Source organism: Methylophaga marina, assembly GCF_030296755.1.
Taxonomy (GTDB): domain Bacteria; phylum Pseudomonadota; class Gammaproteobacteria; order Nitrosococcales; family Methylophagaceae; genus Methylophaga; species Methylophaga marina.
Genome location: NZ_AP027741.1, coordinates 1324423 through 1382093 on the forward strand (window position 1 = coordinate 1324423; position 57671 = coordinate 1382093).

Below are 57671 nucleotides of genomic sequence, written 5' to 3' on the forward strand. Positions count from 1 at the left end.
TATCGGTACTGTTCGAGGGATTGGGCAGGCTTTATCACAAGCTGATCAAGCGTTGGCAGGTGATATTTCAGGTATGACAGACAGCTTGGGCATCGCTTTTAACTCAACGCTAGTGGCCTTATTGATCAGCATCTTTTTAATGTTTTTATTCCACCAACTGCAACGCCTGCAAGACAGTCAGATCGTCGATACGCAGGACTACTGTGATAAGTACTTACTTCGTCGCATTCGGTGATTTTCATTGGCGCGTAAAAACCGACAAGCTGAAGGACTCAACCTCGCCTTTCTGGATATTATGTCGTGCGGGCTGGGTGCAGTGATTCTGGTTTTTATGCTGGTGAAACAAAATATCGAGTCCTCACCTTCTGAAACAGAGAACCTGAAAAAAGATATCAGCAGCCTGGAACAAGCTCGCGATGAAGCTCAAAAAGGGCTGGATGAACTCAGCGCCCAGCTGAAAAAAGAAAACATTGATTTATCCGCATTAAGCCAGAGCCTGCAACAGCAACGTGCTGCTCTCGACAGCAAAAACAGTGAAGTGCAGACCGCCCAATCCAATCTCGATCAGCTCAAGAAAAGTATTACAGAGATAAAAGTCCCCAAAAAAGAAGATCTGGTCGAAACACAGCAGGTGAATGAAGAGAATTATCTGCTCGGCCTGAAAATGGAAGGCAGAAAAATTGCTGTGTTAGTCGATGTCAGCGCCTCCATGACCAATGAAAAATTGCTCGACATCATCAGAACCAAAAGCAGTTCTGACCAGACAAAAATCTCAGCCGCCAAATGGCAACGCACCAAGCGCGTGGTCGCTTGGCTTTTAGCACGAGCACCGAAGAACAGCCAGATTGCTGTTATTGCATTTAGTGAGCAAGCCAATCAATTGGGTGGCACAGGCTGGATGTCAGCCAGTAGCACTAGCGTATCCAGTATTATGAGCAGTTTGAATCAAGTGGTGCCAACCGGTGCCACCAATCTGCAGCAAGGCCTAGTCACCGTCAATAAGCTATCCCCTACCGATATTTATGTGATTACCGATGGTTTACCCACCAAGGGCAATTCAAACTATAAAAGCCTGAATCCGTTTTCTGGCTGTAGCTCCTTAACCAGTAATGCCAAAACCATTTCGGGTGAATGTAGAAAACGGCTGTTCCGACAAACCATCAACGAAAGTGGTCTGACCCAAGCGAAGAAGAATGTGATCTTGCTGCCACTGGAAGGGGATCCTGAAGCGGCGTATGAATACTGGGCCTGGGCGTCCAGCTCGGATGGTTTATTAATCAGCCCGGCTAGTAACTGGCCATGAAACGTCGCGATAAAGGCATAGACATTTTCAGCCTGTCATTTCTGGACATTATTTCCTGTGGTTTTGGTGCAGTAGTGATGTTGATTTTGATCTCCAAAACCGATGTCGATGTGGCTCCTACTGCTGGCACAGAAGATGTCAGTGCCATGCTCTCACAGCTGGTGACCTTACAAAATTCGGTCAGTCAGATTCAGCAGGAAATGAAGCAAAAACTCGACGCGCTTTCCTCCTTATCAGAACAAAAACAATCGGCCGCCGCCGCATCAAAGGCCTTGCAGCAGCAATTAAATGCCTTAAATAAAAAGCAAGCAGCCACCGCTGAGAGCATCGCCGGATTGGGTCTGGTAGAAGAGCGTTTAAAACAAGCTTCGTTAAGCACACCACAAAAACCCAATAAGACCCGTGATGAAGATGTGGGCGGTATTCCTGTTGATAGCGATTATGTGGTGTTTATCGTTGATACCTCAGGCAGTATGAAAAACATCTGGGGTAGGGTGTCTCAGGAAATTGTGAATGTATTGAATATTCATCCACAAGTGAAAGGCTTTCAAATCCTCAATGATATGGGGCAATCCATGATTTCCGGCTACGATGGTCAATGGATGCCAGACACACCCAACAGACGCAAAAGCGTGATCGACTTATTTAAAAGATGGAACGCGGTCTCCAATTCCAGCCCAGTAGAAGGCTTAAACACTGCTTTAAGAAAATATGCCAAAGCCAATATTACCACCTCGATTTATGTATTTGGTGATGATTACACTGGTTCCAGTTACGACCCGGTGATTGATGCTATTACCCAGCAAAATAAAAAGCTGCCATCCGGCAGACGCCTCGCCAAAATCCACGCTATTGGCTTTATCTCACCCGGTACCACAGATCGTTTCAGTGTACTGATGCGTGAAATGACCAAAGAAAATGATGGGACGTTTATAGCGCTCCCACGTTGATGAATTGAATCAAAGCAATCAACGCTTTGTTGGGTTGAAGAATGAAACCCAACGATATGACATTTTTTATGAGATCAGCTCTGTAGGTGGGTTGGAATTAGCCCTCCAAAAATATTCTACTTTTCACTTCAAACGCTGCCGCTGGGGCGTTCATTTATTTTGTTTGCCCAAAATAAACGAACCAAACAAAAGGGCACCCGAAATTGCCTTTGATCCAAAAATTAAACTTGGCTGATGGCGTGGTCGAAAACTCGCTACGCTCAAACACTCGACCACTTCTTCCATCAACCAAGCCTAATTCTTGGCGGCAATAGACGGGAGAAAAAGAGAGACTTTTCATATCCCCGTTTGTGCTGACGAGTAGCGGAGGTTTGTCTGGGTAACGGCTGGTTAGTGTTTGAGCGTTAGCGAGTTTTAACCAGACGCCAGACAAAGTGAGCAACGCAGTGGAGCCGTAGGCCAGCACTGTGGGGTGCCCTAGGGTTGTTAGGGAAATGGGCAAGCATTTCCCTGACTCGCCATTAAGGCGAAACTAGGAATTCCAAAAACTAGAACTTAAGATGAAGAACGAAATCCAATTAAATGAACGCCCCAGCGGCAGCGTGTGAAGTAGATAATTATCCAGTAGATTGAATTTAAACATGACCCCAGACAAGCCTACATTGAACAAGCTTATCCCATAATGCCTATCTCATAGTTGGGTTTCGCTAGGGCTCAACCCAACCTACTTAACTCTCTCTAATGATAAAGTGAGAAATATCAGCATGTAGTTGCAACAAACCGTGACAGAAAAAACGAAGGAAAAGTTATGAAGGAACATCATGGCTCATGTTTATGTGGCAAAGTCAGCTTTGAAATTAAAGGTGACTTCGAACACTTTTATCTCTGCCATTGCAGTCATTGCCGAAAAGATACGGGCTCGGCACATGCGTCCAATCTATTTTCTCAATCCGCCAAACTTATCTGGTTGTCTGGCGAAGAAAACATCCGAACTTACACCTTACCAGGCACCCGTCATACCAAAAGCTTTTGTCAGCACTGTGGCTCGGCTTTACCCCATACACAAATGAATGGCCATTTATTAGTGGTACCCGCAGGCTGTTTAGACAGCAGCTTAGCTATTCAAGCTGAGGCCCATATTTTTATTAACAGTAAAGCAGAATGGGACCAGACCTCAAATTCATTACCTCAATTCGAACAGGGACCGAGTTAATCATCTCGAGCTTGAGTTCAAGCATGAGACCCACATCCGTCTGGAACAAATTAAGTTGCGCACGAGTCATTATCTCTAATCAATCCGACTCTATGAGGTGATGATGAAACCCCACATATTTTCTCTTGCTGTTGCAGGCCTGTTATTTTCAACAATGGTGAATGCGGAAGAGCAGAACTATCAACAATGTCTCTTTAATCCAGCCAATGAAGTAGCAGCGGAACAGGCAGGGCAATCCACAGCGGTATTTTGTGCATCACGTCATTTTGATACCGCGCCAACCGCATTTCAGGCGCAAGTACTCAATCAGGATATCGAAGGATTTAAACAGCGTGATCCAAAATTCAAAGCCTTTTATGACGGCATTCGTCAGCATGGTTCCAACGATATTTATACGGATCGGCAGATCATTTTAATGTTCATCGACAAACGTGAAGTGAATAAAGACTAAGCAATAAAAAAGCTCTGGCCCAAAGAGCCAGAGCTTCCGAACTACTCCCGCAGTAGTTCTTACCTTATGGTTGATAAGGTAAAGAGGAATGGTGAAGATCAATTTTCACACTGCCATCGTCCTCAAGTGTATAACCAAAGGTGTATTCCACTTTTACTTCCTTACCTGAGGTATCGGTGAAATAATAATTGCCCATTGCAACGGCATAGTCGTCTTTGATGGCAATATCTTCATTTTCAAATCGCACATTCGTCCAGGGTTGCAAAGCAAAGCCTTTATCTTCTGAGACGATACCACCGACAAAGTAGGAAATAGCCTCATCGTAACTGTTTCTGAATTGATCTTCAGCGGCCTTGGTCGGTTTAAATAATACCGTGCCTTCGTCAAAATCATACAGCTCACTGACTTTCATTTTCGCGACCGATTCATAGTCTTTTCCATCCAGTTTTGCCTGACCAATTTCAACAATCGCCTCAGCCCAGTTTTCCTGCGCTTTTTGAATTGCATCTTTACTCAGTGATTCACTGGCCATCGCCGAACCGGCAATAGAACTGCTTAAAATCAATGTTGTTAATGATAATTTTTTCATTTTTTTCCTCTCCACGAATTGTGTAGGCTTAGTGTATGGCGAGATGGCTGAATACGATCTGATTATCAGATGAACAGAAAATGAATTTTTGAACACAAAAAAAAGCGTAAAAAAAAACCGCATAAATGCGAGTTAACAGGGAGGTCGAAAGGGGAAGGTTAGAAGCGTCGGCCAATACCGATACCAAACACGAAGGGATCAATATCGGCATTAATCCTGGCTCTCTCAATGGTCCCACCTAATATATTCGTATAGTGAGCTTGAGTATCAATATCAATATATTTCATGTCTACGTTGATAAACCAGTCATCATTAATGGCTACATCCATACCGACTTGAGCAGCGAGTCCCCAAGAGCTATCAAGCTTCACCTTAGAGCCGGGTGTACCGAGAATGCCTGGCACTTCTTCATCAAAAAAGTAGGTATAGTTAATCCCGGCGCCAATATAGGGTCTAATCGAGGAGTCAGGTAAAAAGTGATATTGCAGTAGTAAGGTAGGAGGTAAGACTTTCGTTTCCGCCACATCCCCCAGATTATTCCAGTTTTTAACCCCTTTTACGGTATGTTCGGAATACCCCAGAATCAGCTCCAGCCCCCAATGTCTGTTGATCATATAAGTGATGTCGAGCTCAGGCACCGTATCATCATTCACACTGACACCTTCACCAGAAGCAACACCATCGATATATAACTGACCACTACTGTCATTCGGATTAACATTGATAATCCGACCGCGAACTAACCAGTCACCAGCCTCGTAGGCATATACGGGTAAAGTAATCGTCGACAAACTTAACGCTGATAAACCAGCCAAACCCAAGAACGACTTTCTCATGATAATTAACCTTAGCGTGAAAAACTAAGGTCAGTTTAAGCAGGCATGACTGAATTTATTCTGAGTTTTAAATGAACAGTAAATGAATATTATTTTGCTGAAAAACGATAACCCACCCCGCGTTTGGTCTCAATAAAAGACTGTTCAGGATGGCGATCTATTTTTTTCCGTAGACGCCGGATGTAAACATCAACAATATTCGTCAACGGATCAGTATTTACCCCCAGACAGCATTGATTATGCGTTCACGGGAAACGACTTTACCATCGGTTTGCACCAGATAAAGTAATAGATCAAATTCCAATGAGGTCAAGTCTACGGCCTCACCATCTACATAAACACTGCGCTCGCCAACGTTAATCAGCAATGGGCCCAACTGCAAGCTATCTTTGTCAGGTTTATGTGCTGACCGACGCCGTCCTAAAGCTTCAATTCTGGCAATTAATTCATCAAAATCAAATGGTTTGGTCAGATAGTCATCCGCCCCAGCCCTGAGCCCGGCGACTTTTTCTTGCGTATCATCCACCGCGGTCAAAAAGAGTATGGGGATATCCGTATTCTGTTTCCTGACACGCTGGCAAACAGTTAAACCATCCATATCAGGCAACATGCGATCAATAATCAGTAAATCATATTGATGCTGTTTAATGAAACTCAGTCCCGTTGCAGCGTCATTCGCCTGCTCACAGAAAAATCCTTCTGCCTTCAGACCCCGACAAATAAAGTCTGCCACTCGTTTTTCATCTTCAATCAGTAGAATTTGCATTAGACTAACCTCGGCAGTGAGATGGTGATGCGAAAACCTGTGTCATCCACTTCTGCCCTAATTTTTCCCTGATGCGCATCTGTTATCGCCTTCGCCACAGCCAGTCCCAGCCCGGTTCCTGGTAAGGATTCTCTTCGGACTTTTTGACTGCGATAAAAACGATCAAAGATAAATGGTAATTCTGACTGTTCAAGCCCATGTCCCTGGTCTGCGACCTGAATCAGAATATTCTGATCATCAATAGACGTATCAATCTGCACGTGTGTCTCTGCGGGACTGTATTTAATGGCATTATCGAGCACGATAATCAGCAGTTGCCTGATACGTTCAGCATCTACCTTGGCATAAGCCGGTTCAGCAGTTGGCGTAAAATTCAGCACCATGGATTTTGCTTTAGCCTGATGACGCATATCCTGACAACAATCATTCACCAGGTCATTGATGCTGGTTTTGGCACATTCCAGCCTCAGGTTATTGGTATCGGTTCTGGCAATGAATAAAAGATCATCCACCAATCGACTCAAAAACAAAGACTGCTCCAGTACCTGACTTAATGCATCACGTAAAGCAGGATCAGCATCCCCTGCATTTTTTTGTCTCAAAGCCACCTGAGCTTCGCCACGAATAATGGTAAGCGGGGTTCTGAGTTCGTGGCTGATATCCGCGAGAAAGTGTCGTCTGGAGACATCATTGTGTTGTAGGGTCTGGTTTAATTGAACCAGCTCCTCGGTGCGTTTAGCCACCTCATATTCAAGGTTTTGATTGAGGGTATCACGTAGCTGTTTTTGTTCAGCCAAATTGTGTGCCATACCATTAAACGACTCAGCAATGGCATCAAACTCTGCATCAAAGCCCAAGGGCACCCGATACTGCAAATCGCCTTGAGAAAGTGCTTCCGCGCCTTTTTTCAATTGATTCACAGGCTCGGTGATATTTCTTATCAACGCCAGACTACCTAGTATGGTTAGAAAAATGGCTAATAGAGACAACACCAATGCTGACCAGTAAATCAAGGAATGACGGTTTTCAATATTGTCATTTAATGCATCGACCAGGCCTGACTGTCGCTGCAGAGCCAGGTTAATCGCATCACGGAAATTATTATCAATCTGCTCTTCCAGCAAGAATTTAATTTTCTGTGAACGTGACTGTTCATCACGCATTTCCAAGACTTCAGCAAACGATTTCAAGATGCCGTTTATCGCCATTTCCAGATTGTCGGTGTCTTCAACTGACCCCCTGGTTTTTTCGGGCCCGAGGGCTTCACGTTGAGCGATCTCCAATGCCCTGATCCGCGATAGAGTCTCTCTGATCATGGCGCGTTTATTTCTGACAATGGACTGGTTGGCACTTTTACCCAGTAAAATTTCGTCCGTTATTTGCTTGAATAAACGATAGCTATGATCAGACAACTTTAGATGCTCTGTAAGCAAGCTGTTAGCCGTATTCACCTGGGAAATATTCGACGCCGTAAACTTGGTCGACCAGACCGTCAGTGATAAAGCTAAACTCACGATCAAAAAGGCAAAGGCAGCAAACAAAATGATTTTCTTTTGATACATAGGCTTGCTCTTTACCCCTCAGAAATCAGTTTTTGCCATCACTACAAATATGCTGAAATGTTTTTATACCCTAATCATCAACTCTAGGTAATGTCGATGCGATGTCAGTGGCTAAGGTGTCCAGATTATTGGCTAATGCACGAATCAGAACTGGATAGCCTTCTGCTGGTAAAGCTTGCGTCAGGCTGAAACGTTGAGTGGTGACCGTTTCACCTTGTTTATTAAGCAATTGCCATTGTCCACTGGTGACGGCTTGACCATCAAAACGGCCCTGAAACTGATCAAACTCTACTTGAAGCTGATAGCTGCTTTGCTTAGCAAACGACGGCAAATTAACGATTCGATAATCTGACTGCGCCGCTTGTAGTCGATCACGTAAACCACGACTCAACTGTGCAGCCAGTGACTCAGCCCATTGATGATATTGGGCAGAATGAACCGTGATGTCATCCAGTTGCAGTACCACACCATTTTTACTGAGAAAATCAGCCAGAATGATTGGTCGGATAAAAACGGTTTTATCCGAACGGATGTTATCTGTAGGCGTATCGATGACAGGTAAGGTATAGAAAGTTGACTGTGTTACTGGCTGGCCCGCACAGGCAGTCAACAAAATAAAAAACAGTCCAATAAAAAATCGTTTCACAACACTCTCCTGCATCTACGGTTGAGCAGCAGGAGGTTGTGGATCCGCCTGCTCAGTACGATTGAAAATCAGTGCGTTGGGTTGTTCATTTAAAGTACGCACCAAGGGTTGTATGTCCTTAATCAGACCTTCCAGGCTTTTTATACTCTGAGATAAATTCTGATACGCCGGTGCTTCTGGCGAGAGGCCTTTTAACGTTTCTCTGAGCTCAGCGAGCGTCTGATTGACATTATCCGGTATCGTTTGCGTCTGGGGATTATTCACAAACTGATCGATGCTGCTGGCTAAAGTCTGTACTTCCTGCAACAAGGCTTGTGATGTTTTCAAGTTAGCATTCACTCCGTCCAATACAGGCTGTACTTCTAGTCCATTTAATTTATCGAGCAGGTTGGATATTTTCATCTCCATCTGTGCCAGCTGCGATGACTTGGTAGGAATCACTTGTCGATCTTTAAACATGGCCACTTTAATCTCAGGCATACCCGGCGTTCTATCAATATTGATATCCACAAACATTGCGCCGGTGAGTAAATTGCCAGGTTTTAAGGTAGCCACTAAACCTCGCTCTATAAGCCTATCTACGCGTTGTTTCCACTCTTCGAGCAGACCATCATGGAAGTCACCGAGCCGCTGCGGCTCCAGGCGAATCAATACGGGAATCGCAAATCCATCCTTGCCATTACGCATTCGTGAGTTATATTCCCACGGGACACTTTCTACGGTACCAATACGTAATCCTCTGAATTCAACAGGTGCGCCTTCTGCCAGGCCTCGCACGGTATCTTTCACCATCAACACATATTCAATATATCGATCATAGCTGGCCTGCTGTGCTTCGGTCTGATTGGAATACAAGGCAAACTCATCTCCCGACGCTGCAGGCTGGTCATTTTCCACTTCCTGCAACACACCAAAACTGACACCACTGCTTAACAGTGTTTCCAGTGAGGCCAGATTGATATTAAAGCCTTTGGAGTCAAGACTGATATTCACACCAGACGAAGACCAGAACCGTGTGCTCTTGGTCACCAGTACATCATAAGGTGCTTCGATAAATAACTCATGATGCATATGCTGATTACCGGGTTTGAACTCTGACTTTTCAACACGGCCTACAATCTGTCCTTCATAACTGACTGGATCGCCTGGTTTTAAGGAGATGCCCAGAGGACTGTCGAGTTTGATATGAATACCATTACCGCTCAATGACACCGGCGGTTGATCAAGCACCTCAAATTCTCGCTGTTCCTGTTGCGACTGGCCTGGTTCAAGTTGAATATACGCACCGGATAATACGGTATTCAAACCACTGATACCTTCCCGGCCAATACGTGGTTTTACTACCCAGAAACGTGTGTCTTCTACCAAAGTCGAAGCAGCATCAGGGTTAATGCGGGCTTTGACTACTGCATACTGTAAATCTTCAGACAGAGTGACCGACTCAACATGGCCGATTTCCACATTACGTGTTTTGATGAGTGTTTTATTGGCAGCGATACCTTCGGCATCGTTCATGGTGAGATTAATCAGTGGCCCTGTACTCAGATAATCATCCACGACCAACCAGGCACCAATTAGGACCGCCACGATAGGAAGAATCCATATAGGCGACCAACTAGACGCTTTAGTCGCACGGGCATTATCTAACTCTTCCGTGGTGTCGGTATTCGATACATCATCCGTCATACGCTGTTGTCCTGTGCAGGTCGTAACTCCGTCTGTGGCTTATCCCATATCAGACGTGAATCAAAAGTGATGGCCGCCAACATCGTCAACACCACCACACTGGCAAAAGCGAGTGCAGCCGGTCCCGGTGTGACTGAAATTAAATCGCCAGCATGTATTAAAGCCACCAAAATCGCCACCACAAAGACATCCACCATGGACCAGCGACCGATAAACTCCGTTATCCGATACAATTTTAAACGTGCTAACTGGCTCAATTGATGTGCATTATTGACGGTTAAACACAGCCAGGACAGCACGATTAATTTAGCGATAGGTACCAGAATACTGGCAATAAAAATGACCAGCGCAATCGGCCACGAACCGTGTTCAATCAAGTCAATCACACCAGCCATAATGGTACTGTTCTTTTCCTGACCAAAATTGGTGGTGGTCATTATCGGATAAACGTTTGCTGGTATATAGAAAATGGTGGCAGTTATCAGTAAGGCCAGGGTGCGTTGCAGACTTTTCGGTGCGCGTGCATGAAGAGGCTCCCCGCAGCGAAGACAGTGATTATCACTGCCTTTATCCAAAGCATGAATCAAACCACAGGTGGGACAACCGGTCAGCCCTTGTTCTGCGGCTCCTTGTCCCGTATTCGTATGCGCCGGCGCACGTGGTTCGCCCGCAATTGCAAACCACATCCAGTCAGCATCGATAGAACGCGTAGTCATCAACAATAAGAAGGCAAACACCGCATAAGCCCAAAAGGCAATGCCAAGCTCAATATCGGCCATGCCTGCAATTTTAAACAGACTAACCAAGGCACCAATGATAAAGACATCTGCCATCATCCAACTGTCGAGATGTTTGAGCGTCCGGGCAATTTGACGATGTTTGATTTTAGGTTCTGAAAACAACAAGACCAGCTGTAGCCAAATCACTGAAACAAGATACATGGCTGGCAAGATGATAATGGTCAATGCCACCACAATAGCCACAATAGGTTGTTCAAAACTCAGTAACATTGATGCGGTTTGTTCGATTTCAATACTGTGGCCGATGCCTTTAATTGAAAAACTGACAAAAGGGAAACTGACAGCGATGAGTAAGGCGATAAAGGCACTGATAGCAATAGCCAAGCTACGCTGGGCCGGACGATAGTGGCGTCTGGCTAAAACATGGTGACAACGAGGACAGTGTGCGACCTCGCCGGGACGAAGCCGCGGTAAAGCAGACACCCAGTCGCATTCATGACACGCTCGCAGGCGGCGTTGTCCATTGATATTTTTATCAAGCTTCTGAAAAGAAACCGCTTGTTTCATGGCGTAATAACATCGCTTTAAATGACTGCGTTAATTGAAGTTGTTTACACATATTGCCCTGCACACCAACCACTTGACCATGCCCACTGAAAATTAAAGCCACCCAACCAGCCCGTCACATCCAGCACTTCACCAATAAAATATAAATTTGCTGTGGTTTTGGCTTCAAACGTTTTTGAAGAAATACCATCAGTGTCGACACCCCCTCGGGTGACTTCTGCAGTCCGATAACCTTCTGTTCCTGATGGTTTAATGGTCCAGTGGTGAAAAAACTGTGTCAGTTGTTCTATGTCTTTCTTCACTAACTGTTTAGCCAGTTTATCACCTAAATCAGCGGCCATCAGACCTAACCAGGTCAACACAAAACGTTTCGGCAGATACTGGCTCAACAAGGTTTTGATTGTCGCTTTCTCTCCGCTCGTCACCCACTGTTCAATTAACTCAGCCACGCTATGGCCAGGTAAAAAGTCGATGGTGATTTCATCGGAGCTATACCAGTAGTTAGAGATTTGCAAAATGGCTGGTCCACTGAGCCCTCGGTGTGTAAATAACAAGGCTTCATTAAAACTTTGCTGACGACAGCTGACACGAATATCCATCGCTACACCTGCTAACTCCTGTGCGACAGTCAGCCAGGCATCACTTAAGGTAAATGGCACTAAGGCAGGTTCGGTATCTTTCACTTGTAAACCAAACTGCCTGGCAACCTTATAACCAAAGCCTGTGGCCCCCATTTTAGGAATGGATAACCCACCGGTAGCGATGACCAGAGAATGGCATTGATACTGACCTCGCTCGGTATCAATCACAAACTGACCTTGCTCCGTTTTTTCGATGGCCGTGATAGCGGTATCCGTCTGAATATTGACCCCGCCTTTTTCACATTCAGCCAGCAGAATATTCAAAATATCTCGGGCTTTGTCATCACAGAATAATTCACCTGCGCCTTTGTCGTGATAAGCCAGATTGTAGCGAGAGACTAACTCCAGAAAATCATATTGGGTGTAGCGACTTAATGCTGACTTACAAAAATGGGGATTTGCCGACAGATAATTATCAGGCTCCATATAGAGGTTGGTGAAGTTACAGCGGCCACCACCTGACATTAAAATTTTCTTACCGACTTTATTGGCATGGTCCAGCACCAGTACCTGGCGCCCACGTTGGCCGGCAGTAGCAGCACACATCAGACCAGCTGCACCGGCACCAATCACAATGCAGTCAAACACTTGAGAACTCGTCAAAACTTACTTCTCTTTATCATCCAGTGACGGCCAGCTGAAACCTTCCAGATCATTTTTCTTTGGGTGATATTTCAACTGCAGACCTTGCAGAAAGTTTCGTAATACCTGATCTTTACAAGCCCGATAATGTTTGTGCTCCGGTTTTCTGAAAAACGCACTCAATTCATGTTTACTCAGGCTGAAACCTTCCAGCTGCAACACAGCTAAAATCTCATCGCTTTGTAAATTAAAGGCTATTTTGAGTTTTCTGAGGATAATATTATTGTTGAGCGACTTTTCCGGTTTGGGTTGTTCACCTTCTTTTTTACCGCGTAAGTGATTAATCAGGCCATTGAGGAAGGTCGCCATCTGTTTGTCATTCAGCGACTCATAGTCAGGATCATCGTCACGCTTCAACCATTGACTGACCTGTTCACGGCTTACATCGATATCTGCTTGCGCAAATACGTTTATCATCATGGAATCGTTCAAATCTAAGATATAACGAATTCGTCTCAATACATCATTGTTAGTCACACAGATTTCCTAAAGCAGAAGCCGGTTTGGTCTATCGCATTATCAGCATCATCAACCAACGAATGCATCGATAGACAGCAGGGTTAATAGTGAATACTTTAACAGGCTGAGACAAAATCGGTGAGATCGATGTTTGTGTTATCACTTACAAAGGCAACACACACTGTAGTGAGTCACCGTTCAATATCGCTGCTCCCCTCAAAGGAGTTACTTAACGGTCAGCTTACCTCGTTTGACTGGCTCATCATCGGCATACCAACTAATACGTATATCGATACGTTTGTGTTCATCATTTTCACTGGCGGTTAATTTTAAGTTCAGCAGATCTTTCGGCTGCATTAGCATTTTTCCTTCATCATCGCTGAAGCTGAGTTCACCTTTCGCAATGCCTTTGGCAACAGCATCCAACATCCCTTGAATACTTTTCTTGTCCTGTAAGGACTCATGTCGGAAACGTTTTTTTTGCTCGATCATCACTTACTCCATGATTAGATTTTATAAAAATGTGGATGAAAGACCTTGGCAAATGGATAGTCTATGCTCAAACCGATAAGCTGTTGATCAGGGTGAATAATTGTCACGCCAGCCCCCACGCCTTCCAGCCCTTCTTTATGCCTTGAGTGACGATCAAGCGTCACATCACTTTCCACGTGAAGCAACCCGTGCTTCAAGACTAAACGTTGTCCATGTTTACGATTGATATGACCCTGAACCAGGGCATGAATACCCTTACGGTTAATCTGCTTCACGCCTTTTCCACTGAGGGGTAAATCACTGTCGCGGTATTTTGTTCGCATCGTATTAGCTAAGCTGCCGTAGTAAAACTGAAACAGATCATTTTTCATTTGCTGACGAAACTGTTTATTCAGTTTTGCCACGCCTTCTTGTTCAATCACCTTACTGATTTCATCATCTAAGCCAGCATGCAGAAACAGAAAAGAACCACGACGATAACTGAGCTGCATACGTTTAAAAAACCAGGCATAGTCACCTTTGGGATGCAGAAATAACTGGCGACATTTCATTGCCGTGGCATAGACATCCTGCATACTAAAACCGGCTTTTTTACAAGCCGCTTCAAAGTGATCATATTTTCGCTGCATCTTACGCAGCTCACGTTTAATGCCTGCGTGGGTCATCAATGTCTTGGCGTGTTGAGGAAATTGCTCAAACCAGTCGGCTCGTGGAAATAAGGCTTCTTTACAACTGGCTTCATCAGGAATCGACTTGGGTAATTTTTTGCCTTTTAAATAACGCTGATGCACTTCACTCAATAACGGGATAACCTTTTCCCCCATCCGCACAAAGAAGTGCTCTGTGCTGGGATGACGAGGCAAGCTCATCGCGTAGATGCCCATATACAGACGCATATCATGGTTGCCGGCCAGCAGCTTTACCCGTGCGCCAGTATCAAAAAGTCGCTTAAGCGCATCCAGTAACGCTAAATTACTGGGCCCTTTATCAAGACAGTCACCGCCAATAATAAAAGTGGCCTCCCGCCCTAAGCGCGTCAATGTAAATTCCAGCAGGGCCTGATTGGTGATTTTGATACCCCCACTCGCCACTAAGGAATGGACAAATGCTTCCGCGTCGGCATGAGGGTCGGCAATGAAAAAGATCGGACGCTTTGGCCATGTCCACTTGCTGTATTGCTCAGCTGTCTTCATTGCTTTGGCAAAAGACGCTTCATCCTGATGAGCCTTTTGACCTGAATGTGCTTCCGAAACATTCCAGCATTCGGTAGTAGTAGGTAAGTGTTGCCAAACAGATTGCTGAGTTTTGTGCTTACTCACCAGTGTTTCAATAAACCGCTGGCTATGCTTGAGATGCTGCTGTTGTGACATCATTTTCATAGTTAGTCCATGCTGGTAGCGGCAACAGATGAACGTTTTTTCCATTCACCACCCACGTGTTGCCAAGTGCCATCCTCGAATAGTTCAAGAAAAATAGGCCGAGAGTGATACATGCTGAGTTGAGCAATATCTTCAGCATTGATGACCCCTAAATGATAAGCAGCATGTCTAAATGAAGCGCCATGCCCTACACATAATTTCAGCTGAGATTCGGCTTTTCTGGGTATATCCCGCATCTGCGTTTCAATATGCTTAGCTACCCGAGAGCCAGCTGTCATCAATGACTCGGCACCTTGAAAAGGTAAACAAAAGTGACTATCAGACTTCCAACCTTCTGGTAATCGAGGATATCGAGGGTCAGTATTCACTATCTCCTCAATCTGTTTCACCGTGAGATTAGCTACAGAACCAACGCTTCGCTCAGCTAATGCATCATACGCTTGACTGCACAGTGAGGAATCGAGTGCCGTCTCTAAAATCAGGCGGAAAATATCGGCGGTTTGCCATGATCGCAACATATTTGAGCAATCAATCTGCGGCACCAATTGCCAGCCTTCTTGCAGAATAAGACGGCATAATTTCTGTGCCTCAATACACGCGTCGGTTTTACCCTGTTCCGTTAATGCGAAGGGCTGGTGCGCACTCGGTGTGTCAGCTAATTGCTCATAATCACCGTGCCGTATAAAACCGAGAATTAAACGAGACATACTAAGCCTGCTTATGAATGCATACAGTCAACGCCCGGATCATATCAACAAGATCGGGCTTGTTTATGACTCTTGCTGCCGAGTCCACCACGAACCATTGGCGGCGCCGTTTTTCAGACTCCCACTGAGTATCATCAGCAAGTTCCGTTACCCGCATTGGATACACCTTGACCTCACAGATTCCCCCACTTGTTGTGCTGAAAGCAGCCCAATGCATCTTCATGAATATTGCCTATTACGCCGGCTTCTTCCATAGCTTCTTTTAAGGCGGACTCAGTCGCAGACAGTCCCGGCTCAATAATGCCTTTAGGTATTCCCCACTTTTCTCTATCCTGCTTTGTGATTAAAAGTACCTGCAGCTGCTCATTATGCCAACGATAAGCCAGCACCCCAGACTGTTGGTAATAATAGGCTGGACGGTCACAATAATGCACTTGTCCATCACGTCTGACGGGGAATTTCTTAGGTAAATTCTTAGGTCGGATGAACGCGTTTAGCGAGACTTTATTATCATCAAAATGTAGATGTGCCAACGTCGCTGTTGGTAAGACTTTATCATCACCAAAATCCGGTAATTGGTCTGCCACTAGCTCCACTAAGGCTATTTCCATCCCAGGGTTATGACCAATGATGAGAGTTAAACCCATATTTTTTTGTGCTTTAGCAATAATATCCAGCACGGTAGCAGGACTGGCTTCATAGAGTTCTGGAATGGGTTTGATAAGACTAATGGGCAACCCTGCTGCTTTGAGGTTTTTTTCTGCCGTTTCCATTGTGCGTTTTGCCGATGACACCCAGACTTGTTCAGGAATGAATTGATGCGTATTTAACCACTCCCCCATACGCTGAGCAGCGCGTTTTCCGCGATTATTTAAAGGCCTATCAAAGTCATCGACGTCGACGGACCAGTCTGATTTCGCATGTCTTAGGAGTAGTACATCACTCATTGCTTTTCTTGACCTGCAGCCAGATACAAAGCGGAAAGCTGCTGAAAATTGACACCGCCCGTTGCCTCATACACAGCAATATTATCTAAAATGGCTAAGTAGGCGTCTTCATCCGCTTGATAATCGTCAGAAATGAACTCGCCCTTTACTGTTTGATAAAAAGGACCGGGTGACTTCAAAATGGCTTGTAATAAATCGCGACGTTGACGTAAATTCACTCGATGTAAGCTGACATCACTTTGATCATGACGAGACCAATTCAGAATCAACAAGGCTTTTAATGGCGCTTCAAACTGAAGACGACCTTCACCGTATAAAGCATCAATATCCACATCAAATTTTTGCTCTAATTCCCATAGTTCATCCTTAGATAAACTCAGAAAAGTCTGTCTCAATTCATCAGTTAATAATGGTTGCAAGCGCTTATTATTCACAATCGTCCCGGGATTAATGCGTGGTAATTTGGGAATACCATAAGCATCAACTCCTACAGATGTTTGTTTGATAAACAGACGATCATTGCTTAAAAAAGTGGTGTCTTCTTGTTCAAGCATCTCCAGCATCAAGGTGGATTTGCCTCCACCAGAAAAGCCTGCGACCGCAAAGGCCTCGCCCTCTCTCACGACAGCGGCAGCATGACAAATTAACGCCTCTTTTTGCTGTAACCAAGTCATGAACTGGTTATTAATAAAGTTAATGACTTGATTGTCATTTTCTAAACATGGCCCCATCGCAATCGCCGTATCCGTGCTTTGGTAAAACATCATGCCGGTTCTGACTTTACGGATAAGCCTGGCTTTATCTAAATTGATATAGCTGTCTTTTTTGCCTGTTTTACCAGGTTCTCGCTTCCAGTCGATAAAGGCATTAGAAAAGTCAGGCGTATCACACTCAATCGCTGTGACTTGATAGGTTGGTATCGATACATTGCTGACTATTGATGAAAAATAAGCTGATAACCGTGCCAATAGCTCAATAGAATTAGAACGTATCCGACAGCTGCAAAAACCAAGGTCGATATCCAGTGCGTCTGGTAACGGGTGATAGTTCTTTAATAAAGACTCAATCTCATGTGGTATCTCATTCGTCATGGCTATCTATCGTCTTTAGTACATGTTCGACATATAAGGCAGCAGCATCAACATCACAGCCTTCTTTTGCCCCCTGAACCCACCAAATGCAGACACCTCAAATACAATTGGACCGTTATCGGTGATCGCCACATCCACAGTAGTAAAATCCATGTTGAATAATGACTGGGCTTGAGTCGCCATTTCAATAATCTCTGATGACGGTTCAAAAGCAGCATAGCGACCGCCACTGTGAATCGTGGTATTCCATGCATCACTTTGTGATACCCGGGCATAAGTCCCCAGATAGTTTCCTGCTAAAAAAACGAGCCCCAGATCTTGTCCTGACAGATTCAATTTTTGTTGAATATACATCACCGGATTGGCCTGTTTAAAAGCGCTGACTTGCTGACGAATCTGAGAATCAGCCTGCTTGGCATTGATTAAAGTCATGCCGCGGGCTTTAGTAGAAAATAAGGGTTTAAAAACAGCCTCACCATACTGTTTGACGGTATTTATGGCTTGCTCAACATCCTCTGTAATACAGGTATTTGGCATCGGTATGCCAGCATTTTTGAGTGTTATCGTGCAGCTTAGGCGATCAATCAGACGTAACATCGATTCTACCCGACTGAACACTCTTACCCCTTGTTGCTCAGCTACCCGTAACATTTCCAGTCGATCTAAGGTACTGGGTGAATATTCTGCCGATATTTTCTTAACGATAAGACCATCTAGTTCACATAAATTAGTACCACGATACATCAGCTGCATTCGTGTTAAATCGAGGGTCACTTCTGACATATCGATCACCAAACGATAGCCCGTTTTAGCCTGAACTGCATCCGCCAAGGTTTCAGTGGACCACTTACCAGGAATGCCTATCACGCCTATTTTTAGATCGTTACTCAACAAATATCTCCTTCACAGGTACAGAAAAACGATGAATCTGTTTTGGGTGGGTCGTCAACACCAGATCTATTAGGTAACGGGCTCGATAAAACATTCGCTTAGCGAGTGCTTTATCCAAAATAAAGCGGGTGGAGCTGGCAAACGCTCTGGCCAGACCTAATGCCAGCCTGATTTCAAAGGTGTTGTCTTGGTGTTGTTTAGCAAATCGACGGGCAAACCGATACATTTCGATAGCCATTTTCATGATTTGTTTTCTTCGCTCTGAGTCTAAAATCTGCAGGCGATAATTTGATACCATGAAAATGGTGACATCCTGCACATAATCAGTGTATTTAGAACGATGTAAATCGATGAAATTAATGCGGTTTTCAATGGGGTCAAAAATAATATTATCCACATTAAAATCGCCATGAATATACACTGAGAAAGGCGGTGGATATTGCTTCTCCAACTGACGTGCTTGCTTAATGAGTGACTTCATTGATGGACAATCGTAATCGCCAATCTGACTGTTCGCGGCATCAAATTCTGGGTGAATTTTATACACATCAGCTAAGCGACTATCCATTTGCTGCATGAATAAAGCTGGACTGACTTTTTTACGCAAGGTCTCTGTCCATAACGACTCTAAGGTCTTCTTTAGTGCTTTAAGCGCCTGTTTTTGCAGTTTTTCTGACTCATTCACAATCACTTTTTCAAGGGTATACCCAGGAAGGTGTTCGATTAATAACGCCGCTGATTCGCCACGCTTTTGGTAGGACAAAATTTTAGGCGCTAAGCCTGGATAGATACTATCCCAGCTGTTCAGCCCCTGCTTTTCTTCTTTTAGCTTTTGCTTCTGACCGTCCTTATAGACCGCCATAAACCCCGTTTTCTCAGCGCCATTAGACAGACCTGAAATAGCCGTGCCAGAGCGAGTTTCAGCGATAGGGGTAATAGTGACATCACTATCACCTTTCTCCACATCACTGATCAAAGATTGAAATGAATAATACCGTTCAAAATTGATCGGCTGCCCCACATTAGCTGACACAATGGTTTCGCTTATACGCAATAAAGCATCATCAAATTGTTTCATTTCATAAGCGACAAATAAGGCCTGCGTTAACTGTTTGGTCTGCGTCTGCTTTTTTAAAGCAGACACATAGCGTTTGATTAATCGCTGATGACTACTGCGAAGTCCTTGATTGATTTGCTCAATATCCAGCGCAATGCTTGATTTCCTCTCAATCACCGCAGGTAGGATAAGTTTAATGGCTTGTCTGACCTTTTTTACGATAGCGATAAAGGCTTTACTCATCAGTGCTTGTGCATCGTGAATCTGTTCTGATTGGGTAATACAATGACGACATATTTCAGCAATGCGCTCAATATCTGTGGCAATGAACTCAATACAGCGCAGACAGAATTTATCCGAATCATGCTCAACACCAGCGGCGATACGGTTAACCGTTGCCGTATGAATACGTGTTTTTAAATTATAGGCATACCCGGCACGATCACGGACTTTGCGTGCCAAAGACGCAGAAGGATTTCTGTAATAACTCGACAGTGTGGCTAGCTGGGCATCAATCTCGACACAGAGAAACTGCAAATTTTCTTTTATCTCTGTTGGTATTTTTTTCATGAAGTTATGGGCATCTTAAAGTCACTGCAGTCTAGCAAAACAACTCTGAACAGTGTGTGAAACTATTGTTACACTATGCCAACACACTTATTTGCTTGGACAAGTTGATGACCAAAATCCGCGTTTGTCGAACGGCATCTATCCCCGACCCACTCAGAATTAGCCGCTATCAAAAGATACCCGAGCTGGGGCCGAGAATTTTGTTCTTCAGTGGTGGTACCGCATTAACGGGGCTATCACGAGAGTTGAAAAAATTCACCCATAACTCCATTCATTTTGTCAGCCCTTTCGATTCAGGCGGTAGCTCAGCTAAGCTAAGACATGCCTTCGATATGCCTGCTATTGGTGATTTACGCAGTCGCTTAATGGCCTTAGCTGATGAGACGGTGTTAGGGCATCCTGAAATCTATCGACTGTTCAGTTACCGTTTCTCAGTCACTGAGAATCAAGAGCGGCTTAAGCGACGACTACAGAATATGGTGAATGGCAAAGATGATTTAATCAATGACATTGCCAACCCTATGCGTAAGTTGATTTGTAACCATCTGGGTTATTTTTATCAGTCCATGCCCAAGGACTTTGATCTTCGTGGCGCCAGTATTGGTAATTTAATCTTGGCTGGTGGCTATCTGAATAATCATAAAGATTTGGAACCCATCGTTTTTTTATTCTCAAAATTGGTGCATGTATTAGGTACAGTGAGAACCATCACCAATGATGATTACCACCTCTCTGTCGAGCTAGAGAATGGAGAAATTATTCATGGACAACATTTAATTACAGGCAAGGAAGTCGCCCCTATTTTATCTCCCATCAAGCACATTCACTTGAGCGAAACGTTAAATGGTAGTCGTCCCACCGAGACAAAGTTACGTAAACGAAACCGTGGTTTATTTGAAGATGCAGATTTAATCTGTTACCCACCAGGCAGCTTTTATACCAGTCTGCTGGCCAACTTACTGCCGACCGGTGTGGGCAAAGCCATCGCTAACAATGGGTGCCCCAAAGTGTTCGTACCTAACCTCAATAGCGATCCAGAACAGCTTGGCATGACGTTACAAGACTCACTCATGACCATCATCAAATATATTCAAGAAGATATCATTGATGATGCTCCAGCCAACACTGTATTGAATTATTTAATGGTGGATACCAAAAATGGACAATATCCTGGCGGGATTCCAACAGACTTATTGCAAGAGCTCAATATTGAACTCATCGACGTTAAGCTAATCGATAAACGTCATGATAAAACATATGATAATAAACGCTTAGTTTCTGCTTTACTGTCGCTTACCTAAATTATGCAGTCATTTTATTGAGCACGGATATCAAATTTCATGATGACCACATCCTGCTCGGCCTGCTCTTGCTTCACCATGCCAGCATGTAATTGAGCCTCACTGAGTTTGGCCTGTTCTTGCAGATAAAGCATGACGGCCTGCTGTCTGGCTTTGGCCAGATTATTCAGATCTGCCTCGGAAATCACTTTGTTTGCGACTAAACGGGATTTTAGTTTGCTGTTATAGGCCAGCAAATCTACAGACGGCTCTTCATCATCGGCTGCCGTATTGTCGGCCATTACCTCCAGCTTCACTGCTGTTAGGTCAGGACTTAAAGCTTGTTCTGTATATAAACGCTCTAATACCGTTTGGCGACGGACTAATAATTGTTGGTCCGTGTCAGTCTGCTCTAAACCGGCTTTGATATCCTGCTCCACCGCTTTAAGTTGCAATTGTTGCCGATCCAGCTTCTCGGCATAAGGCGCCGGAATGTCTAAAATTAATTGTGGACGTTGGACCAACGCTTCAGACAGTTTCAGCAAGGCTTCTTTTTGAGGTGGCGTGAGATCAGCTCGTCCCGCCTTAAACTGAATATTATCGACTGGCTGCTCATCACCTCCTATCAGGTTGGCCAGGAAGCGGAATGGTGACGTCACAATATTACGAATCGCATTAAAAATCGCGTTGCGAATAGCCGGTCCCATTTCAAACTGAGGATTATTGACATCGCCTGTCACCGGAATGCTTAAATCAATCACCCCTTCACTATTTTTTAATAAGGCCACGGCCAGATCCAGAGGTAAATCTACTGCTTCTGGTGATTCCACTCGCTCTCCCAGCTTGATATCACGTATCACCAGGCTGTTAGATGCATTTAAATTTCCATTTTGGATTTCATAATTCAGTTTGACATCAGCACGACCATCGGCAATTTTTCTACCTGCAAATTTGATGGTGTATGGGCTCATGGCTGGCAGATCCAGATTGCTGAATGACATGGCCACATTACTTTCTTCGGTAATATTGAACGGTGCCAGACTGCCTTCAATTTCGACCATACCAAACTCTTGTACCTGTCCTTCCAGATTCAATTCAACGGCCTGATCAGACTCGGTAGAAAAACCACTAATCTGACCATCTAATGATCGCATTTCAGTATCAAACACAATTGGCAGGCTTTCATCGGTGAATCGTGAACTAGCCTTGTTTATGATCACCTCACCAATAGATACTTTGTATGGCTCAGCATTATTTTCAGTAGCTGTGGCTGTGCTAGCGCTCGGTTGTTCTTTTAACAGCTGACGCAAATTGGTCACGCCATCTTTATTGATAAAGATACGACTGTACAGTTGATTGACTTCAATATCAGAAATAGCTAACTCTTTATTTTTGAGGGAGAAATCAATGGTATTGATGGATAAGGCATCCAGGCTGAACAGTTTTTCCTTCAGATTCTGATTATCTATCTGCAACGATGATAACGCTAAGTCGCCATTAACCAAGAAGGCATCATCAGCGTTACTTTTCAGCGAAGCATTAGCTGATAACTGTCCATTTTCCAGCGTCACCATGGCATATTCATTGATGTATGGCTGTAATGGCGTCAGTGATAATTGGTCGATCTTACTCGCTGCTGTTACCGCCAGTTCAGGGAAAAGTTGTAGCTCGCCTGTAGTAGACAATGTACCGCCTGAACTCACCTTAATATTGGCGTTAAAAGGCATGATTTGCTTATCTGCAAGACTGAGGTTATTCAGGCTGGCAGTGAGATTCAATGTCATATTAGACGGCAATTGCGGTTGTTTATCTTCAATAAACAGATCAATATTATTCAGTCCGACTTCTGAGATAGCTAACTGTATGGCTGGCGTATCGTTAGTTTCTTGCGCGTCATCTGCCTCTGATTTGGGTAGGGCATCCAGTAATTGCTGCCAGTTAATCACGCCCTGTTCGTTCATGATCGTGACCAGTTTCGCCTCATTGACTGATACTTTATCAATGCTTAATTGATTGTCAGGATAACGATAACGGCCCTTTTCTAGCTGCAGCTGACCATCGGCAATTAAGGCTTTATCCAAGCCTGGTTGTGCCACATTGAGGTCAAAGAGTTGGATAGCCGTCTTATTGATATCAACGCTAGGTTGCTGACCACTCATATCCACATCATAGTCCAGACTGATATTGACGACACCTTGCTTTAATTCAACCGGTAACTGCGCTTTAAAATAGCGGTACGGCGTCTGTAGATTAAATTGGTTCAGTTTGAGCTGACCGGCTACAGTCAGTGGTGATAATGAAAAAGTGCCCGCCACTGATAGATTCGCCTTGTCTTCCAGCTCCATATTCAATGTGGTTTTCGCGGTTTCATCAGCTTGAGTAGAAAATTGATTCAGCTGAAAATTGATAGGCGATATAACAGTTTTAAATGGCTCAGCAGGGACTTTATCCAGGTAATGTATTTCGCCGCCCTCAAAACTTAGTGTGTTTAAAACGACATGAAAGAGTGGCTCATCGGCATCTGAAGTGGTGGAATCCGCGGTGACAGGTTCTGACTCTTCTTTTTCAGGTGCTGTTTCCTGCCATGTATTCGCCAGACGTGTTAGGGTATTTTCTGCCTCGGAATAACGCTGAAAATGCAGATCAGCCGCGTTAATATCTACTGTAGGAATACTGATATCACCTTTGATTAATTGGCTTGGATCGACATTCACATATACCGAATCCCAAGCCAGAATAGGCTGGTTTTCTCTGGTTTGAATAGCCAGACCAGCGATGTTTAACTCAAAGGTAAAAGGGTTGAATTGGATATCCTGTACTTGTGTTTGCAGCTGTAAGCGCTGGTCCAGAGTGCTTTTTAGTTGTCTTTCTGCCAGCCAGGGCAAGAAATAAAACCCGGCCAGCATGTAAATAACGACCAGAGTTAGCAGGCCGATAATGAAACGACGATGACGAAAAAGAAAAGTCTTAGCTGATGGCATGCAATTCATTCATTGTGATGATGGAATCATTAGATAGTACACAATTAACTTTATCGTACCAATGTGTGTACTGGTGAGTTAGGCTTGCTGAAGACGCTCACGCGTGTCTGCCGCGCCCATCGCATCCGCCAACATTAACGCCGTTTTGCCGTCATCCGTCCTGGCCTCTATATCAGCACCATGCGCCAGCAGGCAATCGACTACCGCCAGTTGATTGAACATGGCTGCAAACATCAGTGCTGTTTTACCATCTGGCGTTGTCGCATTGACATTGGCACCATGCTGAATCAACAAATCGGCAATATCTTTATAACCTTTAAATGCCACTCCAGCTAAAGGGGTTTGTTGACGATCATTGGCCAGTTCAGGGTCGGCACCATGTTCCAGCAATAACTTTGTCATCTCATAATGGCCATTATAGCTGGCCAGCATCAACAGGCTATCGCCATTGCCCGTGCGAATATCCACTGGCAAGCCCATTTCCAGTGATTTTTTTAACTCTTCCGCTTTACCGTCACGCACTAACTGAAAGACTAATTGAGCTAGCTCGTAGGTTTTCTCATCCATTTCTGGGTTGGCGTCATTTTCTGTCATTACAGTATCCTTTAACTCTGTTGTTAGCTATCCACTCCACCCTTACATACCTTTGTATACAGGGCCACTGCCGCCTTCTGGTGGCACCCAGACAATATTCTGAGTCGGGTCTTTGATATCACAGGTTTTACAGTGTATGCAGTTCTGAGCATTTATCTGCAACGACGGTTCCCCTGCCTGCTCAATAATTTCATAGACTCCGGCCGGACAATAACGTTGTTCTGGTGCATCATAGTTCTTCAGGTTGATGGTGACGGGCACGGCCTTGTCTTTTAATTGCAAATGACCAGGTTGGTTATCATCATGCACGATATTGCTCAAATCGATCGAAGACAAGCGATCAAAAGTCAGCTCACCATCTGGTTTAGGGTAGTCAATTTTCTTAACTTGGTTTTTCGATTTGAGACTTTTATGGTCGGCCTGCTGATGCTGCAATGTCCAGGGTAACTTGATATGTAAGGCACTCAGCCACAATTCAATACCCGCTAAGGCGCCACCTGTCATGTTGCCAAAACGTGACAGCAAGGGTTTAAAGTTACGCACTTTTTCTAACTCTTTCCAAACCCATGAAGCATTTAATTTAATGGGATATTCCATAAGTAAACGCTTACTATCATTTGTCGATTCAGTAAAATAGTCGTAAGCCGCTTCTGCGGCTAACATGCCTGATTTGATCGCATTATGGCTGCCTTTAATTTTGGGCACATTGACCATGCCCGCGCTGCAACCAATAAATGCACCACCAGGGAAAATCAGATCCGGCAAAGATTGCAAACCTCCTTCGCTAATGGCTCTGGCACCATAACTAAGACGTTTGCCGCCTTGTAACATTGCTCGTATCTCGTGGTGCGTTTTGAAACGTTGAAACTCATCAAAAGGTGATAGATACGGATTGCTGTAATCCAGATGCACCACCATCCCGATAGACACTAATTGTTCACCATAGTGATAGACAAAAGCACCGCCCCCCGTATCGTCAGATAAGGGCCAGCCAAAACTATGACTGACATAACCTGGCTGATGCTGTTGCTCAGGGATACGCCAGATTTCTTTGATGCCCAAGCCAAACTTGGCTGGACGGTCTGCATCACGTAGATTGAAATGCGACTCTAACTGACGTGCCAGAGAACCTCTGGCCCCTTCTGCAATTAGGGTAAAAGGCGCCTGAATTTCAATTCCTGCCACAAATTGTGCTGTCGGCTCACCATCGGCATCTCTACCCATATCCCCAGTAATAACCCCAATCAGATCACCCTGTTCGTTATATAAAGCTTCCTGAGCTGAAAAGCCAGCATAGATTTCAACGCCCAGCTCTTCAGCCTGACCGCCCAGCCATGAGCATAACTCACCCAAACTCCCAATATAGTTACCACTATTTTTCATCAAAGGCGGCATTAACCAATGTGGAATCGTCCACGCTTTATCGCTGGTCATAAACTGGAACTTATCTTCACTCACGGCGGTTTTTAGTGGTGCGCCTTTTTGTTTCCAGTCGGGTATCAGCTCGTTTAACGCGATCGGATCGATCACAGCACCAGAAATAATCTGTGCCCCAACTTCAGCGGCTTTTTCTAACACACAGACACTGAGATCCTTTCCGGCCTCATTAGCTAATTGTTTAAAACGAATAGCGGCGCCCAACCCCGCTGGCCCAGCACCAATAATTAACAAGTCATAATTCATTACGTCACGTTGCATGATTTATTCCTTAATAATTCGAGTGAGATTAACCTCGTCACTGCGCGAAACATCAGCAGTAATCGATTGACATAACGCTAAAAACTCACGCATGCCGGTGGTCTGATATTTCTGCTTATGCCACAGAAAATAGAAATACCGACCTAGATCCAAAGCAGGTGCATTGACCGGCACCAAGCTACCGCGACGAAAGGCATCTTTTAATGCCAGTCGGGAAATGCAACCGATACCCAGACCTGATTCGATTGTACGTTTTACCGCTTCGGTGTGTTCAAGTTCGAGGCGAATATTGAGTTGTGAATGATAATTGTGAAAAGCACGATCAAACGTTTCACGTGTACCAGAACCTTTTTCTCTGAGAATCCAAGGCTCTGCTAATAACTGTTGCATAGTGACCTTTTTCTTGTTTGCCAGAGGATGATCAGGTGCACAGAACACCACTAACTCATCGGCAATCCAGGTTTCCACTTCAATATCCGGGTGATGACATCCCCTTCAATCAAACCAATATCAAGCTCATGGTTCGCAATTTGTTCAATGATGGTTTTTGTATTGTGAACCTGCAACTCAATGCGGCTATCAGCATGTTCATGTAAAAACTCGGCCACCAGCAAGGTCGCCAAATAGTTACCAATGGTCAGCGTGGCACCGATTTTCATCAGACCATATCCGGCATGACCTTCCATGAGATTATGAATTTCCTGCGCACGATCTAGTAACTCAACAGCATGCGGTAACAATTGCTGACCTGCCTGATTAATCCGCAGGGATTTACCCACACGATCAAACAATTGCACATTGTATTGCTTCTCAAATTCTGCCAGTGCGGTACTGGCTGCAGATTGAGATAGAAACAAGGCTTGAGCGGCTTTAGACACACTGCCTGTTCGGCTGACAGCAACAAAAATTTCGAGTTGTCTTAGACTGAATTTCATGTTTTTACATATCTATTTATTAGATAGATAATATCTAAATTATCAATTTAACAAATATTGTACGCCACTATAAAATGCTCAGCAAACCTTAAGAGGAAATGTAATGAAAATTTTAGTCGCGATAAAACGTGTAGTGGATTACAACATCAAAGTCGGTATCAAAGGCGATGGTTCCAATGTGGATATCGACGGCGTGAAAATGAGTGCCAACCCGTTCGATGAAAATGCGATTGAGCAAGCCATTCGTTTGAAAGAACAAGGTAAGGCCGATGAAGTTGTTGCCGTGTCCATTGGCTCATCAGCCAATCAGGATGTATTAAGACATGCGCTGGCTATGGGTGTGGATCGGGCACTTCTGGTCGAACACGAAACAGAAGTACAGTCGCTGGAGGTCGCCAAACTCTTACAAGCCGTCGCTGATAAAGAGCAACCGGATCTGATACTTCTCGGTAAACAAGCGGTGGATGATGATGCTGGTCAGGCAGGGCAAATGCTGGCTGCCTTGTTGGATTATCCACAAGGTACTTTTGCTTCGGAGCTGGATATTGAAAATGGTGAAGCTATCGTTACCCGTGAAATAGACGGTGGTACCGAAACCGTGGCATTGCAATTACCTGCGGTAGTCACTGCTGACTTACGCTTAAACGATCCACGGTTCGTCAAACTACCGAATCTGATGCAGGCGAGAAAGAAGCCGATCGAAAACCTGTCGGCTTCAGAGCTGGTCACTGACTTAACGCCCAGATTGTCATTAATCAATGTCGCCGAACCACCTCAACGTAAAGCTGGCATTAAAGTCGACAGTGTTGATGCTTTATTGCAGCAATTACGTACAAAAGAAGGAATTGCACTATGAGCACATTAGTATTAGCCGAACACAATGGACAACAACTGCATAACGAAGTCCGTCACGCTGTCTCCGCTGCTCAACATTGGGGACAGCCTGTTCATCTGTTAGTTGTGGGTTATCAGTCTGAGCAGATTGCCAAACAAGCCGCGACTGTAGATGGAGTGACTGAGGTATTACATGCCAATGCCCCGCAGTTTGAGCATCCGCTTGCTGAAGATGTGAGTAAGCTGATTGATACTTTGGTGACAGATTATGAGGTCGTGATGGCTGCACATACCTCATTCAGCCGGAATGTGTTGCCACGTGTAGCCGCTGTGGCCGGTGTCGCCATGATCTCGGACGTATTAGCCATTCATCCTGACAACCGCTATGTGCGGGCTATCTATGCCGGTAACGTTCACACCACCGTACAAAGCCGTGATGCAAAGCAAATCCTGACGGTGCGTGGCAGTAAATTTACTGCGGCTGAGTTAAATGGTCAGGCTGAAATAACTGCAGTCTCAGTCCCTGAACCTTTCACCAAAACACGCTGGATCAGTGAGTCTCGAATTGAGTCCGATCGTCCTGCGCTTAACTCGGCCAAAGTCGTGGTGTCGGGTGGTCGCTCATTAGGTAGTGCAGAGAAGTTTGATGCCTTACTTAATCCCTTAGCTGAAAAACTCGGTGCTGCACTCGGTGCGACCAGAGCGGCTGTGGATGCAGGCTATGCGCCAAATGAAATCCAGGTCGGTCAAACAGGTGTCACGGTAGCACCTGAACTGTATTTTGCGGTTGGCGTGTCTGGTGCGGTGCAACATACCGCCGGCATGAAAGACAGCCGTATTGTTGTCGCCATCAATCAAGATCCCGATGCGCCGATTTTTCAGGTAGCCGACTATGGTCTGGTGGCCGATCTGTTTGATGCCGTGCCTAGTTTAACCAACGCCCTTTCATAAAAAAGAGATAACGATGAGTACATTTGCAAGCGAGCGCGTTTTAAGCGTGCACCACTGGGATGACAATCTGTTCAGCTTCAAAACTACCCGTGATCCGGGCCTGCGTTTTGAAAATGGTCAGTTTGTGATGATTGGCCTTGAAGTCGACAATAAACCGTTGCTTCGTGCATACAGTATTGCTAGCCCGAATTATGATGAAAATCTGGAGTTTTTCAGCATCAAAGTTCCTAACGGGCCACTCACTTCACGCCTGCAACATTTACAGGTTGGTGATGAGATATTAGTCAGCAGAAAACCGACGGGTACCTTGGTCGTGCATGATCTAAAGCCGGGCAAAAACCTGTACCTCTTCTCAACAGGTACCGGGCTCGCACCTTTTCTCAGTGTGATTCAGGATATCGAAGCCTATGATCGCTTTGAGAAAATCATTCTTATTCATGGGGTGCGTTATGTCAGTGAATTGGCTTATGCCGATTTCATTGAAAAAGACTTGCCTGACAATGAATTCTTTGGTGATCTGGTCAAAGAAAAGTTAATTTATTATCCCACCGTCACTCGCGAACCTTTCCGAAATCAGGGACGACTGACGGATCTGATTACCAGTGGCAAATTATTTGAGGATATTGGTCTACCTCCCCTTGATCCTGAGCATGATCGAGCCATGATCTGTGGCAGTCCACAAATGCTGAATGACACCGCAGCGTTATTAGATGAGCGAGGGTTTGTGGTTTCTCCTCGCATCGGTGTACCCGGCGACTATGTGATTGAACGTGCTTTTGTGGAGAAATAAGGCTTTATTGAATAAAGACCTCATCACCAACACGAATAACGCCAGCTTCAGCAATAGCGCCATAGACTCCCAGGTTTTGGTCAGCTTGCTTCACAATCGTACGAAGCATTTTTTTATCTGATGGGATATGGCGCTGTTGTCGGGTAATGGCGCCACATCGTGGCGTGGTGCCACAACATTGCACTGTCGTCTGACCAATCTGAATCGTTTTATCTAACCAGGCTTGCTCAATCAAACCTTCCATACCTGGAACCGTTTCAATGACAATATTTGGACGGAAGCGCTCTACTGCCCAGTCAGAGTCAGGTTTAAGCTGTTTCATATAATCCAGTGTGGCGGTCGTCAGCATATGAAAAGGCGTAACTAAGAAAAAGGTACCTGGCAGTGATACATACTCCTGAGCCTGCTCGGGCAGGTTATCCAAATCCGGTAAGGCTTCACCAGGCTCTCGATCAAATGTGGCTTTTAGCTCTTCCAACCAAGTGTGATCGTCTTGTTTATATCGTTTGTAGAAATCCTGCTCTTCAATAGGCTTAAGCGGCTGTAATGTGGAATCAAACCCGGTTAGCAAAGTCAGTAACTGATTGACCTGTGGCTCATCACTGCCAATCACGGCGCCATCAGGAAAAGTGATATCAACCTGATCATCTGGTCCGGTCGCATCTCCACGTCGGCACTTTGCATTGCAGCGTAATAATTCAGGCCGAAATTTACAGCTTTGGATTTCCTGTCGCTGAGTATCTTGTAATGCCCAGATACGATCGCCAGTTAAACCATTTTCACCTAGATAACATTGTTCAAGCTGTTCCCCTGCCATCCCTTTGACTGGATAACGCCAGATTTGTTTGATTGAGCCAACCTTGAGCATAAAACCACCTTATGTCCGTGATGCGATAACTGGTGCTAAGCTTAAGATTGTGTGTCCGGTCTGTATATCCGGCATTTTACGTAGATAATTTTCTTCGGGCATAAAAAAAGCCCCAACGAGTGGGGCTTTTTTGCTCTCGATTTGAGAAACTATTATCTGTTGCAGATGTACATAGTTACTTCGAAACCGAAACGCATGTCTGAATATTCTGGTTTAGTCCACATGATAATCACCTCGCTTTGTGTTTGTTAGTACGGTTCCTATGTTACGAGTCCGTGGCAAATGACAATAGCGTATTTTTCTTTTGATTACTCAGGATTTTCCTGAGTAATGATAAATTGATTATCCGTCAGTTTGGCAGGAGTAAAGAAGCGAGGCTCAAGAAAATCAGAAAGCCCAGTGTATCGGTCATTCCTGTAGTGATAATACTACTGCCCAATACCGGATCCTGTTTCAGCTTCTTTAGAATCAACGGAATACTTACGCCGATTAAGGCCGCTAACACCATCGTGCCAGACATGGCTAGCATCATTACAAAGGCCAAGCCCAGATTCTGATACAAAAATAGCGTTAGCAATCCCGTTAAACTTCCCCATATCAGCCCATTCACCGCAGCCACGGAAAACTCTTTTATATAGAGCCGTCGAAGATTATTGGCGTCGAGTTGTTTTAATGCCAGCCCACGAATCACCAGCGCCACCACTTGATTGCCCGTGTTGCCGCCAATATTAGCGGTGATGGGTAACAAGGCAGCTAGTGCCACCATACTGCTAATCGTGGTCTGGAACTGATCAATCACGCGAGAAGCAATCAATACAATCACCAGATTCAGTGCAATCCACGGCCAGCGATTTTTAGCTGACTTCATCATCGGATCAAATAAATTTTCTTCTTTCGATAAGCCTGCCTGAGCGAGAAACTGGCGCTGCGACTGTTCTTCCAGTAGATCCATTAGCGAGCTGACACGTAATACCCCAACCAGTTTCTGATGTGCATTCACCACCGGTGCTACCAATAATTCATAGCGCTCAAAATCACGTGCCGCTTCATCGGCAGAGTCGGTAGTATGAAAGATATGGGCTTGCTTCAACATGCAATCGGCTACCCGTAAATCACCTCGCTTGATTAATAAATCAGAGACGAGCAGCAGTCCCTGAAATAAACCCACCGAATTGATCACCATGATAAAACCGGACTCATCCGGTAACTTCCCTTTCTGACGTAACTCACGTAACACTTGATCTAAGGTTTGATTCTCAAGTACCACAGCAAAATCATATTCCATCCAGGCACCAACGCTTTCTTCAGGAAAGAGTAAGGTGGACTGTACATTTTCACGCTGCTGCTGTGGTAATGAGGATAAGACGCTATCACCGATCTCATCTGGTAACTCTTGCATCAGATCCGCAATTTCATCAGTATCGAGATGCGATGCCGCCCGAATCAAATCGGTTGGTTGTAATTCTGCTAATAAGGTTTGTCGTAAACTATCAGAAAGCTCCAGCAGCACCGCCCCCATATGCTCACTTTGCAGCAGTTGCCAAATAAACGAGCGCTGTACCGGCGGTAATTGCTCAAGCAGATTTGCTATGTCATATGGATGTAAGCGGTTTAACAGCTGCTGAATTTCACCTTGATACTGCTTGACGGTTAACAGCTCGACTAATGCCTGCTTATCCTTATTCTCCTGACGTATTGTCAGGGTTTCCACTAGCTCCTGGCGATTAAGCAAATCATAAATTAAGTGAAATATATGCTCTGTTTGCTTCAGTTGTTGCACGCAAAACGCCTCATCATATTTAGTGCCGACCTTTTAGTATGCGTCAGAGATATTTCAATCTGATGATGGCTGAAATGCACTTACCCTTTAGCGGGAAAACTTTCCAGTATTTCAATAAATTATTCTTAAAAAGAGTCAGATGCAGTAAGATCACCGATTGCTTTATTAGACGTTGCCTTACATTGTGAACTCAAACCGCCCTAAGCTATTCAGCGCATTGCTCAGACGAATTAACCACTGTTTCCGTTCTGCCAAAGACGCATCCGCAGTGACGATTAGAACGACTGTTCAGTTACCCATTATTCTTAATGATGGCAGTGAGGCCATGGCAGAAATGTATAGCTTTTCGGGTTTTGTGGATGGCAAAGAACACTTTGCTTTGAAGCTTGGTAGACCCGATCCCACACATCCACTTGTGCGCATCCATTCGGAGTGTGTTACCGGTGATGCGCTGGGTTCAGCACGCTGTGATTGCGGACCGCAATTACAGGAGGCATTAAGTTTATTCAATAAAGAAGGTGGCTATTTACTGTATCTGCGTCAGGAGGGCCGCGGCATTGGTTTGTATGAAAAACTGGATGCCTATCGTTTGCAGGAACAGGGACATGACACCTTTACCGCTAATCTAGAACTTGGTCATAACGTCGATGAACGGGATTATCAAGCAGCGGCTGATATTCTGAATGCACTCAAGCTGAATCAGATTATGCTAATGACTAACAATCCGGACAAACGTCAGCAACTGGAAAAGGCCGGTATTCAGGTTCATGGCACACGGCCTACCGGGGTATTTGCAAACCGCCATAACCATGGTTATCTGACAACTAAAATCCACCGGGGCAATCATCAGATTAGTATTGACGAGCTGCTAAGGAAGCCCTAGACAACATCCAACGATTGAAAATATTGATGAATCTCTTTCAAGTTTGTTTGGATATACTCTAAAAAAGCCTGAGTAACAGGGGTTGCATGTTTACCCTGAGGCGATACCAGACACCAACTGCGTCGCAGTGGAAAACCTTTAATTACCGGACTGACCAACTGGCCCAGCCGCAGCTCAGATAACACACTCAACCTCGGCAAAACAGCGACACCTAACCCAGCTAGAACAGCATGCTTTAGTGCATCATTAGAACCAAACTGCATGGTGACATTCAGCGATAAACGTTGTTGCTGACAATGCTGCTCTAAAGCCAGTCGATTACCAGATCCAGATTCACGACTGAGCAATTGTGCATCAAGAAATTGCTGCGGATGGATATGTGTTTTTGTGGCAAGTGGATGGTGTACCGGCACCACGGGTATCAATTCATTATCCAGAAAGGGTAAGGACGATAAGGAACGATCATTAGGTACCAAGCCCATGATCACCAAATCTTCTTTATTGTCATTCAAACGCTCAATGGCCTGCGTACGGTTCACAATATTCAGGTTTACATTGACCGATGGATACTGCTGTAAAAACCCTCTTAATACATGCGGCACCGCATACTGGGCTGAACTGACCGCACACAGATTTAACTCACCTGAAAGCTTTCCCTCCAGTCGATGTAAATCACTCTGCAAACTGGCGACTTGCTCAAATATGGCATCAATATGTTCAGCTACCCGTTCACCTGCTCGCGTGCAATAAAGCTTTCTACCGACATATTCGAATAACGGCTGCCCCAGCGCTGACTCCAGTTTTTTGATTTGAGAACTGACGGCGGGCTGAGTCAGCCCCAAACTTTCTGCCCCTTTTCCATAACCTTGCTGTTGATAGACAGCTCGAAACACTTGCATTTGACGAAAAGACAGTCGACTAATTAATTGCTGTAAAGTCAATGACATAAAAATTAAAAAACCTTATACATAAGTAATTACTTATCACTAATCAAAATTATATCAATTTTTCATTATGTATGATTTCCTCTAGCCTATTTCCTAGATTCAATCTGGAGTAGCTCATGTTGAAAAAAGTGTTAATCGCCAATCGTGGTGAAATTGCTGTGCGCATTGTTCGCGCATGTGCAGAAATGGGCATTCGTTCAGTCGCTATTTATACCGAACCCGATCGTTATGCATTACACGTCAAACGTGCTGACGAATCCTATTCACTTGGTGATGATCCACTCGCTGGCTATCTTGATCCTTTACGTATTGTGAACTTAGCGATAGAAACCGGTTGCGATGCTATCCATCCTGGCTATGGTTTCTTATCTGAAAATGCCGAATTTGCCCGCCTGTGTGAAAAACACAACATCACTTTCGTTGGTCCCAAATCCAGCGTTATTGAAAAAATGGGCGATAAAACAGCTGCTAGAGACAGTATGCGCGATGCTGGTGTACCCATTACACCGGGCTCTGACGGCAACTTAGCGGACTTAGATGAAGCGTTAGCGTTGGCTGAAGAAGTGGGTTATCCAGTCATGATCAAAGCCACCTCTGGTGGTGGTGGTCGTGGTATCCGTCGTTGTGATAGTGCCGACGAATTGCGTCAACAGTATCCACGCGTTATTTCTGAAGCGACAAAGGCATTCGGTTCTGCTGAAGTTTTCCTTGAGAAATGTATTGTTGACCCTCGTCATATTGAAGTACAAATCCTCGCTGATAGCGAAGGCAATGTCGTGCATTTGTATGAACGGGATTGTTCTATTCAGCGCCGTAATCAAAAACTGATTGAAATTGCACCAAGCCCACAACTGACACCTGAGCAGCGTGATTATGTCGGTGGCCTGGCTGTCAAAGCGGCTCAAGCAGTGAATTATGAAAATGCGGGTACCGTCGAATTTTTGCTCACCGGTAATGAAGTGTATTTCATGGAGATGAATACCCGGGTTCAGGTAGAGCACACCATTACCGAACAAATTACCGGTATTGATATTGTCCGTGAACAATTACGTATCGCATCTGGCTTGCCGTTAAGCTACCGCCAGCAAGACATTGCCTATCGCGGCTATGCTTTACAGTTTCGGATTAATGCTGAAGACCCGAAAAATGATTTCCTGCCTAGCTTCGGTCGAATCACCCACTACTACGCACCGGGCGGCCCTGGTGTCAGAGTGGATACTGCTATCTACACGGGTTATGAAATCCCACCGTATTTTGACTCCATGTGTCTGAAACTGGTGGTGTGGGCACTGGATTGGGAAGATGCCATCAGCCGTGGTCAACGCGCTCTGGATGATATGCGTTTGCATGGCATTAAAACCACTGAGAACTACTACAAACAAATTCTCAATCATCCTGATTTCCGATCTGGTCATTTCGACACAAGTTTTGTGCCTAACCATCCGGAATTACTTAACTATTCGAATAAACGACGTCCCAGCGCAGTGGCGCTGGCTTTGGCCACTGCAATTGCAGCCCATGCAGGCTGGTAAGCCTTAAACACTGCTGGAGATTTTATGAAAAAAATTGAAGTTACTGATGTCATTCTGCGTGATGCTCACCAATCACTTATCGCCACTCGTATGCGCACTGACGATATGCTGCCTATCTGTGACAAGCTCGATCAGGTCGGTTATTGGTCACTGGAAGTCTGGGGCGGTGCCACATTTGATGCCTGTGTTCGCTACCTAAAAGAAGATCCTTGGGAAAGACTCAGACAATTAAAACAAGCCTTACCCAATACCCGTTTACAAATGTTATTACGTGGCCAAAACCTGTTGGGTTACCGCCATTATGCTGACGATGTGGTCAGTGCTTTTGTCGAGCGTGCGGCTGAAAACGGTATTGATGTATTTCGTATTTTTGATGCGCTGAACGACCTGCGTAATCTGGAAACCGCCATGAAAGCGGTCAAAAAAGCCGGTAAACATGCTCAAGGTACGATTAGCTACACCACCAGCCCGGTTCATACTCCTGAATTGTTTGTAAAACAGGCCAAAGATCTACAAAACATGGGCGCAGACTCGATTGCCATTAAAGATATGGCTGGTCTATTGGCGCCTTATCCGACCTACGATTTAGTGAAAGCCATTAAATCAGAAGTCGACTTACCTTTAGTTATTCATTCTCACGCGACTTCTGGTCTGGCAGCACAATGTCAGTTAAAAGCCATTGAAGCGGGTGTGGATCGTATTGATACCGCCATTTCTTCATTTGCCAGCGGTACCAGCCACCCAGCGACTGAATCTCAAGTTGCTGCATTGCGTAATACAGACTGGGATACTGGCCTTGATTTGAACCTGTTATCCGAAATTGCCGACTATTTCCGTGACGTTCGCAAAAAATACCACCAGTTTGAAAGCGAATTTACGGGCGAAGATGTGTCTGTCCAAATCAATCAGGTTCCGGGCGGCATGATGTCAAATCTGGCCAACCAATTAAAAGAACAAAACGCACTGGATAGAATTCGCGATGTGTTTGCTGAAATTCCACGCGTTCGTGAAGATCTGGGTTTTCCACCATTGGTGACACCCACATCACAAATTGTGGGTACTCAGGCGGTATATAACGTCTTAGCCGGTGAACGTTATAAAACCATCACTAATGAAGTGAAACGTTATCTTCAGGGTGGCTACGGTCAGCCACCCGCACCTGTTAATGCACAATTGCAGAAAAAAGCCATTGGTAACGAAGAAGTGATCGACTCTCGTCCTGCTGATGCGCTGGCACCAGAGCTGGATAAACTCAGAGCCGATATTGGCGAACTAGCGACATCAGAAGAAGATGTACTGACTTTTGCCATGTTCCCGGATCTCGGTCGTGAATTCTTACAACAACGTGCTGAAGGCACATTGAAACCTGAGCCATTATTACCTGTTAGTGAAGCTCATAATGATAAAGAAAGCATTGCTACCGAGTTTAAAGTGGATGTCCATGGTGAAAGCTATGACATTGCCATCACCGGTGTAGGTGATGTTGGCGGTGGTAAACGTAAGTTCTACATATCTATCGATGGCATGCCAGAAGAAGTCACTTTCGAAGCGTTAAATGAGTATGTAAATGATGGCGGTAATACCGGTGGCCGTAAGAAAGCCACCGATCCGGGTCATGTCACAGCACCGCTGCCTGGCAATGTGGTTGAAGTTCTGGTGAAAGAAGGCGACAAAGTGGAAGCAGGTCAGGCCCTGTTAGTCATGGAAGCCATGAAAATGGAAACCGAACTACTGGCTAATATCGCTGGAACGGTTAAAGCATTACACGTGAAGAAAGCCGACCGTGTGACACCAGGTGAAACCTTAATCGAGATCGTCGAATAAGCTTACCAATAAAGCCCATTATAGTAACGCCATGATGGGCGTAAGCCTGGCCCGTAATACGGGCCATAGGCGAACGGGTCATAATAATAAGGATGACTCCGCCAATAAGGATCACGCGAATAGTCCGCTTGCGTCCAGCGGTACAATTCAGAAGAGATCACAACCGGTAAGCTCATTGATTTCTTATCGATTGTGACGGTCTCTTTCTTCTCAACCGTGCCGGCAACAGTGATTAATGTACCGGCTTTATAGATGTAAGGATCGATAAAACTTTCAGAATGAATTAAAAATCGTCCTTGGCTGACACCATCACTATCCGGTCTTCCAAAACTATTCAGTGGAAACTGTACAACATGAATCGTTGAGCCATTATCATCATTTTCCACTTTAACGACTTGTCCCCCCAACGTATCACTTCACCTTTGTGCTGTTCAGCTTCAACAGCGACCTGACTTAACTGCCAGTCAGGGCTTGGGGCTTCTTTAATCGCCATTGGCAAATTACTACATGCGCTCAGCAGTAACATTAATAGAGGAAATAAAGCACGCATTGCTTGTACCTTCATTTGTTCAATAGCTGTGTGACCAGAGCGGTATTCTGTTAGTTCAGTTCAACAGCGTCTTTCATTGCAGGGATTTTCCAGTCTCTAAAGTAGCGATGAGCGACAGTAACTCCTGATAGAGTTTATCGAACTCATCTAGAAACGCTCTGGCTTCCCCCATCTTGTCAGCAAGTGCATATTCCCGCATTGTTATCGCCAAGTTATGCCATTTCAGATGCGTTGCAACCAACTCATCTAACCATTCGTGCTCGAACAGGTTCTGATTCTTTACGCGTTCAACCCACGTGCCACAATGACAGTAATGCACATCCATAATTGGCCATTGTGGTGATTGAGCCGTATCACTGCTCTCATCAAAGTTACTCAAAAACACTTGTCGCCAGCGTTCAAGCGTTAGCATGAAAAACCGTAATGCCTTCTGTCTTGGTGTGAGTGATAAACGAGATGCTGATACCCAGCCTACTTCAGCATGATAATGTCTGAGCCACGACATCACGTCATCGCTTGGCATGGGTCTGGCTATGCCATAGCCCTGAGCGTTTTCGCAGCCAATCAACAACAACATTAATCCATGCTCGACCGTCTCAACACCTTCTGCAATGACTTGTCTGTCGAACGCTTCAGCCAGGCCGGTTACACCATCAACAATCGTATAGTCCTGTGGATCATCAAGCATGTCACGAATAAAGCTTTGGTCGATTTTAATCGTGTCGGCACTCAAGTGACGTAAATGTGTCAGTGAGGAGTAGCCAGTACCAAAATCATCCAATGCCACTGATACACCAATGGAATCCTTGCATTGCCTTATGACCTTGGTGATGGCCCCAATATCACCTAGAGCGGTGGTTTCGACTATTTCCAGTTGTAGATATTCCGGTCCGATATCGGGATACTCGGCCAGTAACGTCTCCATGTCACTTACAAAGGCATCAGATTGCAGATGGTAAGAGGCAATGTTGACACTGATGGAGAGCATATAGCCTTGCTGGTGTAGAAACTGGAGTTGCTTAAGTGCTTGCTGCAAAACCCACCGTCCGATCTCAATTTCTAGTTCGCTGTCAGCAATCACGGGCAAGAACTTGAGCGGTGTTAATAATCCCCTCGTTGGATGCTGCCAACGTATCAGTGCTTCCATGCCAAAGACTTCACCGTTTGTCATGTTCACTTTTGGTTGATAGAACAAACAGAATTCATCGGTTTTTAAGGCCTGACGGATATCATGCAACAGCTGTTGTTTTTCTATAGTCAGCTGATTATCGGCTGGGTTGAATAGCTGGTAGTGATTCCGACCAGATAATTTTGCCTGGTACATACTTTGATCAGCATGGCGGAGTAGTGTGTCCAGATCATCGCTTTCCTGTGTATAAAAACTAACCCCACTGGAAGCACTGATAGTCAGGCGTAAATCATCTACGTAGTATGGCTGAGCAATAGAGTGGTGTATCCGTTTCAACATGTCTTCACATTCCTGTAAAGACTCCACATCACGAAAGATGATGGCAAACTCATCACCACCAAACCTTGAGATGGTATCTTCTTCCCGAACATTGTTTCGTAAGCGATTAGCCACCTCAATTAGCAGCTGATCTCCAACATCATGTCCATAGGTATCATTGACCGGCTTAAAATCATCGAGATCCAGAAAGCAAATTGCCAGCATCGTTTTTGCACGTTTACAATGCGCCACTGCCTGTAAGAAACGATCAGCCAGCAAGGCACGATTGGGAAGCTTAGTCAGCACGTCATAATGGGCCATCAATTCCAAGGTATCTTGCTGCTGTTTGGCATTGGTAATATCTGAAAACAATCCGACAAAATGACGTGTTGCACCGTCGTCATCAGTCAATGATGAGACCGTTAACAACTCTGCATAAAGTTCACCATTTTTCCTGCAGTTCCATACCTCTCCCTGCCAATAGCCATGGTCGCTGATGGATTTCCACATGTTCTGAAAGAACTCAGGCGAGTGCTTTCCGGAACTCAATAAGTGAGGTGTCTGACCTATCGCCTCTTCACGACTATAGCCTGTGATATGACTAAAGGCGGGGTTCACATCGGTGATCACGCCTTTGGTATCCGTGATCATGATGGCTTCATGAGCCTGATTAAAGACCCGTGAAGAAAAACGTAGCTGCTCTTCAGCCTCTTTACGCACAGTGATGTCATAAATCACCAGCAAGGTCTCATCTCCAAGCGTATTCTCAACTACGGATGAGCTGACCAGGGCTACTCGAGGTTTGCCTTTTTTCGTCTCAATATCAATCTCGAAAGCATGACTCATACTACTGATATGAGCATTCTCTTGAGAGAAATCATGTTTTGATTTTTCCCTTTGTTGCTGTACCAGAAACATGAGCCTTTTCCAGTTAGGTAAGGTTTCAATGTTATCCAGATCGTAACCAAAGGTTTCTTTAAATGACTGATTGATAAACATCACTCGCTGCTGCTTATCCAACAAAATGTAAGGAACAGGTGAAGATTGAATCAGACTGCGGTATTTGTAATTAGCGATTGATGCCATCAAAACAAAACGAATAATGATGGCTGCCAGTAAAAAGATAAAAGCGGTCACACCATAAACCGTCAGTACCTCATGCCAGTATGCTTTGGGTAAAGTAGACCAGCCACCTTTTGGTTCAGCCGCCAGTATCCACTCTCCCTCAGGCAGCTTAAGTGTTTGGCTCAATGTGGGCTGTTGGAATAAAGCAGGGTCACCATAAAACACAGCACCTTGTCGCCCTAAGCCATCCTTCCCTCTGATAGCTAATTCAAAAGGCAGGTCCTGGTTCAAGCCGACTTTATTAAAAAATGCTTTGATATCAATGACAGCAGAAATCAGTCCCCAGAAATATTCCTCACCTGTTTTATCATTCTGTAAAAAAACAGGCACACGGGTAATCAGGCCTGTACCACCTTGTTTTAATTCTAGTGGACCGGCCAACACCAGTTCACGTGTTCGCCTTGCTCGGTCAGCCGCTTCAAACTGCTCAGGTTCTTCACGGTAGTTCAGCCCTAACGCATCTTCATTACCCTTTATCGGATAGATGTATGAAATCACCATATCTGGTGCCGCCGCGATATTCCGAATCTCCAGGTCGTCATTAACCAGATAACTCACTGCTGAAGCAAACTGTGCTTGCGACAGCTCCTGGTTCACAGCAAATAGGCTGGGAAGGCCTCGAACAAGTTGTATATGCCCCTGTAACTCGGAACTGATACGGTTGTTATATTCGGAGAGTAATTCCTGAGTATTGGCGTATAGCTGAGATTTGTAGTTTTCGGTGACACCTTGACTGATAAACGTCGCGACTGAGATGCAGATCACAGCCAGTACAGCCAATATGCTATAGAATGCCATTTTTGTGTAACTGCTAATATGCATAAACGACTATCATCTTAACCAACTGAAATATAACCTCTTTTATGAAGATAGCTCTCGCAAATTATGCACAAAAACAATACGCATTCGCTGTGCTACTGCATTGATACGACACAAGCTTTCCCTACAATGCTTGCAACAGATGCATTAATACCACATATTAACGTGTATACGATTGATTAGCATAGCAATATCTACACATCAAATGGTAATTCAAAGATAGTGTTTTCCTGTATGAATCGGTGACCCAAAGCGAACAGAATTGAACAACCAGAATCAGTATCGACCTAATATGAAAAAACAAAGCGGTGGCATACCTCGGTATCTAGCTACTTTCGCAGACTTAATGACGCTATTGCTTTGCTTCTTTGTATTACTGTTGAGCATGGCCGAAATAGATGCGCTGAAATATAAAGTTGTTGTTCGCTCCATGGAAAATGCCTTTGGCGTCAAAAAAGAAACGCCAGATCAGATCATCAAAGCCACCAGCATCATTAAACAAACCTTTTCCCCTGCTCCTACTGATACACCCTCGCCCCTCTCAAAGATTTTTCAGGAAAGTGTCAATGACGAGCACGCCATAAAAATTCATGATGCCAATTTGTACCAACGGGCAAAATTGAATAATCTGATGGCTACACTGCAGAAAAAATTTGTTAAAGCGATCACAGCAGGGCAGCTGAGTCTTGAAACCATTGAAGACAGAGTCATTATTCGTATTAATGAAAATGCGTCTTTTCCTTCTGGACAGGCAACGCTAAAACAAGGCATATTGCCAGTTCTGGCTCACATCTCTGATGTACTCACGGAACTGAATACGACATTTGTAGTCGCAGGACATACAGACAATGTGCCACTCAGTAACCTGAATTATCGTTCAAACTGGGAGTTATCTGCCGCCAGAGCGACATCAGTCGTACACGCACTGCTGCGTAATAGCGAGTTGACTCCCGAACAGTTTAGAGTGGAAGCGTATGCAGATACCAGACCCATTCGCTCAAATCTGACATCGCAAGGGCGCGCTATGAATCGTCGGGTTGAAATTGGCATCATTACCCCATAGCGGTAGACTGAATTATCACTATATAATCGAACACAACAGAACACAGATCGGCCCCCTGAAACCAACGGATAAGGACGCATCATGAAAACATCAGACCTACTCGTCAAAGCACTCGAAAACGAAGGGGTCGAATATATCTTCGGCATCCCCGGCGAAGAAAATCTGGATTTTCTTGATTCTTTAAAACATTCCTCTATCAGGCTGATTATTACCCGTCATGAACAAGGGGCGGGCTTTATGGCCGCCAACTACGGACGATTAACAGGCAAACCCGGTGTCTGTTTATCCACTCTCGGGCCCGGAGCCACCAATCTGGTCACCCCGGCCGCCTACGCACAACTAGGTGGCATGCCTATGTTGATCATTACCGGTCAGAAACCCATTAAAGAAAGTAAACAAGCCCTGTTTCAGATTGTGGACGTCGTAAATATGATGCGTCCTATTACCAAGTTCACTAAACAAGTCGTGCATGGCAGCACCATCGCTGCAACTGTTCGAGAAGCTTTCCGTATTGCCGTTGAAGAAAGACCAGGCGCGGTTCATATTGAACTGCCAGAAGACATTGCCGCCGAAGAAGCCCATCAGCGCATCTATACGGTGGAAACTATCCGTCGCCCCGATGCGGATAACCGCACGATTCAGCATGCATTGAAAATGATAGAAGAGGCGTCAATGCCTCTATTACTGATTGGTGCCGGCGCCAACCGGAAACGCGCCAGTGCCGCACTGACAAAATTTGTCGAACATACCGGTATTCCTTTTTTCAACACGCAACTGGGTAAAGGCGTGATTGATGAGCGACATGACAGCTATCTGGGTACTGCTGCTTTATCTGAATCTGACTTTCTACATTGTGCTATCGAGCGCGCTGACCTCATTATCAATGTGGGTCACGATGAAGTAGAAAAGCCGCCTTTCTTTATGAAAGATGGGGGGCTCAAGTCATCCACATTAATTTCCATGCAGCAGAGATTGATCCGGTCTATTTCCCTCAGCTCGATGTGGTTGGTGATATTGCTACCTCGATTAACCGCCTTCGTGCCGGGCTTGAAGTGCAACCGCACTGGGACTTTTCTTACTATTACAGAGTCAAACAGGAAGTCAACGAGCGGCTATCTAAATACAGTGACGATGAGCGCTTCCCTATTCTGCCGCAAAGTGCTGTTCGCATTATCCGAGAGGCGATGGGAGAGGAAGATATTCTCGCGCTGGATAACGGTGTATATAAAATCTGGTTTGCACGCAATTATCCAAGCTATTACTACAACTCTCTGTTACTCGACAATGCCCTCGCCACCATGGGCGCAGGCTTGCCCACCGCAATGATGGCAAAAATGCTGAATCCGGATCAAAAAGTCATGGCTGTCTGTGGTGATGGCGGCTTTATGATGAACTCACAAGAAATGGAAACAGCCGTAAGATTAGGCTTAGATTTAGTGGTGCTGATTTTCAATGATAATGCCTACGGCATGATCAAATGGAAACAAGAAGGCATGGGCTTTGACGATTATGGCCTCAATTTTAATAACCCGGATTTTGTGAAATATGCTGACAGTTATGGCGCTTTTGGCCACAGACCCACCAGTCATGCTGAGTTCATTAAAACGCTGGATTACGCCCTCAATGCTAAAGGGGTGCATCTGATTGATCTGGCTGTTGATTATTCATTGAACTATTCCATCCTCAGTGAGGGTCTGAAACAAAAAATCTGTATTTTATAAGGAGCTTATATAATGACCACGCCCCATTTTCCGTTGAAGATCGCTGGTTTATCCAAAACGGATGCTTCCAGGGCCGAAGTCTTCTCGCCCTTCAATGAACAATTACTCGGTACTGTCGAACAAGCAGATAAAGCGGATATTGAAACGGCATTAAGTACGGCTCATGATCTTTACAAAGATCGCTCACAATGGCTCCCCGTTGTTAAACGCATTGCTATTCTGGAAAAAGCCGTTGAGCTCATGAAGGCGGATGCTGAGAGCCTAGCTATCGGTGCCGCTGAAGAAGGTGGTAAACCACTTATCGACTCGCAGGTTGAAATGACACGCTGTATTGATAGCATTCGAGCCTGCATCGATGGATTGCGTAATGATGCCCCTCATACTATTCCCATGGGTATCAACCCGGCTTCGCAACATCGTTTAACAACCATACGTAAAGAGCCAATTGGTGTGGTGGTTGCTATCAGTGCCTTTAACCACCCACTTAACCTTATAGCCCACCAGGTGGGTCCAGCGATTGCGACGGGTTGTCCAGTCATTGTAAAACCTGCTGAAAAAACACCTTTATCCTGTTTTCGCTTAGTGGAGATATTCCACAAAGCAGGTTTACCGGAAGGTTGGTGCCAAGCGTTACTTACACAAAGTCACGAAGATACCGAGTCTCTGGTCACAGATGACCGTGTGGCATTTCTGAGTTTTATCGGCAGCGCCAAAGTGGGTTGGTATTTACGCTCTAAACTCGCACCAGGCACACGTTGTGCGCTGGAACACGGTGGTGTCGCCCCGGTTATTGTGACCGAAGACGCTGATATTGACGCGGCTGTTCCCGGTCTCAGTAAAGGCAGTTTTTATCATGCAGGACAAGTATGTGTATCAGTACAACGAATCTATGCGCATCGTTCTATAGCCAGACAGCTGGCAGAGAAATTGGCAGCAGCAGCTAAACAGCTCAAGGTAGGTGACCCGGTATCTGCTGATACCGAAGTAGGTCCTATCATCAAAAAAGTGAATTAACCCGGATAGATAACTGGGTCAAAGAAGCGATCGATACCGGTGCGGAATGTCTATGTGGTGCCAAGGCACTGGATGATAACTGCTATGCGCCAACCGTGTTATTTAACCCACCCGCTGATGCAAAAGTGACCACGTCAGAAGTCTTCGGCCCGGTGGTGAATGTGTATCCATTTGACGAGGTTGATGATGCGTTGGCCGCGGCGAACAGCCTACCCTTTGCATTTCAGGCCTCGGTCTACAGTCGTGAATTAAACGCAGCCATGTATGTGGCTGATAAACTCGACGCATCTGCTGTGATGATCAATGAACATACCGCGTTTCGTGTCGACTGGATGCCGTTTGCCGGCTTGAAACATTCAGGCTTGGGAACGGGGGTATTCCTTACACCATGGAAGATATGCAAGTGGAAAAAATGGTTGTCATCACTTCTAAAGGTATTTCTGCCTAGCATGTTCACGCCATCACTTAAGGCACTATCGACGATAGTGCCTTATTTTCTTGTGTTTGTGAGTCTCTTAGCAGCAGAATGTCATGCACTGACCGATGTGCGAGCCGTCACTAAACCCAACGTAAAAGAATTTGCCCCACTGACTACCAGCAAGTTATCGTCTCTGACGCTTAAGCCAGCGGGTTGTATCCAGAAAACTGAAACGGTGAGCTTGTTAGGTAAGCTGAGCGAAGCGCCTACAGGGTGGGCACTGAAATCGGGAGACAACTGGTTCACCCTGGACAATACAAAAGTCAGTGATAATCAGTATTTACTCCAGCTTCCCGAAGCCGGCCTCACAGCCGGACAGAGTTACCCCCTGTATGTCGTTAACGCGGATAATAGAAAAGACTCGGGATTAAAAATCACTATCTGCCCCGCCTTCACACTTTTACCATTAATCCCGGCCAACACTAAAACTGATTAATAAACGCGATTATCGTTTGTCTCAATTCATCCCTGCCTCTCAGGGGTTTAGCCAAATATGACACCATGGCAACGTGATTTAAATCGTCAAACTCAATCAGTTCAACAGCACCGTTTTTCTGCTTAATTTTCGTTGCCAGATTGACACTGTTTTTAGGTAAGACCGTGCGGTCCTTATTGCCAACCATCAAGAGCATCGGAGGATTATTTCCTTCCACAAAATGAATAGGTTGGCTTCGCCAACGTTGTTGTTCCGGACCAAATATCTGCTTTAGACGGTCACTTTGCAATGGTAAGAAGTCATAAGGCCCTGCCAAGCCAATCATGGCTGTGACGTCTGTCGGCTGATGATCATATTTCGCTAAATAGGTGGCATCCAGACTGAGTAATGCAGCGATATGCGCACCGGCGGAATGTCCAGCGATAGTCACATGTCCCGCCTCTCCACCATATTCATTAATATGCTCCAATACCCAGGTCACAGCACGAGCACCATCATCCACAAATGCGGGAAAGACGACTTCTGGGTATAAGCGATAGTCAGGAATCACGACAATATAACCGGCAGAGGTGAGCGCCTCGGCAACAAACTTATAATCAGCTTTGCTGCCAGAATCCCAGCTACCGCCATAAAAGAAGACGACAGTCTTCAATGGATGATCTGATCTCGTGTGGGCAGGTAAATAAATGTCTAATTTTTGCCTGTTCTCATCACCATAGGCTTTATCCGCTAGTTTCTGATAGCCATTGTCTGGTACAAGCGCATTCAATACAGTCACTGGCGAACAGGCCTGACATATTGAGACCAGGACCGCTGTCACTGTGCTTCGAAGCACATGTCGACACGTTTTACTCATGCAATTTTCACTCATTTAACAGCCTATCAGAAAGAAGATAAGCTTTTGATTTATATTGTTATTAGGTTCACGTGAAATTCACGTTAAGCGGCAGAGACTGAATCTAACAATCAAGTCAAAGGTGACGACGATGAAACAGTTTCTACTCACAGCGGCGATGCTACTTCTGCTTAGTTCTATCTCACCTGCCAGCGCCAATAAAGTGGCCATTCAATATGAGTTTGATGCTGTCAGTCCTTTTTATGGTGACACAGCGATCGTGGTCCAAAATAAACAAGGCATCCCACATGTGGGTCTGATTAATAAAGCGGGCGAATTTATTCTCCCTCCTCAAAAACAGACTGAGATTACCGCCTTTCATGAGGGACTTGCTCCCATCCGTATTGATCAACATTGGGGAATGATCAACACCCAGGGTCAGATGATTATCCCCGCATTGTATAAAAAGCTGAGCCCATTCAACGACGGCCTGGCGGCTGCTTTGGAAAATGATAAATGGGGCTATATCAACACAGAGGGTAATTGGTCTATCTCACCTCGCTTTGATAAAGCAGAATCATTCAGCGAAGGTAAAGCGGCTGTGAAGCAATATGGTTCTTGGGGATTTATCGATACACAGGGAAAGTGGGTTGTTCAGACACAGTTTCGTGAGTCACAACCCTATAGCGAGGGTTTCGCCGCTGTAAAAACTAAAGATGGCTGGGGTTATCTGAACGCTAAAGGACAAATGCACATCACACCTCAATTCGAGACGGTGTTTTCTTTCAGTGAACAGCTGGCTTTGGTGAGTTCTAACGCAAAATGTTGGTTTATTTCTTCTGATGGGCATCCCATAAGTGATACAAAATACGACCGTGCCATGCCTTTCAGTGAAGCAAAAGCCGTGATTATGCTGGATGGCAAATATGGTTATATTGATAAGCAAGGCAAAACAATCATCCCACCACACTTTGACAATGCCTGGTCATATAAAAACGGCTTAGCCAGAGTGGAGAACGCGGGTAAAGTGGGATATGTAGATGACACTGGACACGTCGTTATAGCGCCTCAATTCAAATGGGGGCAGTCTTTTCAGGAAGGCTTGGCGGCGGTGACACTGGATTACTGGGATTATGGCTACATCAACCAATATGGTGAGCTGGTCATTCCAGCACAGTATGATGACGCCAGACCATTCAGTGATGGTCTGGCGCCAGTCAAACATCAGGGAAAGTGGGGTTATGTATCCTTGGACTGATTGGCTGCCGCTTCCATCAGCTTGACATCAAATGGTTTACTATCCTCACCAAAATACAGTGTGCTGTGTGGGAATGGAATTTCGATATTTTTCTCGTCAAAGCTCAGCTTGATACGTCTTAGAAACTCTCGGCCCACTGTCCATTGTTGAATTGGTAAGGTTTTAATTCTGCCTTTGATAACGACAGCTGAATTATCTAGTTTATCCACACCAAAAATTTCTGGTGGTTCAATAATCAGGTGTTTCATATCCTCATCAGCCATCATACTGTCAGCAACTTCTCGGATGACTTTGGTCACCTCGTCGGTGTTTTCTTTGTAAGCAACACCAATGTCAAAAACATACGCTGACCACTCTGTCGTCATATTACTCAACGTCGTGATGGTGCCATTGGGGAAAAAATGTACGATCCCCGCCAAGTCACGTAGCACCGTTGTCCGGAAGTTGATAGCTTCGACCAGCCCACCCGTGCCATTAATGACAGCTACATCCCCCACTCGGATCTGATTTTCCAAAATAATAAAAAAGCCTGAAATAACATCACGAACCAGATTCTGAGCACCAAACCCTATTGCTAAACCCACAATCCCCGCACTAGCAAGCAATGGCCCAACTTCTACACCAATCTCTCTCAGAATTATCAGGAAGAAAGTAATCCAGATCGCGAGCAAACCTGCTTGCTTAAGGAGCCTGACAATGGTTTCGATACGTTTTCTGGACTCGAGTGATGATTCACCTCGTGCTGTCGCTTTGCCGACCAGTCTTAGTTCAAACCGCTGTAATGCTGATTTGAGTAACCATGTTGTCACCCAGGCCACAATAAAGATAATCACCATTCGAAAACTGGTGGTGATAATAGTAGACCAGCTGATTTGCTCAATAAATGTCTTTATGGGTTCCATCGTATACTCCGATAAAGGGGGTGAATTCAGACGTCATATCCGAGATAATAATTAACTTGATTATGTTCGTTAACAACGCTGTTAACTCATCCTGTCTTTAGTATTAACGACTCAAAGCCCGCCCGTGGGTTCCATCCATTGTCGTGAGCGAGTAAACGATGATTGCTCAATCTCAACTTTTTGACTATCTTTAAACACAGCGATTCCTGGAACAATTTATGACGTATTGTATTGCCATATCATTAGATAAAGGACTGGTTCTAACCTCAGACTCAAGAACCAATGCCGGTATTGATCAAGTCAGTACATACAGCAAAATGTTTCGTTTCAATACGCATGCTGACCGCTGTATTACCATATTAAGTGCCGGTAATCTGGCCACCACGCAATGTGTTATTGAACAGATAAACCGGGATCTACGGGAAAATAGTGAGACCAGCCTCAATAGCACACACTATCTTTCTGATACCGCTGACTATGTAGGTGATGTTTTAAATCAACGCATCAAGCGTTATAGCGAAGATCAGCAATCCGGCTTTTCACCTGATGCGACCTTATTACTGGCTGGCCAAATAAAAGGGCAACCACCCCAAGCCTTTCTGATTTATCCACAAGGAAACCACATTACCACCAGCCGTGAAACACCCTACTTACAGATAGGTGAGAGTAAGTATGGCAAACCGGTATTAGATCGTTTTCTCACCATGCAAACGTCACTCACCGATGCCGCTACCTGTGCATTAATTTCTATGGATTCCACCATGAAAAGTAATGTCAGTGTCGGCCCGCCGATTGAGGTGCTGGTATACGAGACAGATAGCCTGGTCTTTAAGCATCATTATCGTTTCGATGCAGAAGATACTTTTTTGATTAACTTACGGCGGGAATGGGGTAATAAATTAAATCAGGCATTTAAGGAAATGCCGCGGATTCCCGAGGCTTTCTCAACGACTTCAACAACTGATGAATAAAAAGTAATTTTCTTCTGACCGGCGCTGAAACGACAAAGGGGTAAGCATCTGTATTGCCAACACTTCGATTCAGTGCATTCATTTTCACCACCAGCGATAACCAGTCGTTCATCATCACATCAAAATCGCTAGCATAATCAAAATGCTCAATCAGGTCATAGGTCATCGCCGTTTCCATGGTCTCATTCATCATCAAATAATGTGACCAGGTCTCAGCCCAGTCTTCAAGAGGATGCGCACTGGCATAGGCTGACAAGTAGGAGGCTGGCCAGTCTGCTGCGGGTCCGTTTTCATAATACGATTCTAGACTGCTTTGATAATCTTGCTGCTGGTATTCAAACACCTCACAAAACATGGCGTAGTGATCGGTATCTTTTATCAGCATATCCCAATAATAATGGCCGATTTCATGACGAAAATGTCCCAGTAGGGTTCGATAGGACTCGTTCATAGCTTCACGCGTTGCTTCTCTGAAGCTACCATCTGCCTCAGCAGCATTCAGCGTTATCACCCCCTGACTGTGTCCACTTAACACATGCTCAAGTGCCAGCATCGGATTGGTTCTCTGATCTTCAAGGAAGTCAAAAACCAAGCCATTTGGATAGCCTTGATAGGCGCCCTTTATCGGCAGGTTTAACCTCAGAATGCCATAGAGCATACGACGTTTTGCCGCTTCCAGGGTTCGCCAGCGCCGCCAGTTTTCAGGTTGACTCAATATGGGTATGGTGCGTGTTAACGCACATGAAATGCATTGAGTATTAGATGATTCAGCCGGAATCAGCCAATTACAGGCAATCTCATCATCACGGTGCTCACAACTTCGATAGCGCTGCAGTGGAAAAAGATCGGTCATCAACCAGGCCTTATCATCTTCTTGCAGGCTGGTTAACTGTTGTAGCTCTGGAATAAACCCCAACTGACTGCCACAAACACCACAGTGGGTATTGTCGAAGAAAATTTCCTGCCCACATTGGCAAAAGAACCGTTTCATGAAACGGAGTAGTCCGGATAAAACCAATTAGTGGTAATACTGGTATTCAGTCGATTTAAGGCGATTTGTAACTCATCCATCATCAATCGAATAGTTTCTGGCGGATTTCTCTCCGGACTATATGCCTGTAGATCATTCAGAATCTCAGCCTGCTGTGCCAACATGTGTTTATCTCCAGGTAAATACTCTAAGTAATTTCCTACCGACTTGACAGAAAAGCTCAAAGAACGCGGGAAAGCTGTATTTTGAATTAAAAATGCCAACACATTTTCCCCTTTCAATGAGGAGTTATGTGCTTGAATATACATTTGCTGGGCATTTAGAACTCTCAGTAATGTCGCCCACAAAATACCTTCGTGCTGTTTTAGAGTTTCACTTCGGTTATCTGACATCAGCAATGCCGACAACTCCAATATTCGGCTGGTCATATCTGCCCGTTCCAGATGTTTACCCGCCTGTAAAAAGTCATAAGCAAAATTGCGACTCATGTGATTAGCAATCATACCCCATATACACTGACATGACTCCATGATAGTGAGTAATAACTTCTGTCTGCGACGACGATTACCAATGGATGATAATTCACTCTTCACTAATAAGTGTAGCTCATTCACCTGCTCCCAGACTTCTTCTGGTAATACATCCAATGAGGTTCGGGCATTTTCTCTCACAGCCGCCAGATTATTAATCAATGAACCACCATAGCCAGGATCAGCTAATAGAAAATGCATAATGTCATATTCATTTTCACGCGGATGTTTTCTGTAATAAATCTGCTCAGCATCAAAAATGGTCACCAAGGTAAACCAGTTCACTTCCATATGCTCGGGCAAGTCCATTAATAGTGCGGTATGCACATTAATTAATCGCGCCGTGTTTTCCACGCGCTCTAAATAACGAGCCAACCAATACACTCTCTCAGCAACACGAGATAACATTAGTCTTCCTCCATGAAATGGCGACTATCATCAACAATCCAGGTATCTTTACTACCGCCCCCTGTGACGAGTTAACAACTAACGAACCCTCGACCATCGCTACACGAGTCAGCCCACCGGGGGTGACATAAATATCATCTCCAGACAGAATAAATGGCCTTAAATCGACATGTCGTGGTGCAATCGTGTCATCACAACAGGTGGGGGAAACAGATAAACTCAAGGTCGGTTGAGCAATGTAGTTTTTTGGATCATTGATCAGTAACTCACGAAATTCTTCCACTTTCTCTGCCGAGGAATGCGGTCCCACCAACATGCCATAGCCTCCTGACTCATTGGCGGGTTTGACCACCAGTTCAGGCAGATGCGCTAACACATGGGTCAAATCTTCCTCATTACGACACAGCCAGGTAGGCACATTGCCCAAAATGGGTTCTTCATTCAGGTAATAACGGATCATGTCAGGCACATAGGCATAAATGACTTTATCGTCAGCGACACCGCATCCTGGCGCGTTGGCTATCGCGACTTTACCCGCACGCCAGGCACGCATAATCCCTGGCACACCTAGCATTGAATCAGGACGAAAAACTTCTGGATCAATAAAATCATCATCAATACGGCGGTATATGACATCAACACGCTCAAGGCCATGAATCGTTTTCATGTAGACATAATCATCATCCCCTACCAGTAGATCGGCGCCTTCCAGCAAGATCAAACCGGCTTGTTGAGCAAGGAACGCATGTTCAAAATAGGCTGAGTTATAGATACCGGGCGTCAATAACGCCATCGTTGGATGAGTTAAATCAGGGCGTAATGAGGCGAGCATTTCTGCTAAGTGTTCAGGGTAGGCATCAACAGGGCTAATATTTAAGAGTTTGAATAGCTCAGGCAAGACTCGCTTGGTGGTTTTTCTGTTTTCGAGCATATATGCCACCCCAGATGGTACACGTAAATTATCCTCTAACACGTATAGCGTGCCATCATGATCGCGTACTAAATCTGAACCACAGATATTGGCCCAAACGCCATGAGCAGGGGTCATACCATGACATTCTTTACGATAACCTTTGGATTGATAAACCACGTCGGCGGGTATGATGCCAGCGTTGATAATATTTCCATCGTTATAAATGTCTTGAATGAACTGATTTAAGGCATGAATGCGTTGTTTTAGCCCTTTTTCGGTGCGTTCCCACTCACTCTTTGGAATAGCCCTTGGGATAATATCGAATGGCCAAGCCCTATCAATATTGCCCGCATCACTATAAATGGTGAAGGTGATGCCACGCTCCAGCATTTCTACTTCTGACTCTTGCACCCGCTGCGTAAACGCTTCTTTTTCCATGCAACGCAAGTATTCAAGCAGTTTAAAACTGAATGCTCTGGGCTGATGTTTTGCAAACATAAGCTCATCAAAAAACGAACCCGGTTCATAGTCCTTCCAAATGTCCTTCATCAGTCCCCCTATCAGGTTTTAGTTCAAAAGAACGATATACAGAAGAAGAGAGCAAAAGTTATACCCGACTTGGATGGCAGGTTACTTTTTTCGGTTTTATTTTGTCAGTGCGGCATTCACCATACTGTTAATCCGTTTAGCAGCATTATCTTCATGTGTGCCACGATAGGCTGACACCAACTGTTTTGCTTCATTGAACGCCTCATCAATTTCGTGTCTGAAAAGCTGTTTGTAACGTTCAACACCTATCAGATAGACCCCGCCTGACAGCGATAGCCCCTGTTGAATGCTAGCTCTTTTATCACTTGCATCTGAGGCGATGCGTTGAGCCACAATCTGACTATACAAAGGAATCCCCATCACAAAACTTAAGAGCTTATTCACCTCTTGGGGATTTCTATCTTTCCAGTACTGGGCATAAATGGAGATCCGTCTTAAACGGAGCCAGTCAATATCCGTTAAAGCCGCAACAGGACCTGATGGCTGTGCACCATAAAAGATCAACTCAATATCACTGCAGAATTGATAATAATCCGGCAATGAGGCTTTACTTAATTGATCACCCGCCATCGCGATATCCACTTCCAGAGCTTGCATCGCTGTGGGTTCAGTGGAAAAAAGCAGCACTTTACTATGTGCCTGACCTGCCTTGTCTGACCAGAATTGAATCGCCTTTGCCAGAGGATGGAATTCAGCCAAAACCGACACGGATGAAAATAAATCTGTCTCAAGCGCGATCATCGACACCTCCTCCGCTAAATCATCTCTGAGCGTTTTTTAAACAAAAAAAGCCCTGTTCAACAGCTGTTGAACAGGGCTTTTGCAACGATAAGCTCGTTTAGCTGAGTGCTGACAAGGCTTTTTCATAATCAGGTTCATCAGCAATTTCACTGACTTGTTCGGTATAAATAACTTTGCCAGTTTCATCAATGACGACAACCGCACGCGAACACAAACCAGCTAAAGGCCCATTTTTCATTAATAAACCGTAATCTTCAGCAAATGAAGAGCGAAACGCCGAACCAGTCACGACATTATCAATACCTTCTGCACCACAAAAACGTGCCATGGCAAAAGGTAAATCTTTTGATACACAGACAACCGTGGTGTTATCCAAGGCAGCCGCTTTTGTGTTGAATTGTCTGACAGACATCGCACAGGTAGGCGTATCTACAGATGGAAAAATATTGAGCACAACACGACCAGATAAATCTGCCAGAGTCAGCTCAGACAAGTCATCTTTTGTCAGGCTAAATTCTGGTGCTTTTTGTCCAACTGCAGGCAACTCACCCACTGTCTCAAAAGGGGTTCCTTTTAATGTCACTGTAGTCATAAAATCTCCTTTAATTTAATTTGCGAAACATGTCAGCATCCGCCTTGAAGAACTGGCTAGATAACATGCTGACATTACCGTTGTCTGTCTTGTTTTAATGTTTGTAGTGTTCTGTAGACTTCGCGGGCATCAGCTAAATTTCGTTTAGCGACTCTGACCCGCTTATCTTCAATCATGGCGATCATGGCGATCACACCGACTATACTGATCAGCGTACCAGCAATCCCCCTGATACCCAAGCCACATAAATGGCTAATAAGATAAGAATGAATATCTGTATGACCATCCATTGAGAAGCGAGTTTCTCTTTTTGGCAGGTCACATACTTTTCGTGCCATAAACGAACTAATAAACCCAACTCATCATCACTCAACACAGCCAAATTTGAATAGTACTCGAGACCGATTAATTCATCATTGTGGTTACGTGAGACCAACTGCGCATCTTCAGCCATTTCCTTTAACGCACTAAAGGTATCTTCATCACGCTCAATCATGTGCACTCCTTTTGACTGTCGTCGCTTGACTATGGCTTAGCTCGCCATAGGCCTCCAGAGAAAATATTCCTAATTTATTTTTTGTGAAACCGCTCTCATTTCATAAAACTTTAATACGGCTGCCCTATAGTCCACAGCACATCGCCTTTTCAGCTTGAGGCTACATTACTTTATATTTAGGTGCTGTCTGCATGAATATCAAGAAAGACGAAGACCCCATCATCATCTGGCGACTCACTGATGGAAAACCTGGCCATCAAAGCCAATCTCAAGGTTTGGTGAATGCCTTAAAGCGCAAAATGGCCTGTCAAAGTTTTGATATTCCGGTGAGTGGTCGACTTCAACCTGTGTTCGATTTATTGAGTACAACCTGGCCTGCAGGTCATGGGCTACCTTTACCTGATCTCATTATCGGGGCAGGTCATCGCACGCATCTTCACATGCTGGCAGCAAAAAAGGTGTATGGCGGGCAAACCATCGTCTTGATGCAGCCCAGTTTACCGGTGTCTTTTTTTGATCTTAGCTTAATACCGGAGCATGACTATTATCAAGGTCGTGGCAATGTATTGGAAACACGAGGCGTTCTTAACCCTATTCACGCGACAGGTGTTCATCACACCGATAAGGGACTAATCATGATTGGCGGCCCTTCCAAACACTGTGACTGGAATGAAAACCATATAACATCACAAATAACTCAGCTTTGTAAGCAAAACCCGCGTGTTCACTATACGCTCACGACCTCTCCACGTACACCTGCCAACTTCGCCACTCACATGCTAGGCTTCAAATTGGCCAACCTTACTATCGTACCTTTCGAAGAAACCGATCGTAACTGGGTTTCACGCCAATTAGCAGCAAGTTATAGTGCATGGATTAGCGAAGACTCGGTGTCGATGGTGTATGAAGCACTCACAGCAAACACTGCGGTCGGTATTCTTAACATGCCCATCAAACGTGATAACCGTGTCTCACGGGGACTGAGTAAGTTAGTGGGTGAAGGCTATGCTGTTCGCTTTGACAGCCTGGGCCATTACAAAAACCGTCTACAAGCTGTTCCGGGGTTCATGGAATCAGAACGCTGTGCAGACTGGATAGCAAAACACTGGTTGGATGGCGTGCCACAAGCACAACCACAGCCAATACCTCAACTCAGCTAATTGCTCATGACAGATCAGTTAACCGTTGTTCAGGTGTTACCTGCACTTGAATCAGGAGGTGTTGAACGAGGCACATTGGAAGTCGGCCGCTATCTGGCAAGCCTGGGGCATCGCTCGTTTGTTATTTCCGCTGGTGGCCGCTTAGTCGATACCTTACGTCAGCAAGGCAGCGAGCATATAAACTGGAACATAGGCCGTAAGTCGCTGGCGACATTCCGTCTTATCCCGAGACTACGACGCTTTCTGGTGAATAATCGTGTTGATATTTTACATGTGCGTTCACGTATGCCGGCCTGGGTATGCTATTTGACGTGGAAATCCTTACCAAAGGCATCACGTCCAAAATTCATTACTACCGTTCACGGCACATACTCTGTCAACGGCTATAGCCGAATCATGACCAAAGGCGAACAGATATTGGTTGTGTCGGAAAAAATCCGTGAATACGTCACGACGCAATACGGTGTTCAAAAAAACCTCACCCTGAATTACCGGGGTATTGACCGACGAGAGTTCCCGTATGGATATCAGCCAAATAATGCATGGTTATCTCATTGGTATCAATCCTTCCCTCAAACACGGGGCAAGTT

General features: G+C 45.0%; 48 protein-coding genes and 6 pseudogenes (2 of these 54 only partly in view). 19 read left to right on the forward strand and 35 right to left on the reverse strand.

The window, feature by feature from the left end; genetic code table 11:
* The 3 genes in view from QUE24_RS06770 to QUE24_RS06780 are tightly spaced (at most 6 nt apart) and all read left to right on the forward strand, a layout consistent with a single transcriptional unit that may run on beyond the window.
* A protein-coding gene (locus QUE24_RS06770) for a MotA/TolQ/ExbB proton channel family protein (RefSeq protein ID WP_286305845.1) crosses the window boundary here: on the forward strand, positions 1-235 show its end. The gene continues 542 nt to the left of window position 1, outside the view; 235 of the gene's 777 nt are visible here — the last part of the coding sequence; its start codon lies beyond the left edge, outside the window; the stop codon is at positions 233-235.
* A 6-nt stretch (positions 236-241) separates the two neighbouring features.
* Positions 242-1303: a VWA domain-containing protein gene (locus tag QUE24_RS06775; protein ID WP_286305846.1), complete on the forward strand. Its 1062-nt coding sequence runs from the start codon at positions 242-244 to the stop codon at positions 1301-1303.
* Positions 1300-2253, forward strand: coding sequence for a hypothetical protein (locus QUE24_RS06780; RefSeq protein ID WP_286305847.1), 954 nt, complete (start codon positions 1300-1302; stop codon positions 2251-2253). Before QUE24_RS06775 ends, QUE24_RS06780 begins: the two co-directional genes overlap by 4 nt.
* Before the next feature lie 154 nt (positions 2254-2407).
* Here the strand turns inward: QUE24_RS06780 and QUE24_RS06785 are convergent, their stop codons facing one another.
* Positions 2408-2719 (reverse strand): hypothetical protein, encoded by a 312-nt coding sequence (locus QUE24_RS06785; RefSeq protein WP_286305848.1) that lies wholly within the window; start codon positions 2717-2719, stop codon positions 2408-2410.
* 342 nt (positions 2720-3061) lie between these two features.
* On the opposite strand from QUE24_RS06785, the gene QUE24_RS06790 reads away from it, so the two are divergent.
* Positions 3062-3466, forward strand: a complete 405-nt coding sequence (locus QUE24_RS06790; RefSeq protein ID WP_286305849.1) for a GFA family protein — start codon at positions 3062-3064, stop codon at positions 3464-3466.
* A 100-nt stretch (positions 3467-3566) separates the two neighbouring features.
* Positions 3567-3917, forward strand: a complete 351-nt coding sequence (locus QUE24_RS06795; RefSeq protein WP_286305850.1) for a hypothetical protein — start codon at positions 3567-3569, stop codon at positions 3915-3917.
* Between the two features lie 64 nt (positions 3918-3981).
* Here the strand turns inward: QUE24_RS06795 and QUE24_RS06800 are convergent, their stop codons facing one another.
* The 16 genes and pseudogenes from QUE24_RS06800 to QUE24_RS06875 form a co-directional block, all read right to left on the reverse strand.
* Positions 3982-4506 (reverse strand): metal-independent carbonic anhydrase family protein, encoded by a 525-nt coding sequence (locus QUE24_RS06800; protein WP_286305851.1) that lies wholly within the window; start codon positions 4504-4506, stop codon positions 3982-3984.
* A 158-nt stretch (positions 4507-4664) separates the two neighbouring features.
* On the reverse strand, positions 4665-5342 hold the full coding sequence (locus tag QUE24_RS06805) for an OmpW/AlkL family protein (protein ID WP_286305852.1): 678 nt from the start codon (positions 5340-5342) through the stop codon (positions 4665-4667).
* Positions 5343-5431: 89 nt separating this feature from the next.
* Positions 5432-6108, reverse strand: a pseudogene (locus tag QUE24_RS06810) (response regulator transcription factor).
* Positions 6108-7670 carry a sensor histidine kinase gene (locus tag QUE24_RS06815; RefSeq protein WP_286305854.1) on the reverse strand — a complete coding sequence of 521 codons (1563 nt, stop codon included), beginning with the start codon at positions 7668-7670 and terminating at the stop codon, positions 6108-6110. The pseudogene QUE24_RS06810 and the gene QUE24_RS06815 overlap by 1 nt, the downstream one beginning before the upstream one ends.
* 70 nt (positions 7671-7740) lie before the next feature.
* Positions 7741-8316: a PqiC family protein gene (locus QUE24_RS06820; protein WP_286305855.1), complete on the reverse strand. Its 576-nt coding sequence runs from the start codon at positions 8314-8316 to the stop codon at positions 7741-7743.
* Positions 8317-8331: 15 nt separating this feature from the next.
* Positions 8332-10002, reverse strand: coding sequence for an intermembrane transport protein PqiB (gene pqiB / locus QUE24_RS06825; protein ID WP_286305856.1), 1671 nt, complete (start codon positions 10000-10002; stop codon positions 8332-8334).
* Positions 9999-11309, reverse strand: a complete 1311-nt coding sequence (locus QUE24_RS06830) for a paraquat-inducible protein A (protein WP_286305857.1) — start codon at positions 11307-11309, stop codon at positions 9999-10001. Before QUE24_RS06830 ends, pqiB begins: the two co-directional genes overlap by 4 nt.
* A gap of 44 nt (positions 11310-11353) precedes the next feature.
* Positions 11354-12553 (reverse strand): BaiN/RdsA family NAD(P)/FAD-dependent oxidoreductase, encoded by a 1200-nt coding sequence (locus tag QUE24_RS06835; protein WP_286305858.1) that lies wholly within the window; start codon positions 12551-12553, stop codon positions 11354-11356.
* 3 nt (positions 12554-12556) lie between these two features.
* Positions 12557-13069 (reverse strand): YehS family protein, encoded by a 513-nt coding sequence (locus tag QUE24_RS06840; RefSeq protein ID WP_286305859.1) that lies wholly within the window; start codon positions 13067-13069, stop codon positions 12557-12559.
* 207 nt (positions 13070-13276) lie between these two features.
* Entirely contained in the window at positions 13277-13543 is a 267-nt protein-coding gene (locus QUE24_RS06845) for an amphi-Trp domain-containing protein (RefSeq protein WP_286305860.1), read from the reverse strand.
* A gap of 14 nt (positions 13544-13557) precedes the next feature.
* Positions 13558-14922, reverse strand: a complete 1365-nt coding sequence (locus QUE24_RS06850) for a metallophosphoesterase (RefSeq protein WP_286305861.1) — start codon at positions 14920-14922, stop codon at positions 13558-13560.
* A 2-nt stretch (positions 14923-14924) separates the two neighbouring features.
* The gene (locus tag QUE24_RS06855; protein WP_286305862.1) at positions 14925-15629 is read right to left on the reverse strand and encodes a histidine phosphatase family protein; all 705 of its coding nucleotides are present in this window, start codon (positions 15627-15629) and stop codon (positions 14925-14927) included.
* Positions 15630-15802: 173 nt separating this feature from the next.
* Complete coding sequence (locus tag QUE24_RS06860) at positions 15803-16576, reverse strand: histidine phosphatase family protein (RefSeq protein ID WP_286305863.1); 774 nt, start codon at positions 16574-16576, stop codon at positions 15803-15805.
* Positions 16573-17667, reverse strand: coding sequence for an HprK-related kinase B (locus QUE24_RS06865; RefSeq protein WP_286305864.1), 1095 nt, complete (start codon positions 17665-17667; stop codon positions 16573-16575). Before QUE24_RS06865 ends, QUE24_RS06860 begins: the two co-directional genes overlap by 4 nt.
* A 15-nt stretch (positions 17668-17682) precedes the next feature.
* Positions 17683-18558: a GAK system ATP-grasp enzyme gene (locus tag QUE24_RS06870; RefSeq protein WP_286305865.1), complete on the reverse strand. Its 876-nt coding sequence runs from the start codon at positions 18556-18558 to the stop codon at positions 17683-17685.
* Complete coding sequence (locus tag QUE24_RS06875) at positions 18551-20185, reverse strand: phosphotransferase (RefSeq protein ID WP_286305866.1); 1635 nt, start codon at positions 20183-20185, stop codon at positions 18551-18553. The genes QUE24_RS06870 and QUE24_RS06875 overlap by 8 nt, the downstream gene beginning before the upstream one ends.
* Positions 20186-20292: 107 nt before the next feature.
* Here QUE24_RS06875 and QUE24_RS06880 point away from each other — a divergent pair, with 107 nt between their 5' ends.
* Positions 20293-21486, forward strand: a complete 1194-nt coding sequence (locus QUE24_RS06880) for a GAK system CofD-like protein (RefSeq protein WP_286305867.1) — start codon at positions 20293-20295, stop codon at positions 21484-21486.
* Positions 21487-21500: 14 nt separating this feature from the next.
* Here QUE24_RS06880 and QUE24_RS06885 read toward each other — a convergent pair whose 3' ends face one another.
* From QUE24_RS06885 to QUE24_RS15795, 4 genes and pseudogenes are all read right to left on the reverse strand, one after another.
* Positions 21501-24446: a DUF748 domain-containing protein gene (locus tag QUE24_RS06885; RefSeq protein WP_286305868.1), complete on the reverse strand. Its 2946-nt coding sequence runs from the start codon at positions 24444-24446 to the stop codon at positions 21501-21503.
* Positions 24447-24524: 78 nt separating this feature from the next.
* Positions 24525-25040: an ankyrin repeat domain-containing protein gene (locus QUE24_RS06890; RefSeq protein ID WP_286305869.1), complete on the reverse strand. Its 516-nt coding sequence runs from the start codon at positions 25038-25040 to the stop codon at positions 24525-24527.
* Between the two features lie 42 nt (positions 25041-25082).
* Positions 25083-26738 carry an electron transfer flavoprotein-ubiquinone oxidoreductase gene (locus QUE24_RS06895; protein WP_286305870.1) on the reverse strand — a complete coding sequence of 552 codons (1656 nt, stop codon included), beginning with the start codon at positions 26736-26738 and terminating at the stop codon, positions 25083-25085.
* 3 nt (positions 26739-26741) lie between these two features.
* Positions 26742-27673 (reverse strand): annotated as a pseudogene (locus tag QUE24_RS15795) (LysR family transcriptional regulator).
* Positions 27674-27776: 103 nt separating this feature from the next.
* Here QUE24_RS15795 and QUE24_RS06910 point away from each other — a divergent pair.
* From QUE24_RS06910 to QUE24_RS06920, 3 genes are read left to right on the forward strand one after another with little or no spacing between them, the layout of a single operon-like run.
* Positions 27777-28529, forward strand: a complete 753-nt coding sequence (locus QUE24_RS06910; RefSeq protein WP_286305873.1) for an electron transfer flavoprotein subunit beta/FixA family protein — start codon at positions 27777-27779, stop codon at positions 28527-28529.
* Positions 28526-29458 carry an electron transfer flavoprotein subunit alpha/FixB family protein gene (locus QUE24_RS06915; RefSeq protein WP_286305874.1) on the forward strand — a complete coding sequence of 311 codons (933 nt, stop codon included), beginning with the start codon at positions 28526-28528 and terminating at the stop codon, positions 29456-29458. Before QUE24_RS06910 ends, QUE24_RS06915 begins: the two co-directional genes overlap by 4 nt.
* A 13-nt stretch (positions 29459-29471) precedes the next feature.
* Complete coding sequence (locus QUE24_RS06920; protein WP_286305875.1) at positions 29472-30248, forward strand: ferredoxin--NADP reductase; 777 nt, start codon at positions 29472-29474, stop codon at positions 30246-30248.
* Between the two features lie 4 nt (positions 30249-30252).
* Here the strand turns inward: QUE24_RS06920 and QUE24_RS06925 are convergent, their stop codons facing one another.
* The 3 genes from QUE24_RS06925 to mgtE form a co-directional block, all read right to left on the reverse strand.
* Positions 30253-31116: an MOSC domain-containing protein gene (locus QUE24_RS06925; RefSeq protein WP_286305876.1), complete on the reverse strand. Its 864-nt coding sequence runs from the start codon at positions 31114-31116 to the stop codon at positions 30253-30255.
* Positions 31117-31268: 152 nt separating this feature from the next.
* Entirely contained in the window at positions 31269-31340 is a 72-nt protein-coding gene (gene pqqA / locus QUE24_RS06930; protein ID WP_081443609.1) for a pyrroloquinoline quinone precursor peptide PqqA, read from the reverse strand.
* Positions 31341-31465: 125 nt separating this feature from the next.
* Entirely contained in the window at positions 31466-32896 is a 1431-nt protein-coding gene (gene mgtE / locus QUE24_RS06935; protein ID WP_286305877.1) for a magnesium transporter, read from the reverse strand.
* Positions 32897-33080: 184 nt separating this feature from the next.
* Here mgtE and QUE24_RS06940 point away from each other — a divergent pair, with 184 nt between their 5' ends.
* On the forward strand, positions 33081-33779 hold the full coding sequence (locus QUE24_RS06940; RefSeq protein WP_286305878.1) for a GTP cyclohydrolase II: 699 nt from the start codon (positions 33081-33083) through the stop codon (positions 33777-33779).
* Here the strand turns inward: QUE24_RS06940 and QUE24_RS06945 are convergent.
* Complete coding sequence (locus tag QUE24_RS06945) at positions 33776-34726, reverse strand: LysR family transcriptional regulator (RefSeq protein WP_286305879.1); 951 nt, start codon at positions 34724-34726, stop codon at positions 33776-33778. The genes QUE24_RS06940 and QUE24_RS06945 overlap by 4 nt on opposite strands.
* Positions 34727-34842: 116 nt before the next feature.
* On the opposite strand from QUE24_RS06945, the gene QUE24_RS06950 reads away from it, so the two are divergent.
* Together QUE24_RS06950 and oadA are read left to right on the forward strand one after the other, a co-directional pair.
* Entirely contained in the window at positions 34843-36258 is a 1416-nt protein-coding gene (locus QUE24_RS06950; RefSeq protein WP_286305880.1) for an acetyl-CoA carboxylase biotin carboxylase subunit, read from the forward strand.
* Between the two features lie 24 nt (positions 36259-36282).
* Complete coding sequence (gene oadA / locus QUE24_RS06955) at positions 36283-38082, forward strand: sodium-extruding oxaloacetate decarboxylase subunit alpha (RefSeq protein WP_286305881.1); 1800 nt, start codon at positions 36283-36285, stop codon at positions 38080-38082.
* Between the two features lie 2 nt (positions 38083-38084).
* Here the strand turns inward: oadA and QUE24_RS06960 are convergent.
* Positions 38085-38647 (reverse strand): annotated as a pseudogene (locus QUE24_RS06960) (Slp family lipoprotein).
* A 58-nt stretch (positions 38648-38705) separates the two neighbouring features.
* Positions 38706-42026 carry an EAL domain-containing protein gene (locus QUE24_RS06970; protein WP_286305884.1) on the reverse strand — a complete coding sequence of 1107 codons (3321 nt, stop codon included), beginning with the start codon at positions 42024-42026 and terminating at the stop codon, positions 38706-38708.
* A 289-nt stretch (positions 42027-42315) separates the two neighbouring features.
* Between QUE24_RS06970 and QUE24_RS06975 the strand changes: the two genes are divergently transcribed.
* From QUE24_RS06975 to QUE24_RS06990, 3 genes and pseudogenes are all read left to right on the forward strand, one after another.
* Positions 42316-43086 carry a flagellar motor protein MotB gene (locus QUE24_RS06975; RefSeq protein ID WP_286305885.1) on the forward strand — a complete coding sequence of 257 codons (771 nt, stop codon included), beginning with the start codon at positions 42316-42318 and terminating at the stop codon, positions 43084-43086.
* Between the two features lie 81 nt (positions 43087-43167).
* Positions 43168-44807 (forward strand): annotated as a pseudogene (locus tag QUE24_RS06980) (acetolactate synthase large subunit).
* Positions 44808-44819: 12 nt separating this feature from the next.
* A pseudogene (locus tag QUE24_RS06990) lies at positions 44820-46735 on the forward strand (aldehyde dehydrogenase family protein).
* On the opposite strand, the gene QUE24_RS06995 reads toward QUE24_RS06990, so the two are convergent.
* A complete protein-coding gene (locus tag QUE24_RS06995) occupies positions 46722-47591 on the reverse strand; it encodes an alpha/beta hydrolase (protein WP_286305887.1) in 870 nt (289 codons plus the stop codon). The pseudogene QUE24_RS06990 and the gene QUE24_RS06995 overlap by 14 nt on opposite strands.
* A gap of 130 nt (positions 47592-47721) precedes the next feature.
* Here QUE24_RS06995 and QUE24_RS07000 point away from each other — a divergent pair, with 130 nt between their 5' ends.
* Positions 47722-48828 (forward strand): WG repeat-containing protein, encoded by a 1107-nt coding sequence (locus QUE24_RS07000; protein ID WP_286305888.1) that lies wholly within the window; start codon positions 47722-47724, stop codon positions 48826-48828.
* On the opposite strand, the gene QUE24_RS07005 is transcribed toward QUE24_RS07000, so the two are convergent.
* On the reverse strand, positions 48810-49730 hold the full coding sequence (locus tag QUE24_RS07005; protein WP_286305889.1) for a mechanosensitive ion channel family protein: 921 nt from the start codon (positions 49728-49730) through the stop codon (positions 48810-48812). The genes QUE24_RS07000 and QUE24_RS07005 overlap by 19 nt on opposite strands.
* Positions 49731-49948: 218 nt before the next feature.
* Between QUE24_RS07005 and QUE24_RS07010 the strand changes: the two genes are divergently transcribed.
* The gene (locus tag QUE24_RS07010; protein WP_286305890.1) at positions 49949-50701 is read left to right on the forward strand and encodes a proteasome-type protease; all 753 of its coding nucleotides are present in this window, start codon (positions 49949-49951) and stop codon (positions 50699-50701) included.
* On the opposite strand, the gene QUE24_RS07015 is transcribed toward QUE24_RS07010, so the two are convergent.
* From QUE24_RS07015 to QUE24_RS07040, 6 genes and pseudogenes are all read right to left on the reverse strand, one after another.
* On the reverse strand, positions 50643-51692 hold the full coding sequence (locus tag QUE24_RS07015) for a zinc-binding metallopeptidase family protein (RefSeq protein ID WP_286305891.1): 1050 nt from the start codon (positions 51690-51692) through the stop codon (positions 50643-50645). The genes QUE24_RS07010 and QUE24_RS07015 overlap by 59 nt on opposite strands.
* Complete coding sequence (locus QUE24_RS07020) at positions 51689-52630, reverse strand: alpha-E domain-containing protein (RefSeq protein WP_286305892.1); 942 nt, start codon at positions 52628-52630, stop codon at positions 51689-51691. Before QUE24_RS07020 ends, QUE24_RS07015 begins: the two co-directional genes overlap by 4 nt.
* Positions 52630-54092, reverse strand: a pseudogene (locus QUE24_RS07025) (circularly permuted type 2 ATP-grasp protein). The gene QUE24_RS07020 and the pseudogene QUE24_RS07025 overlap by 1 nt, the downstream one beginning before the upstream one ends.
* A gap of 96 nt (positions 54093-54188) precedes the next feature.
* Positions 54189-54833 carry a hypothetical protein gene (locus tag QUE24_RS07030; protein ID WP_286305893.1) on the reverse strand — a complete coding sequence of 215 codons (645 nt, stop codon included), beginning with the start codon at positions 54831-54833 and terminating at the stop codon, positions 54189-54191.
* 97 nt (positions 54834-54930) lie between these two features.
* Entirely contained in the window at positions 54931-55425 is a 495-nt protein-coding gene (gene tpx / locus QUE24_RS07035; protein WP_286305894.1) for a thiol peroxidase, read from the reverse strand.
* A gap of 208 nt (positions 55426-55633) precedes the next feature.
* Entirely contained in the window at positions 55634-55921 is a 288-nt protein-coding gene (locus tag QUE24_RS07040) for a hypothetical protein (protein ID WP_286305895.1), read from the reverse strand.
* 191 nt (positions 55922-56112) lie between these two features.
* Between QUE24_RS07040 and QUE24_RS07045 the strand changes: the two genes are divergently transcribed.
* Positions 56113-57081: a mitochondrial fission ELM1 family protein gene (locus tag QUE24_RS07045; protein WP_286305896.1), complete on the forward strand. Its 969-nt coding sequence runs from the start codon at positions 56113-56115 to the stop codon at positions 57079-57081.
* Between the two features lie 6 nt (positions 57082-57087).
* A protein-coding gene (locus tag QUE24_RS07050; protein ID WP_286305897.1) for a glycosyltransferase family 4 protein crosses the window boundary here: on the forward strand, positions 57088-57671 show its 5' portion. 538 nt of this gene lie beyond the right edge of the window; the window shows 584 of its 1122 coding nt (coding positions 1-584); the start codon lies at positions 57088-57090; its stop codon lies off the right edge, out of view.

Excerpts from the sequence above, each read along its gene's own strand:
- QUE24_RS06805 (WP_286305852.1), bottom strand. The coding sequence starts at position 5,342 with ATGAGAAAGTCGTTCTTGGGTTTGGCTGGTTTATCAGCGTTAAGTTTG.
- QUE24_RS06850 (WP_286305861.1), bottom strand. The coding sequence starts at position 14,922 with ATGAAAATGATGTCACAACAGCAGCATCTCAAGCATAGCCAGCGGTTT.
- QUE24_RS06875 (WP_286305866.1), bottom strand. The coding sequence starts at position 20,185 with ATGAAAAAAATACCAACAGAGATAAAAGAAAATTTGCAGTTTCTCTGT.
- QUE24_RS06815 (WP_286305854.1), bottom strand. The coding sequence starts at position 7,670 with ATGTATCAAAAGAAAATCATTTTGTTTGCTGCCTTTGCCTTTTTGATC.
- QUE24_RS06790 (WP_286305849.1), top strand. The coding sequence starts at position 3,062 with ATGAAGGAACATCATGGCTCATGTTTATGTGGCAAAGTCAGCTTTGAA.
- pqiB (WP_286305856.1), bottom strand. The coding sequence starts at position 10,002 with ATGACGGATGATGTATCGAATACCGACACCACGGAAGAGTTAGATAAT.
- QUE24_RS06890 (WP_286305869.1), bottom strand. The coding sequence starts at position 25,040 with ATGACAGAAAATGACGCCAACCCAGAAATGGATGAGAAAACCTACGAG.
- QUE24_RS07015 (WP_286305891.1), bottom strand. The coding sequence starts at position 51,692 with ATGAAACGGTTCTTTTGCCAATGTGGGCAGGAAATTTTCTTCGACAAT.
- QUE24_RS07010 (WP_286305890.1), top strand. The coding sequence starts at position 49,949 with ATGACGTATTGTATTGCCATATCATTAGATAAAGGACTGGTTCTAACC.
- QUE24_RS06910 (WP_286305873.1), top strand. The coding sequence starts at position 27,777 with ATGAAAATTTTAGTCGCGATAAAACGTGTAGTGGATTACAACATCAAA.
- QUE24_RS06855 (WP_286305862.1), bottom strand. The coding sequence starts at position 15,629 with ATGTCTCGTTTAATTCTCGGTTTTATACGGCACGGTGATTATGAGCAA.
- QUE24_RS07020 (WP_286305892.1), bottom strand. The coding sequence starts at position 52,630 with ATGTTATCTCGTGTTGCTGAGAGAGTGTATTGGTTGGCTCGTTATTTA.
- QUE24_RS07000 (WP_286305888.1), top strand. The coding sequence starts at position 47,722 with ATGAAACAGTTTCTACTCACAGCGGCGATGCTACTTCTGCTTAGTTCT.
- QUE24_RS06880 (WP_286305867.1), top strand. The coding sequence starts at position 20,293 with ATGACCAAAATCCGCGTTTGTCGAACGGCATCTATCCCCGACCCACTC.
- QUE24_RS06920 (WP_286305875.1), top strand. The coding sequence starts at position 29,472 with ATGAGTACATTTGCAAGCGAGCGCGTTTTAAGCGTGCACCACTGGGAT.
- QUE24_RS06895 (WP_286305870.1), bottom strand. The coding sequence starts at position 26,738 with ATGCAACGTGACGTAATGAATTATGACTTGTTAATTATTGGTGCTGGG.
- QUE24_RS06945 (WP_286305879.1), bottom strand. The coding sequence starts at position 34,726 with ATGTCATTGACTTTACAGCAATTAATTAGTCGACTGTCTTTTCGTCAA.
- QUE24_RS07040 (WP_286305895.1), bottom strand. The coding sequence starts at position 55,921 with ATGATTGAGCGTGATGAAGATACCTTTAGTGCGTTAAAGGAAATGGCT.
- QUE24_RS06995 (WP_286305887.1), bottom strand. The coding sequence starts at position 47,591 with ATGAGTAAAACGTGTCGACATGTGCTTCGAAGCACAGTGACAGCGGTC.
- QUE24_RS06950 (WP_286305880.1), top strand. The coding sequence starts at position 34,843 with ATGTTGAAAAAAGTGTTAATCGCCAATCGTGGTGAAATTGCTGTGCGC.
- tpx (WP_286305894.1), bottom strand. The coding sequence starts at position 55,425 with ATGACTACAGTGACATTAAAAGGAACCCCTTTTGAGACAGTGGGTGAG.
- QUE24_RS06885 (WP_286305868.1), bottom strand. The coding sequence starts at position 24,446 with ATGCCATCAGCTAAGACTTTTCTTTTTCGTCATCGTCGTTTCATTATC.
- QUE24_RS06970 (WP_286305884.1), bottom strand. The coding sequence starts at position 42,026 with ATGCATATTAGCAGTTACACAAAAATGGCATTCTATAGCATATTGGCT.
- QUE24_RS06925 (WP_286305876.1), bottom strand. The coding sequence starts at position 31,116 with ATGCTCAAGGTTGGCTCAATCAAACAAATCTGGCGTTATCCAGTCAAA.
- QUE24_RS06845 (WP_286305860.1), bottom strand. The coding sequence starts at position 13,543 with ATGATCGAGCAAAAAAAACGTTTCCGACATGAGTCCTTACAGGACAAG.
- QUE24_RS06795 (WP_286305850.1), top strand. The coding sequence starts at position 3,567 with ATGATGAAACCCCACATATTTTCTCTTGCTGTTGCAGGCCTGTTATTT.
- oadA (WP_286305881.1), top strand. The coding sequence starts at position 36,283 with ATGAAAAAAATTGAAGTTACTGATGTCATTCTGCGTGATGCTCACCAA.
- QUE24_RS06865 (WP_286305864.1), bottom strand. The coding sequence starts at position 17,667 with ATGACGAATGAGATACCACATGAGATTGAGTCTTTATTAAAGAACTAT.
- QUE24_RS06860 (WP_286305863.1), bottom strand. The coding sequence starts at position 16,576 with ATGAGTGATGTACTACTCCTAAGACATGCGAAATCAGACTGGTCCGTC.
- QUE24_RS07045 (WP_286305896.1), top strand. The coding sequence starts at position 56,113 with ATGAATATCAAGAAAGACGAAGACCCCATCATCATCTGGCGACTCACT.
- QUE24_RS06830 (WP_286305857.1), bottom strand. The coding sequence starts at position 11,309 with ATGAAACAAGCGGTTTCTTTTCAGAAGCTTGATAAAAATATCAATGGA.
- QUE24_RS06975 (WP_286305885.1), top strand. The coding sequence starts at position 42,316 with ATGAAAAAACAAAGCGGTGGCATACCTCGGTATCTAGCTACTTTCGCA.
- QUE24_RS07005 (WP_286305889.1), bottom strand. The coding sequence starts at position 49,730 with ATGGAACCCATAAAGACATTTATTGAGCAAATCAGCTGGTCTACTATT.
- QUE24_RS06780 (WP_286305847.1), top strand. The coding sequence starts at position 1,300 with ATGAAACGTCGCGATAAAGGCATAGACATTTTCAGCCTGTCATTTCTG.
- QUE24_RS07030 (WP_286305893.1), bottom strand. The coding sequence starts at position 54,833 with ATGATCGCGCTTGAGACAGATTTATTTTCATCCGTGTCGGTTTTGGCT.
- QUE24_RS06915 (WP_286305874.1), top strand. The coding sequence starts at position 28,526 with ATGAGCACATTAGTATTAGCCGAACACAATGGACAACAACTGCATAAC.
- QUE24_RS06800 (WP_286305851.1), bottom strand. The coding sequence starts at position 4,506 with ATGAAAAAATTATCATTAACAACATTGATTTTAAGCAGTTCTATTGCC.